This window comes from Streptomyces sp. Je 1-332 (genome assembly GCF_040730185.1).
Taxonomy (GTDB): domain Bacteria; phylum Actinomycetota; class Actinomycetes; order Streptomycetales; family Streptomycetaceae; genus Streptomyces.
Window position 1 is genome coordinate 6376849 of sequence record NZ_CP160402.1, and the last position, 56973, is coordinate 6433821.

The window sequence follows — 56973 nt, forward strand, 5'->3', positions numbered from 1 at the left end:
GAGCTCGATCTCGGGCCGAAGCCGTGCCCCGCGCAGCGCCTCGACCGCCGCGCGAAAGGGCAACGGAGTCGAATCCGCCACCTTCCCCTCCGTACTTTCCATCTCGCCAGCGCCGTCCGACCGTTGTCCCTGAGCCGCAGCCATGCGGGGAAGATTAAGGGGAATGGCGGCTTCGCGCAGGGAGAGACACCCGTGCGGGGGGCCCCGGTCAAGGCAGCGTGCCCCTGTGAACCGGGGGCGTGACGGCGTCGGGCCGGGGTCGGGCGGGGGCCGAGCGGGGGCCGGGCGGCCGCGTGCGAGACTTTCCGCGTGAGTGCCAACAGCAGCAGCCCCGCGGGCCAGCAGAACGCAGCGACGGACGCCGTCAAGGATTCAGCCTTCATGAAGGCCTGCAGGCGTGAGCCCGTGCCGCACACGCCGGTCTGGTTCATGCGGCAGGCGGGGCGCTCACTTCCCGAGTACCGCAAGGTGCGCGAGGGTACGGCCATGCTGGAGTCCTGCATGATGCCGGAGCTGGTCACGGAGATCACGCTGCAGCCGGTGCGCCGCCACAAGGTCGACGCCGCGATCTACTTCAGCGACATCGTCGTCCCCCTCAAGGCCATCGGCATCGACCTGGACATCAAGCCGGGCATCGGCCCGGTCGTCGCCAACCCCATCCGCTCGCGCGCTGACCTCGCCCAGCTGCGGGATCTGACGCCGGACGACGTGAGTTACGTGACCGAGGCCATCGGCATGCTCACGGCCGAGCTGGGGTCGACCCCCCTCATCGGATTCGCCGGAGCACCTTTCACCCTCGCGAGTTACCTGGTCGAGGGCGGCCCGAGCCGTAACCACGAGAACACCAAGGCGCTCATGTACGGCGACCCGCAGCTGTGGGCCGACCTGCTCGACCGGCTCGCGGAGATCACCGGCGCCTTCCTCAAGGTGCAGGTCGAGGCGGGCGCGAGCGCCGTGCAGCTCTTCGACTCCTGGGTGGGCGCGCTGGCCCCCGCCGACTACCGCCGCTCCGTGATGCCCGCGTCGCAGAAGGTCTTCGACGCCGTGGCGTCGTACGGCGTGCCCCGCATCCACTTCGGTGTCGGCACGGGCGAACTGCTCGGTCTGATGGGCGAGGCGGGCGCCGACGTGATGGGCGTCGACTGGCGCGTCCCGATGGACGAGGCGGTCCGCAGGGTCGGTCCCGGCAAGGCGCTCCAGGGGAATCTCGACCCGGCGGTCCTCTTCTCCACGCGTGAGGCGATCGAGGCCAAGACGGACGAGGTTCTCGACGCCGCGTCCGGTCTTGAGGGGCACATCTTCAACCTCGGCCACGGCGTCCTGCCGACCACGGACCCCGACGCCCTGACGCGGCTCGTGGAGCATGTCCACACGCGGACCGCACGCTGACCGAGTCGTTTCGTGGTCGGTTCGTAGTTGGCTGAAAATCTCGCCTGAATGTGATGGGTGAGCCCGGTTCGGGACCGGTTCGGGACCAGTCCGGGCCCACCCGGCGTCCTACCCCGGGGCCCGGACCGCTGCGACCGCCTTGCGTGCCGCCACCAGGACCGGGTCCCACACCGGCGAGAACGGCGGTGCGTAGCCGAGGTCGAGCGCGGTCATCTGGTCCACCGTCATACGGGCCGTCAGGGCCACGGCCGCGATGTCGACCCGCTTGCCCGCGCCCTCGCGGCCCACGATCTGAACACCGAGCAGCCGTCCCGTGAGGCGCTCGGCGAGCATCTTCACGGTCATCAGGGCGGCGCCGGGGTAGTAGCCCGCGCGGCTCGTCGACTCGATGGTCACCGAGACGAACTGCAGTCCCGCCGCCCGCGCCTCCTTCTCGCGCAGGCCCGTGCGGGCGATCTCCAGGTCGCAGACCTTGCTGACGGCCGTGCCGACGACTCCGGGGAAGGTCGCGTAACTCCCGCCCACGTTCGAGCCGATGACCTGCCCGTGCTTGTTGGCGTGCGTGCCGAGCGCGATGTGCCGCTCGCGGCCCGAGACCAGGTCGAGGACCTCGACGCAGTCGCCGCCCGCCCAGATGTTCTCGTGGCCGCGCACCCGCATCGCGAGATCCGTGAGCAGCCCGCCGTACTCACCGAGGGGAAGACCCGCCGCGCGGGCGAGCTCCGTCTCGGGGCGCACGCCGATGCCGAGCACCACCACGTCCGCCGGATACTCCGCGTCCTCGGTGGCCACCGCCCTGACCCGGCCGTCGTCGCCGGTGAGGATCTTGGTGACCTCGGCGCCGTTCACCATCTCGATGCCCATGCCGGACATCGCGTCGTGGACGAGGCGGCCCATGTCGGGGTCGAGCGTCGACATCGGTTCCGTGCCGCGGTTGACGACCGTGACCTCGTAGCGGCGATGGATCAGGGCCTCGGCCATCTCGACGCCGATGTAACCGGCGCCGATGACGACCGCCTTGCGGCCCTCCGTGTCCGCCAGCGTGTCCAGGAGCGCCTGGCCGTCGTCCAGGGTCTGCACACCGTGCACGCCGGGGGCGTCGATGCCGGGCAGGGAGGGACGGACCGGGCGGGCACCGGTGCCGATCACGAGCTTGTCGTACGTCGTCCAGGCCTCCGCGCCGGATTCGAGGTCCCGGGTGCGGACCCGGCCGCCCTCGACGTCGATCTCCACGACCTCCGTACGCATCCGCAGGTCGATGTCGCGCTCCCGGTGCGCCTCGGGTGTACGCGCGATCAGCTCGTCCCGTGAGAGGACGTCACCGCCGACCCAGTAAGGGATGCCGCAGGCCGAGTACGAGGTGAAGTGGCCGCGCTCGAACGCGACGATCTCCAGCTCGTCCGGGCCCTTGAGCCTGCGTGCCTGCGACGCAGCGGACATGCCCGCCGCGTCGCCCCCGATGATCACCAGTCGCTCTCTCGCGCTACTCATACGGACACGCTACGACGAAGCGGCAGTTGGCGGCCCCCTAGTCGTCGCCACCCTCGCGCGCCGCCGTCACGGCGGGCCGCCGCGGCAGCCGGGGCCGCACCAGCCGCTGCCACAGCAGGAACAGCAGCGCCGCCACCGCCGCGAACGGCAGGACCGCGCCCAGGGCGACCGCGAGCCACCGCAGCATCGTCACGAAGGCGCTCCAGCCGCCGGACAACGCGTCCACGAACGTCGGGTCGTCGTCCGCGTCCGCCTTCTTCACGGCCGTCTCGCTGAGCGAGAGCGTGATGGTCGACATGCTCGTACGGTCCTTGAGCGAGGACTGCTGGGCGAGCAGCGCCTCCAGTTCGGACTGCCGACTGCTCAACTCCCCTTCCAGCGCGACCACATCGCTCAGCTTCGTCGCCTTGTCCATCAGCTCCCGCACCCGCGCCACGCTCGCCCGCTGCGACTTGACGCGGCTCTCCACGTCGACGACCTGCTCGGTGACGTCCTGCGCCTTGGCCTTGCGCTCGATCAGCTTGCCCGTGCCCTCCAGGGACGTGAGCACCTCCTCGTACCGGTCCTGCGGGACGCGCAGCACGATGCGGGAGCGTTCGTCGCCGTGGCCGTCGCGGTCCGTCGTCTCGTCGCCGACGGCGCCGCCCGCGTCGGTGGCGGCCGCGCGCACCTCGTCCAGGGCCTTCGGTACGTCCTTGACGCGGACGGTCAGGGTGGCGGTGCGGATGATGTGCGTGCCGGTGATCTTGGGCGGCTTCTTCTGGCCGGACTTGTCCGCCTGGCTGCCACCGCCCACCCCCTTGTTGTCCTGACCGCCGGAGTACTGCGCTTCCTCCTTGGCGCCGCCCGCCGCCTTGGCACCGTCACCGCCGTCGTCGTCGCTGTCGCCAGCGCTGCATCCGGTGAGGGCGAGGGCGACCGCGAGCAGGACGCCCGAGAGGGCCTGGACCGTGCGGTGCCTTGACGTGGTTCCGCTGGACGCGTGCATCGCGGCGTACCCCCCGAGGGTCGTGGTGACTGATGCTCCTTTGACGCGGGAGAGGGGCGAAACGATGGTTGCTGACCGGTCCCGATGGGGTCACGGTCGGGACTCGCGCGACTCGCGGAGCACGGCTCGTAGAGTGGAGCCATGCGCGAAACGGACACACGTACGGGTCATGTCGTAGTCATCGGCGGCGGGATCGCCGGACTGGCCGCCGCCCACCGATTGCTCGGCACCGGCGCCCGCGTGACCGTCATCGAAGCCTCCGACCGCCTCGGCGGCAAGCTGCTCCCCGGCGAGATCGAGGGCGTACGCGTCGACCTCGGCGCCGAGTCGATGCTGGCCCGCCGCCCGGAGGCCGTCGCCCTCGCCCGAGAGGTGGGCCTCGCCGACCGGTTGCAGCCACCCGCGACCGCGACCGCGGCGATCTGGACCCGCGGGGCCCTGCGGCCGATGCCCAAGGGCCACGTCATGGGCGTACCGGGCGACGCGTCGGCCCTGGCCGGAGTGCTGTCCGACGAAGGCCTTCGGCGCATCGAGCAGGACCGTGAACTGCCGCCCACCGAGGTCGGCGACGACGTCGCGGTCGGCGAGTACGTGGCCGCGCGCCTGGGCCGCGAGGTCGTCGACCGCCTCGTGGAGCCGCTGCTCGGCGGCGTGTACGCGGGCGACGCCTACCGCATCTCGATGCGCTCGGCGGTCCCGCAGCTCTTCGAGACCGCCCGCACGCATGCCTCCCTCACGGAGGGCGTCCGCGCCATCCAGGCCAGGGCCGCGCGGAACCAGCAGACCGGGCCCGTCTTCATGGGCATCGAGGGAGGCGTCGGGCAACTCCCGCTCGCGGTAGCCGAGTCGGTGCGTGCGCAGGGCGGGCAGATCCGCACCGGGACGCCGGTCACCGAGCTGCGGCGCACCCCGGACGGCTGGCAGGTGAGCACCCCGGAGCAGACCATCGACGCCGATGCCGTGGTCGTCGCCGTCCCCGCCTACGCCGCCGCCGCGCTCCTCGGCGTCGAGGCCCCCGCAGCCGCCGCCGAGCTCGCGGGAGTCGAGTACGCCTCCATGGCTCTGATGACCCTCGCCTACCGCCGCAGCGAGATCGACCTCCCCGAAGGCAGCGGTTTTCTCGTGCCGCCCGTCGACGGGCACACCATCAAGGCGTCCACCTTCGCCTCACGCAAGTGGGGCTGGATCGCCGAGGAGGACCCCGACCTGCTGGTGCTGCGTACGTCGGTCGGGCGGTACGGCGAGAGCGAGATCCTGAAGCGCGACGACGCCGAGCTCATCGAGCTCTCCCGGCACGACCTGCGCGCGGCCACCGGCCTTGACGCCCAGCCCGTCGCCGCCCGCGTCACCCGCTGGCACGACGGCCTGCCGCAGTACCCCGTCGGCCACCACGCGCGCGTGGCCCGCGTCCGCGAGCACGTGAGCAAGCTGCCCGGCCTCGCCGTGTGCGGAGCGGCGTACGACGGAGTGGGTATCCCCGCGTGCATCGCGAGCGCCTACGCGGCCGTGGACCAGCTGGGCGGTGACCTGGCCGGTGTGCAGGAGCTCACCGCCAACCCGGTGCAGAGTCTGCACGGCGGCGGAGGAGAATAGGGCCATGAGTGACGACGCCCCCGCCAAGAGCCCGAACGCGGGCAAGAAGGCCAAGGACCTCAACGAGGTCATCCGCTACACGCTGTGGTCCGTCTTCAAGCTGCGCGACCTGCTGCCCGAGGACCGCGCCGGTTACGCCGACGAGGTCCAGGAGCTGTTCGACCAGCTTGCCGCCAAGGACATCACCGTCCGCGGCACGTACGACGTGTCGGGGCTCCGTGCCGACGCGGACGTCATGATCTGGTGGCACGCCGAGACCTCCGACGAGCTGCAGGAGGCCTACAACCTCTTCCGGCGCACCAAGCTGGGCCGCGCCCTGGAGCCGGTCTGGTCGAACATGGCGCTGCACCGCCCCGCCGAGTTCAACAAGTCGCACATCCCGGCCTTCCTGGCCGACGAGACGCCGCGCAACTACGTCAGCGTCTACCCCTTCGTGCGCTCCTACGACTGGTACCTGCTGCCCGACGAGGACCGTCGCCGCATGCTCAAGGACCACGGCATGATGGCCCGCGGCTACCCCGACGTGCGCGCCAACACCGTCGCCTCGTTCTCGCTCGGTGACTACGAGTGGATGCTCGCCTTCGAGGCGGACGAGCTGTACCGCATCGTCGACCTCATGCGGCACCTGCGCGCCTCCGAGGCCCGCATGCACGTCCGTGAAGAGGTGCCGTTCTACACCGGCCGCCGCAAGTCCGTGGCCGAACTCGTGGCGGGCCTCGCCTAGGCAGTTCGGTGCGCTGTTAATTCGGTTGCCGCGCCCTGTCCGGTGCGGGTTTCATCGAGAGGTCGAAGCCGAGGACAGAAAGATGGTGCGTGTATGCCCAGGGCCCCGCGGATCAGCTCGAAGCCAGCCCATTCCGCGACGCACTGGAGTCCACCCCGTCATGTCCCGCAACACCTCTCGGCGGGCCCGCACTGAAGCGCGCGCCCAGTCCTTCCGCTGCCTGCAGTGCGGTCTCGACGTATCGATGACCGCCCCCGGCACCGACCACCGCAACCACTGCCCCAACTGCCTGTGGAGCCGTCACCTCGACGACACCCCGGGCGACCGGGACGCGGACTGCGGTGCCCGGATGGAGCCCCTCGCCATCTCCGTACGAGGAGACGGCGAATGGGTCCTCGTCCACCGCTGCACGCACTGCGGCGTCCTGCACGCCAACCGCACGGCGGGCGACGACAACGCCCTGCCGCTGACCCGGCTCGCGGTGCGCCCGCTGGCCCAGCCGCCGTTCCCGCTGGAGCGGCTCGGCGCACTGTGACCGGCTAGCGCTCCTTGGGGAGAGCCGCGGCCCGCGCGCCGGACAGGGGCTTGGGCTCCTTGTGCGGTGCGCACTCCGCGCGCCGCACGGGGAGCCTGCCCTCGAGGAGGTACGCCTCCATGTGGCCGTTGACGCACTTGTTGGGGCCCGCGCCGATGCCGTGGGTGCCCGCGTCCCGCTCGGTCACCAGGACCGAACCGTCCAGTCGGCGGTTCAGCTCCAGGGCACCCGCGTACGGGGTCGCGGCGTCCCGCTCGGCGGCCAGGATCAGCGTCGGGGCGAGCTCACCGTTCTCGGTGCGGACGTCCACGGGCTGCTGCCGGGCCTCGGGCCAGTAGGCGCACGGCAGGTTCATCCAGGCGTTGTCCCAGGTCTCGAAGGGCGCGACGCGCGCGAGGAGTGAGTTGTCGCGGTTCCAGGTCTTGAAGTCCGTCGGCCAGGGCGCGTCATTGCACTCGACCGCGGTGTAGACGGCGTTGCCGTTCTCCTGTTCCTTGGCCGCCTTCGGCTCGGGCGCGGCCTGCTCGATCAGCGGCTTCGGATTGCCCTTCACATACGCCGAGAGCGCCGACGCGCGCGCCGGCCAGTAGTCGTCGTAGTAGCCGGCCTGGAGGTACGCCGACTGCAGCTGGCCGGGTCCGACCTTGCCGCCCGCGGGCTTGGCCGCGAGCTCCTCGCGCACCTTCTCGTACCGCCGGAGGACCGCTTCGGGTGTCTTGCCCAGGTGGTACGTCTTGTCGTGCTTGGCCACCCAGGCGCGGAAGTCGCCCCAGCGCTGCTCGAAGGCCGCGGACTGGTCGAGGTTGTTGCGGTACCAGATCTGCTCCGGGTCGGGGTTGACCGCCGAGTCGAAGACCATGCGGCGCACGTGCGAGGGGAAGAGCGTGGCGTACACGGCGCCGAAGTACGTGCCGTACGAGGCGCCCATGAAGGTCAGCTGCTTCTCGCCGAGCGCCGCCCGAAGGACGTCCAGGTCACGGGCGTTGTTCAGGCTCGTGTAGTGCCGCACGGCCTTCCCGGAGCGCTTGACGCAGCCCTCCGCGTACGCCTTCGCCTGCTTGACGCGCTCCAGCTTGTACGCGGTGTCGGGGTGGGTCGGCGACTGCGTCGGGGCCTTGGCGAACGCCTTGGGGTCCTGACAGGAGATCGGGGCCGAGCGGCCGACACCGCGCGGCGCGTAGCCCACGAGGTCGTACGCCGCCGCGATGCGCTTCCACTCGGGGAGCATGCCGACCATCGGGAAGTACATGCCGGACCCGCCGGGCCCGCCCGGGTTGAACACGAGAGCACCCTGACGCTTGACGGACTTGCCCCGCCGGGGTTCGGCCCGCTCCGTGGCCTTGGTGCGGCTGACGGTCAGTCTGATCTGCTTGCCGTCCGGCTGCGCGTAGTCGAGCGGCACCGAGACCGTGCCGCACTTGATCGAGGGGGGCAGGCTCTCGACCGCGGGGCAGGCGCCGAAGCGGATGCCGGCCGCCTGCGCGCGCTGGGCCGCGACCTGGGTGCCGTGCTCCGCCCAGGAGGGGTAGGCGGGGTGGCTGTCGGCCGCGGACGCGCTTCCCGCGGGGGCGGCGACGAGTGCGGTCAGGACCAAGGATCCGGCGGTTCCGTAGAGGGCGGCTGCTGCTCTCATCGCTCTTCATCCCTTCATTCGGCCGTGCGTTGCTCGAACAAAAGGGATGATTCGTTTGGTAATAGGTGAAGTAAAGCACCGCCCCGCCGGTGTCGGGCGTGTCGGGCTCAATGACCCCGATGCGCCGCATCCCGGTGTGCGAAGGCCGCCCGCAGTTCCGGATCGGCGAGGGCGCGGGTGCCTCGTACGGCGACGGCGGTGAGGTCGGACCCGCCGCGCGCCGGGAGTGCGCTCAGGAGGAGCTGGCCCGCGGGCGAGGCCCAGCGGGGGTAGGGGTGGATCTCGAAGCGGGCGACGGCGAGGCAGCTCGCGTTCAGGACGAGGGGCAGCGCGAACCAGAGCGCTACGGGCACCTGGCCCGAGGGGTCCTGACCGGGCATCAGGAGCGCGACGGCTCCGAGGGCGATCACGGCCACCGTGGCCGTGCGCACCTGCCGGACCGCTCCCGCGACCCCCGACCAGGCGCCGTCCGGCAGGGCGAGGCCCGCCGCGACGAGACGGTCGGCGAGGGCGCGCATCGCGTCGGTGCCGGCCGCGGCGCGGCGCACCGGCGCTATCGGCGACTGTCCGCCGGGCCCTATCGCGCCGAGTACGGACCGCTCCATGTCGTCGCCGCCCACCGGGTCGACGACCGTCGCCCACCCGGTGTGCGCGAGCAGCAGGCGCCGGGCACGGGCCATCGACACCAGGGTGAGGTCGGTGACGCGGGCGGGGCCGCCGGAGAGGAACGCGGCTTCGTAGAGCGTCAGTTCGTGGCGGTGCGCAGGGGTCGCGCGGTGCGGGGCGGTGCGGTACGCGGTGAGGCAGAGCCGAGCACAGGACAGGCCCGTCGCGACCCAGGCCACGAGAAGGAGCGGAAGCCAGAACATGCCGGAGTTCTATGCGAGGGGGCGGGGGTGGCGCCATGGGTTATTCACCATGCGGACGCGGGGTCGCGGGAGGATAACGTTCCGCTCAGCCGCGGTCCTTGTCCTCGGCCTTCTTCTTGGCCTTGTCTTCGCCCACGTCGGGCTTGGGGCGGGATGCCGGTGGCGGCAGCGAGAAGGTGGGGGAGGGGGAGACCGGGGTCGCGGGGTCCGGTGAAGGGGTCGGGCCCGGTGGGGCGGGGGAGCGGGTCACCGGGACGGGGCCCGCCGACGCCGCGTCGCGCGCGAGGTCGTCGAAGTCGACGAGGCCCGTGCCTTCGAGGACCGTGATGTGGTCAAGGACCGTCGTGTTCGCGTCGTCCGCGAGGGCGCGCACCAGCGAGTTACGGGTGGTCGCGCGGACCTCGGCGACCACCGAGAAGACCTTGCCGTGGGCGGCGCGCAGAATGTTGGCGAACTTCTCGTCGTACGCGTCGCCGTGCGCGTCGCTCATCTCGTCGAGCCAGCCACGCTGCTGCGCGGTCGGCTGATTGGGCAGCTCCAGATTGAGCCGCGTCGCCACCTCGCGTACGCGCGCGTCCAGGAACGTGTGCCCCTCGACGAGGTGTTCGCCCGCCGTCTTGACCGCCTTGGTGGTGCCGCGGGCCTCGGCCTGCTGTCCGGCGGGGAGCTCCCAGAGGCCCGCGAGCCGCACCTTGGTGATGAAGTCCCGGTCGAGCGCGGAGAGCGGACCGAACTCCGTCGACACGCTCTCCGCGTCGAGTCTGTCCACGCCGGTACCCGACCTGTCCTCGTACGACCAGACGGGAAAGAGCAGCGCGGCCAGGGTCGCGACGAGTCCCGCGACGATGAGGCCGGTGCCGTTGATGGATCGCATGACGCCTCCAGTTGCACCGCCGCACGCTAGTGCGCCCCGAGGAGGCACCTGCGGGATACAGCCCGGAGTACGTCAACTGCCGTACCGGTAAGGGGCATGGGAAGCGGGGCGTCCGCTGCTCGCAGGGGGAGGGGGTGTTCGCGTCGCGTCGCTGGGCGGGAGCCGTGCGTGCGGGGTCGCGGCTAGGAGCCGCCTCCGCCTCCGCCGCCTCCTCCGCAGCCCCCGCCGCCACCGCCCCCGCCGCAGGAGGACGAAGAGCCTCCGCCGCAGCCTCCGCCGCCGGAACTGCCGCAGCTTGAGCCGCCGCACGCCGAGCTGCCTCCGCCGCACCACGCGATGGTGGTCCCGGAGCTTGCGTACGTCGAGGATGTCGCCGACGTACGTCCCGGGCGGACGCGGTGCGCGGCCTGCAGCTGTGCGCGCAGGTCGGGGTCGAGGACGCCGACCAGGCCCTCGACCGCCACGCGGTGCGCCGCGCCGGAGACGTGCGCGCCCGCGGCGCGGTACTCCGCGAGAGCGGTCCGGCCCAAGGCCGTCACCCTCGTCCGGGTGGCGCGGCCGCAGAGCAGGCCGGTCAGGGAGCCGACGACCCACGCCACGGTCAACGCGATGGTCGACACGCTCACGGGGTCCCATGAAGGGCTGTCACCGTCCTCGACGGCGATGACACCGATGACGAGGAAGAACCCGGCGAAAGTCAGGACGTTGTGCAGGATCTTCCGGCGGCGCAGACGGTCGAGGACCTCGGGGCGCACCATCAGGCCGCGCCGCGCCATCGTGTCGCCGATCGCCTGCACGGCGGGGCTGCGCATCACACCGATGCGCAGCCAGTGCAGAGCGCCGCTCGGCGCGGCGGCGTGCGCCTGGAGCGCCGCGCCCTCCACCGCGTTGCGGGCTTCGGCCGACTGGATCGCGACTATGCCGGGGAACGCGACCACCAGGCGCCCGTCCTCGTGCAGGGACGCGATCGCGGCGTCGGCGACCCTGCTGGGCCCCCCGGCGAGGAAGGCGGCCTCCAGCGGATCGAACACGGCGCCGTGCTGCGCGTCGGGCTGCAAAGGCGCCGCCTGCCGGATGCGGGAGACACCGACCAGCAGAGCGACCGCCGACGCCGCGATCAGGATGGCGAAACAAACCGACAGGATCTCCAAGACCATCGCCCCCTACCCCCGTCGCAGCGCGAACCGCGCCGCCCGCAACCACCGTGCGACCGGCCCCGCGTCCAGCGGCGCGGGCCCGGACCGTTCGAGCCACCACCGCGTCAGCCTGCCGCGCGCCTGAGCGTCCTCGGGCTGCCCGGACAGGAGCAGCCGCTCGGCGAAGTCCAGCGCGTCACGCCGGTAGCCGCCGGTCATCGGCCGGGCCTGGGCGTACGCGAAGAAGTCCGCGCGATAACTCCCGCCGAGAATCTCCGGCAGCTCGGGCGCCACCTTCGCCACGACGTCCGCCCGCTTGCCGGTCAACGCCCGGCTCTGCACGGCAAGCCGGGCCCGGTCGAACCCTTCGGGCGCGGGCGTCCCGGCCACCAGGGCGGACAGGAGCGCGGTCTGCGCGAGGGCGAGACGCTGGCGGGTGGCGTCGGGCACTGCGGCAGCTTCACCGGTCGCCGGGGCTGTGCCGGAAGCGCCCTCTCCGGAAGCAGGCGCCTTCGTGCGCACGGTCTCCCGTATCGCGTCGAGCTCCCGCTCCAGCTCCCCCGGCGCCGGAAAGTTCTCGTCCCGCTCCAGCAGGACACCCGGCGGGTTCACCCGTGCGGCCAGGTCCGAGAGGATCGCGAGGACCGGCTCGGGCACCGGGTGCGCGTGGCTGTCGTGCCAGACGCCGTCCCGCTCGAAACCGCCGGCGACGTGCACGTACGCGATGGCCTCGACCGGCAGCTCGTCCAGGGCCTTCGACGGGTCCTCGCCGCGGTTGACGTGGTTGGTGTGGAGGTTCGCGACATCGATGAGGAGGCGTACGCCCGTGCGCTCGACGAGCTCGTAGAGGAACTGTCCCTCCGTCATCTCCTCGCCGGGCCAGGAGATGAGCGCCGCGATGTTCTCCACGGCGAGCGGCACCGGCAGCGCGTCCTGCGCGACGCGTACGTTCTCGCACAGCACGTCGAGGGCGTCACGGGTGCGCGGCACCGGCAGCAGGTGGCCCGCCTCCAGCGGCTGCGAAGCCGTCAGCGGGCCCCCGGCGCGTACGAACGCGATGTGCTCGGTGACCAGGGGCGAGCCCAGTGCCTGCGCGCGCTCGGCGAGCGCGGCGAGGCGCGTCTCGTCGGGGCGGTCGGCCCCGCCGAGGCCGAGCGAGACGCCGTGCGGCACCACCGTGACGCCGCGCTCGCGCAGCCGCAGGAGGGAGTCGGGGACGTGCCCGGGGCACAGGTTCTCCGCGACAGCCTCGACCCAGTCGATGCCGGGCATCTGTTCCACGGCGTCCGCGATCTCCGGACGCCACCCTATTCCGGTCCCCAAATGCTTCATGTTCCCCCTCCTCCGCCAAGACCCCGCGTCGTGCCCCGTGTCTTGGGAACGTGTGCAGGAGTCATGGCCCCGGCCGCAGCGGCCGAACCCCTGAGGAGGGACGTTCAGAGCTACATTTGAGGTTCCGGCCGGTTCGTGTTGACTTCGCCGGGCGGCGGGGGCGAAGGCCGTGACGTGGTGGACACATCGCCGGTCGGGCCGGCCGCCGGGGGCACCGGGGGGACGCCGGAGGGCGGGGGAGGACCGCTGGGGCTTGCCGTCGCGGTAGCGGCGCCGCCGTTCGCGATGTCGTCGAAGTCGACGAGGCCGGTGGCCTCCAGCATCGTGATGTGGTCGAGGACCGTCTGGTTGGAATCGGTGGCCAGCTGCCGGATCAGGGTGTTGCGGGTGCTGTCACGCACATCGGCGATCGCGCTGAACACCTTGCCGTGCGAGACGCGCAGCAGGTTCGCGAACTTCCGCTGGTACGTCTCGCCGCTGGCCTCGGTCAACTCCTGCAGCCAGCCCTGCTGTTCGGCGGTGGGCTGGTTGGGCAGCTCCACGCCGAGCTGCGCCGCGACCGAACGTGCCCGCTTGTCGAGGTCCGTGTGGCCGACGATCAGATGGTCACCGGCCTCCTTGATCGCCTCGGTCGGCGCCCGCTCGACGGCCTGCTGACCTGCGGGTATCTCCCACAGGCCGGCGAGCCGCACCTTCACCAGCAGATCGCGGTCGGCGGCGGAGAGCGGACCCCATTGCGTGGCCACGGACCCGGCGGCCAGATTGGCGGGCCCCGTGCCCGAGCGGTCGGCGTAGGACCACATGGGGAACGCGAGCGCGCCCAGAGTGACCACGAGTGCCGCGATGATCAGAGCCGTGCCGTTGATGCGCCGCAATGTGCCGTGCCTTCCTGCCCGTCAACCTGCCGTGGGGGCAAGCTACTTCCTGGTACCGGTTCCTGGTACCGGGAGATACGGAAGAGGCGGGCGTGATGTTCAACGCTTCTTTCAACGCTTTCCCTGGCCGATGTGATGCTCCGGCGGCCGCCCCAGGAGAGCCAGCATCTCCTCCAGCGGCGATGCGCCCTCGGCTGTGGGCAGCGGCGGCGCGAACGCGGCTCCGGGGCCTCGGAGTTCAGGGTCCTTCGGGACCCGGCGGGCCACGTCGAGCGCGGCGTCGACGACCGGCCGGGGGAGGTCGAGGCCGACGTCGATGTTGGTTCCGAGGGTGGTGGCCACGTCCCAGGAGTGCACCACGTAGTCGAGCAGGTGGAAACCGACGGCGACCCGCCCCGGGAACGTCCCGCCGATCTCCGGCAGCGTGAACCCCCGCTCCAGGACGCCCTCTTCGGCGAACGCGGCCAGCACGTGCCGCACCGACTCCGCATAGACCTTGCACGGGTCGCGGCCGAGATCCGGCGCGATCCAGTACGTACGGTCGGCGCCCGAGCCGCGCGCCGCCGCCGCGAATCCGTGGTGCTGCGCGGCCATGTGGGCCACCAGATCGCGCAGCGACCAGCCGGCGCAGGGGGATGGGCGTTCCCAGTCGGTGTCGCGGGCGGTGCGGAGGATGCGGAGTGACGCTTGGAGGGCGGTGCGGTCGAGTGCGATGAGGTCGTGCGTGAAGGCGTGCATGAGTTCTCAGGGCTCCTTCGGAGAGTGAACAGTCGCCGCCCAGCGGGCCGGTGAAGGCATACGACGAGCTTAAATCTAAACGAACGGTCGTGCTACTAGTTTGTCGGAGCGGGACCGGAACCAGACCGGCGGGCCGCTCAGGAGTGTTCTGGTGCGGCGTCCAGGGGGAGTTGAGGGACCTGCGACGGGTCCGTCGCCGCAGCGCGCAGGCGTGCCGTGATGGCGGCGCCCGCCCTGCGGTAGACGCCCGGCTCGTCGTGCAGCACCGAGTGCGCGTTCGCCGTCTCCATCAGCGCGATGAGCTCGAAGGCGAGCTGGGGGGCGTCGGTGTCCGGGTGACATTCGCCGGTATCGCGGGCCTCCGCGACACACCGCTCGACCGTGCCGGTCCAGTCTCGGTCGGCGAGGACGAGCGCGTCGTGCACCGCACCCTCGCGGGCGTCGAACTCGGCGATCACCCCGTGGAAGAAGCAGCCGCCGGGAAAGACGCGTTGTTTCGAGTAGTCGAGCCAGCGTGCGCACAGTTGCCACAGGCGGTCGAGGCCGGGCGGGGACTGCGTGGCCGGTTCCACCACCGCGTCGAGGAAGATGCGGCCCGCCGCGCGGATGGTCGCGAGCTGCAGTTCCTCCTTGGAGCCGAACAGCGCGAAGACCCCGCTCTTGCTGAGCTTCAGCTCGGTGGCGATGCGGCCGACCGAGAGCGCGTCCAGGCCCTCGACCGAGGCGATGTCGACCGTGCGGCGCAGGACGAGACGCCGGGTGTGGTTGCCGCGTTCGACGCGCCCGTCGAGCTTGGCGCCGCGTGGGCGGACGCCGGCATCCGCACCTGCGCTTACATCCGCACGTACGCCTGCATCCGCGCCTGCGCCCACATCCGCACGCACGCCCACATCCGCACGCACGCCCACATCCGCGCGCGCATCCGCATCCACGTCGTCGCTCGCGCCGAGCTCGCTCGCCATGTCGGTCTCCTCAGCGCCGTTCGGTCGTGCGTTTGTGGAGGTACATCCTCCCTCGTGGCACCGGGATCGGGAGTGGCCTCGGCCCCGCGGCCTCCCTCGACGCGCGGCGGGAGGAATCCTCAACGCAGGGCGGGGTGGTCGGCGACCACGGTGCAGGAGCCGGGGGCGATCTCCGTGAAGCCGGCGTCCCGCACCACCGGCAGGCCGCTCGCCACGAGTTCGCGCCAGAGCGCGGCGTCCGGGGTGCGGACGGAGAGCGGGAAACCGGCGTCCCGCCAGGCCACGCGCTCCTCGTCCGACAGCTCCCACCAAGCCAGTTGGGCGCCGTGCCCCGCCTGCGCCATCGCCTTGCCCGCCGACATGTCGACATCGGGGCTCATCCACAGGACCGGCGCTGTCGCGTCCGCCGGGGGTACCGCCTCCGGGTCGTCCAGGTCCGTGCCCGAGACCTGGAGCCGGGCCAGGTCCTTGGGCCAGCCGTCCAGCGGCACCGGCGGGAAGACGCGGACCTCCGCCGACTTGCCCGTCACCGTGATACCCGGGAGTGCCTCGGCCCGCCGCCACTCGGCGCCGCGGGCGCGCCGCACCACCTTGCGGATCCTGGCGTCCTGCCAGTCCCGCATGGCCTGCGCCCACTCGCCGTCGCCGACGGACCGCTCGTCGCCGAGCATGACGAGCACCGCGCGGGCCGCGGTCTCCAGGGCGTCCGTACGATGCGGGGGCTCGGCACGCTCGATGCGGGCCACCAGCGGCAGTACGTACTGCGGCGCCTCGTCGCGTGTCGTCTGCTCCACGCGGAAGGGGCTGTCCTGGGAGTCCGGGGTGTCCTGCGGCTCGGGATTCCCGGCGGTCTGGTCGCTGCTCACGCGTCCAGTCTGCCAGGCGGAAGATCGGTCCCGTCAGCGGCTTTGCCCGAGGACTCCGCCCCCCCACCCAGGGCATCGGACCCAGCCGTCGGAGCCGGCCCGTCGGAGCCGTGCGCGAGGATGGCGGCATGGACAGTGATCTGGCGGGGGCCGCGCTGCGGCTGGACGGGGTGGGGCGGCGCTATGCCGTGCGCGGACCGTGGGTGCTGAGGGATGTCGTGCTCGGCGTCGGCGCGGGCACGCTGGTGCGGATCGAGGGCGCGAACGGCACCGGTAAGTCCACCCTGCTGCGGCTGCTCGCCGGGATCGACGCCCCGACCGAGGGCCGCGTCGTCGGCCGGCTCCGCACGGCGTACGTCCCCGAACGCTTCCCGGCGGCGCTGCCGTTCACGGCCGCCGGGTACCTCACGCACCTGGGCCGCATCCACGGCCTGGCCAAGGGCACGGCGGCGCGGGGCGCGGAGGAGTGGCTGGAACGCTTCGGGGCAGGGAGTTACGCCCGTACGCCCCTGTCGGAGCTGTCCAAGGGCAGCAGCCAGAAGGTCGCCGTGGCTCAGGCGCTCCTCGCGGCGCCCGAACTCCTGGTCCTCGACGAGGCATGGACGGGCCTGGACGCCGCGGCCCGTGACGAACTCGACCGGGCCGTCGCCGAGAGGGTCGCCGAGGGCGGCGCCGTCGTGTTCGTCGACCATGACCCGCGGCGGCTCTCCAGGGCTGTCGACGTGACGTACGCGGTGGTCGGATCGACGGTGAACGCCCGTACCCCTTACGCCACTTCACCGGATGCCGCCGAGGCACAAGCCCCTTCGGTCGCGATCGAGGCCCTGGGCCCACCGGGCGCCGCACCGCCCTCCGTGCCGGGCACCGTCATCACCGGCCACTCGCGGCAGGGCACGCTGCAACTGACAGCGCTGGCAACGCACTCGGACATCGCACTGCGAACACTGCTCACGGCGCACCAGCCGTGGCATGTGGTGTCGGTTTCGGCATTGGCGTCGGCTCCGGAACCGGCGTCGGAACCGGCGTCGGAACCGACTCGGATAGCGGTCCAGAGGTCAGCGTTGGCATCGGCATCGGCATCGGCGTCGGTATCGGCGTCGGTTCCTGACCCGGCCCCGTCCGCGCCCGCACTGACCCCCGGCCCCGGTCCAGCCCCCGGAGCCGGCCCCGGGAAAGCCCCCCGCCGCCCCAGCGATCAGCAAGGTCCGCGGTCGGTGAACGCTCTGCTCGGTTATCACTCCGCCCTGCTCCTGCGCTCCCAGCGCTGGCTCGCCCCCGTCATCCTTTACGCCGCGTTTCTCGCCGTCGGCGTACAGAGCGGGCAGCCGGTCCTCGACTCCCTCGCGTATGCCGCCGCCGCGTTGCTGCCTGTCGCCGCCTGGCTGGTGCGGATCTGTGTCGGCAACGAGCTGCCCGCCACTCGAAGTTGTTCGGCCGCCGCGGCCGGGCCCTGGCGGGCTCAACTGGCCTGTCTGCTCTCCGCGTTCCTCGCCACGGCCCTGCTCGGCGCCGTCGCCACCCTCGTCGTGTCGGTGATCAGCGACCCGGCGAGCACCGATCACCGGATGGCCGTGAACCGCCTCGCGGCGAGTGGTGCGGGGGTGCTCGCGATGCTGGTGAGCGCGCTCGTGGGCACCGCCATCGGCGCCGTCACCAGTTGGCCGCTGGTGCGCTCGCCGGGCCGGGCGATCCCGGTGATGCTGCTCGCCTCGTTGCTTGCCCTGGTGACCACGGGCTCCCCAGGGAAGGCCGTCTTGACCGGACTCGTCTCGGGGTCGCGGGAGGGAGTGGTGCCGATGCCGCTGCTGCCGGTCGCGGGAGCAGGGGTGATCGCGGTGGCGGCGGTCGGGCTGGCCTGCGGGCTGGCATCGCGCAGGGGGTGAGCGCGCCGCTGTCCCCGTGCCCGGCGGTTCAGCCGGAGCAGGCCGTGCGCTGCGCCTCGTGCCACTCACACACGGGGCACAGCGTCACACCCTTGTACGACTCCGGGTACTCGGTGGGCTCACGGCACAGCACACACTCGGCGAACGGACCCGCGCAGGAGTCGGTGGAGTCTGTGGTGGCGTCCATGTTGTCAGCCTAGCCGCGTGCGCGAGCCTCCCCCGCCGCCCTGATCTGCTCCGACACCCGGACGAAGCGGAAGCCGCGCTCACGCAGCTTCGGGACGATCGTCCGCAGGGCGCGCTCCGTGGTGGGAGCCGCGCTGCGGGTGCAGTGCATGACGACCACCGAGCCGGGCCGCACCCCGTCGAGCACCTGCCGGGCCACCGCGTCGGCGTCCGTCGCGAAGGCGTCGCCGCTCACCACGTCCCACTGCACGGCAGTGACGCCGCCCGGAGCCAGTGCCCGCAGCGCCCGCTTGTCGTAACAACCGCCGGGGAAGCGGAAGTACGGCACCTGGCGCTCGACGCCTGCCTTGCGGAAGGCGGCGAAGGCACGTTCCACGTCGGCGCGCATACGGGAGGCGGGGACGGTCGGCAGCCCGTAGCAGCGGTCGGTGAAGGCGTAGTGGCTGTACGAGTGGTTGGCGACCTCGAAGAGCGGGTCCCGGCCGATGTCCTTGGCCTGCGCCGGGTACTCCTCGGCCCACCGCCCCGTCATGAAGAACGTCGCGGGTACCTTCAGCCGGCGCAGCGTCGACACCAGCGCCGGATTGTCGAACCGTTCACCCGCCGCGGCGCGTGCCCCCTGGTCGGCGGTCATGTCGGCGTCGAAGGTGAGCGCGACGGCGGGGGCGGCGGACGCGGGGGAGCGGGGGGCGTTCTTGAAGACGGGGGTGAGGCCCGCGGGGCCGGGGGCGAGCGTCGCCGGGCGGGGCGGTGCGCTCGCGGCGGGGCGCGCGGCCTTGTCGCGGTCGCCGGGTGCGGGGTCCGTGCCGCAGGCGGCGAGTGCGGTGAGGGCGAGTGCGGTCAGGGCGCAGGCGGCGGTCTGTGTCCGTGTCGGGGCGATCATCTGGCGAACGTATCGACATAAAAAGGACAAACTGCCAAAGGTGGCGGTTACGCTGCCCAGCACTGCCCCGGACGGCCGAACCACCGGCTGTGAAACTTCCGGGCAGTGCCCCGTAACCACACCTCATCGAAGGCATCGTGCGCGGCGGCCGCCCACGACTCACGCGTCGTCGACATCGAGCGCGGCGCCTTCACGGCACGTGCCCGGCAGGCACCCGGCACGCGCCCGGCTGGCACCCGGCACGCACCCGGCGCGTCTCACAGCTCGTTAGCCGCGCCGGCGCCCGCGGCGAGCTCCCCCCCGGGAAACCCGGGCCGATGAAGTCAACACCGCCTGACGTCAGGGTTGTTGACGAGTTGACGAGCCTCAGTCGCCCCACGCGGCCCCTAGATCCAGCCGTCCAGCGACCCCATGTACGCGTCGAAGTCGTCGCGGTGGATGGTGTGCCCGGCGCCCTTGACCGTCCGTACCTCGAACCCGCGCCCCTCCAACTCCCCCCTCAGCTCGTCGGACACGAGGAAACGGGGGTCCGCGACCTGCACCAATGACGGGACCGTCGGCGCGGCGGGCGTGCGGTCGACGGCGTTCGGCCCGGAGAGGGCGAGCGCGGTGTCCGGGTCCCAGGCGGCCAGCGTGGCGACCTCGACGTCGAGGTCGGCGTCATCCCAGCGCGGGTTCAGATTCGCGATCGTCGTCCGGGTCGCGTTCCGGAACTCGACGAACACGGAAGGGTCCACGCCCGCCGCACCGAGCGCCCACGCCGGGTCGGAATAGACGGCCCGTACCGGCGCGAGCCGCTCCACGGCGAGGGCCAGCGCCATCCCGCCCAGCGAGTGCCCGAGCGCGAGTTCCACCCCGCTCGGGACGGTGTCGACCAGGTCGTCCGCGAATATCTCCGGGCTGTAGGGGCCGCGTCCGCTCGCCCCGTGCCCGCGCAGGTCGACACCGATCACCCGGTACCCCTTGTCGGCGAGGGCGGGCCCCACGCGGCGCCAGGTGCGGTGGTCCGACATGATGCCGTGGACCAGGACGGCGACGCGCTCGCCGCTGCCCCATTCGCGGGTGTGCAACTTCATGGTGATGGCCTGCTTTCCAACGTCTTGCCTTGCGGTTTTCTCTCTCGAACGCCTTGCTTTCCGGCGTCTCGCTTTCCGGCGTCTCGCTTTCCCGGGTCTTGCTTTCCAGTGCCTCGCATTCCGGCGTTCGTACGTTGCCCTTGCCGATGCCTCAGCGAACTCCGCGTATCGGACGGACCGCGAGCGCGCCGAGGACGGACAGGACGGCGCCCGCGATGAACAGGGCCGTGTAGCCGCCGCCGTCGCTGCCTCCGCAGAGCGTGACGATGACCGAGGCGACGAACGGGGCCAGGATCTGTGGGCCCGCCTGCGCCATGTTCAGTACGCCCAGATCGCGGGCCGCGTCATCGGCGCTCGGCAGGATCATGGACACGAGCGCGTTGTCGACGGCCATGAAGCAGCCGAAGCCGAGGCCGTTGAGGGCGGCGAAGACGATCATCGCGGTCCAGTTCGGCGAGACGGCGGGGATGAGGAGGGCGACGGCCGAGATCACCGCGGAGGCCGCGACGAACAGCTTGCGCCGGTCCATCCGGTCCGAGAGCACACCGCCGACGACCGTGGAGACGGCCATCGCGACCGCGCTGATGGGCGCGAGGACGGCGACGGCGTCTTCCGGCTCCATGCCGGAGGGCAGGGCGATGTGGTCCTGGAGTATGTAGAGCTGGTAGCCGAAGACGCAGAAGTAGCCGAGCACGAGCAGTGCGCGCCCGATGAACGCCCAGCGGAAGTCGCGGTGACGCAAGGCGCCGAGGAACGCCGCGAACTGCTTCTTGAGCGGAGCCGACGTGGACGCATCCGACTTCTCCTGCAGCGGGGTTGACTCTTTCCGCGCGGGTGACTTCGGCTTCTCCCGGGCGAAGGCGGTGAACAGCGCGGCCGAGAGCGCCACGAACAGGCCGAGCACCAGATATCCCGTACCGAGGTGGTCGGCGAACGCCGAACCGATGAGCGCGCCGAGGGTCGAGCCGATCGGCAGCCCGATGCCGACGGCCGCGGATGCCCTGCCGCGGGCGGCGAGCGGCACGCGGTCCGGGACGATCGAGGTGAGGGCGGCCTGGAAGACGTTCATCACCGCCTGCCCCAGACACCAGGCGATCGTCACGAGCAGCACCGTCCGGACCCCGCCGAGCAGGGCCATCGCGCCGACGGCGGCCATGCCGCCGCCCAGGATCCAGGGATTGCGCCGGCCGCTGCGGTCGGAGAGGGCGCCCGCCACGGGGTTGAAGATGGTGGCGAAGACCGCGCTGACGCCGCTGACGAGGCCCAGCATCGCGACCTTGTCGGCCTTGTCGATGTGCTCGATCTGGAGGGGCAGCAACACGCTGCCCACGCCCACGTAGAGCGTGTACATCGCGGTGTTGGCCAAGGTCAGGAGGGGCATGAGGCCGCGGGGGGTGCTGGGGGTGCCGGATGTGCCGGTGGTGTCGGTGGTGCCGGCGGCCGGGGGCGGCTGGTCCTGGTGAGCGGAAAGGGCCACGGTGCCCTCCTCCTCAGAAGGTCGGTCGTGACGACCGAAGGGGTGGGTGACACGTGTAACTTGACACGTGTAAGTGCAATTCCTAGCACCCACCCCACGCCCGCACCAGAGCCGCGGCGGGAAAAAGTCGCAGTGAAAGGATGGGCAGCGGATGAACGGCAGTTCGGACCCGCAGAGGGGTGGCATGTCAGGTCCTCAGACAGGTAGGGGTGGGGCTGCGGGGCCTCGGGGGAGCGGGGTGTCTGCTCCTCAGACAAGCGGCGCTTCAGGTCCTCAGAGGAGTGGCGCAACCGGGGGCAGCGCAACCGGGAACAGCGCGCCCGTAAACCGCGGCGGAGAAGGAGGCGGAGGCGGAGGCGGTGGCGGAGACACGCCGCCCCCGACCAGCACCTCCGTCGCCCGCCTCGCCGGTGTCTCACGCGCGACCGTCAGCTACGTCCTGAACGGCTTGGCCGCGGGGCGCGTCAGCGACGCCACGCAGGAGAAGGTTCGCGTGGCCGCCGAGGAGCTCGGATACGTCCCGCACGCCGCCGCCCGCTCCCTGCGCTCCGGCAGCAGTGGGCTCGTACTGATCGCCGTGCCCGCCGATACGGTGCCCGCCTTCGGGCCGCTGTTCACGGGCTTCGTCGCCGCGTTCCAGGCGGAGTTGCAGGCGTACGGGTACACCGGTGTCCTGCACGGTGCCAGTGCCGGGAACGCCCCGCGGGACGCCGCCCGTGCCTGGGCCGAGCTGCGGCCCGCCGCCGTCATCGCCATGATCGGCGCCCCGCTCGACGAGGCCTCCGTCGAGACGCTGAAACGCTCGGGCACCTCCGCCGTCGTCTCCTACGGGCCGCCGCCCGCGCCCGGCGCGCACGGTATCGCCATGGACCAGGAGGAGGTCGGCGCCGTGGCCGGTGCGCATCTCCTCGGAGCCGGGCATAGGCGTATCGGCGTCGTCGTCCCGGTCGAGCACGGCCTCGCCATGTTCAGCGCGCCGCGCCTCGCGGGCGTTCGGTCCGCTGCCGCCGCGTATCCCGACGCGCGGGTGGAACCGGTCGAGCTCGCCTACACGGTGGAGTCGGCGGCCGAACTGGCGGCTCGGTGGAGGGACTTGGGCCTGGACGCCGTCTTCGCCTACAACGACGAGTACGCCATGCTCCTGATGCGGGCCTTGCAGGACACCGGCATCGACGTCCCCGGTGAGGTTGCCGTGGTCGGCGCGGATGATCTGCTGCTCGGCAGGCTGCTGCGGCCGAGACTGACGAGCGTACGCATTGAACTGCCCCCACCCGCCGAGGTGGCCGCCTTGGTCGACCGCCTCATCCGCGAGCCGGACACACCGCCGACGGTGCACGGGCGATCGACGGCGCACATCGAGGCCAGGGAGTCCAGCCGCAGGCAGGGGTGAGACTTCAACCAGCAGTCGGCAATTGGCAGGCCAACAACTGACTTGCAGAAAGCCACAACTGACGTGCCGACACTTAACGAAAGGCCTCACCCATGCGCTCGACCCTCTACAACGTTGCCTTCGACTGCGCCGACGCATTTGAACTGGCCCAGTTCTGGAGCAAGGTGGTGGGCCACCCGCTCAACGACGACGACCTCCCCGGCGAATCGACCGCGGCCATCGCCCTTCCCACCGGACTCCACCTCTACTTCGCCGAGGTCTCGGAGCCGAAGACCCAGAAGAACCGCGTTCACCTCTGCCTGCGGCCCGATAGCACCCGTGACGCCGAAGTGGAACGGCTCCTGGGGATAGGTGCGACCGTGGCGGCAGACCGCCGGAACGCCGACGGCTCGGGCTGGGTGGTCTTTACCGACCCCGAGGGCAACGAGTTCTGCGTGCTGCGCAGCGCGGCGGAGCGTGCGGCAGGCGAAGCGGCCAGTTGTGACCGTGCCGATGCCGCCCACTGACCGCAGCAGTTGGCCGGCATCCTGAGCGGCTGCCCCCGAGTGTCCGGCCCCCCGCCCTCCCCTTTGTTCACATGCAGTATCCCCAGAAGTGGCAGCGGCTGGTTGGATGTGCGACGACCACCCCCGTTCGGACGTTCACCCCCGTTCTCAGGAGATTCAGTGCCGCACCCAGCGTTGCGCAGGACGCACGCCGCCGCGATCACCACGGTGCTCGCCGCGGCCACACTCGCCGCCGTCGCTCCGTCCGCGACCGCCGCCGACGCGCATCCCGCCTCTGCCGACACTCCCGCACTCAAGGTGCTCTCGTACAACGCGTTCCTCTTCAGCAAGAACCTCTACCCGAACTGGGGCCAGGACCACCGCGCCAAGGCCATACCGGCCGCGGACTTCTTCCAGGGCAAGGACGTGGTCGTCCTCCAGGAGGCTTTCGACAACTCCTCGTCGGACGCGCTGAAGGCCAACGCCGCGAACCGCTACCCCCACCAGACCCCCGTCATGGGCCGAAGCAAGACCGGCTGGGACGCCACCGGTGGGGCGTACTCGGCGGTGACTCCGGAGGACGGTGGCGTGACCGTCCTGAGCAAGTGGCCGATCCAGCGCAAGGAGCAGTACGTCTACAAGGACGCCTGCGGCTCCGACACGTACTCCAACAAGGGCTTCGTCTACGCCCAGTTGGACGTCAACGGTACGAAGGTGCACGTCGTCGGCACCCATGCCCAGTCCACCGACCCCGGTTGCGGTTCCGGTGAGGCGGCCGCGACGCGCTCGCTGCAGTTGAAGGAGATGGACGCCTTCCTGGACGCCAAGAACATCCCGGCGGGTGAACAGGTCATCGTGGCGGGGGACTTCAACGTCGACTCCCACAGCGGTGAGTACGCCTCGATGCTCGCCGACGGCGGTTTCACCCCCGCCGACGGCCGCGACGGGCACCCGTACTCCTTCGACACCCAGGACAACTCCATCGCGTCCGAGCGCTACCCGGACGACCCCCGCGAGGACCTGGATTTCGTCCTGCACCGCAAGGGCCACGCCCGCCCCGCCACCTGGCGCAACGAGGTGGTCAAGGAGCAGAGCGCGCCCTGGACGGTCAGTAGTTGGGGCAAGGAGTACACCTACACCAACTTGTCCGACCACTATCCGGTGATCGGTTCCTAGAGCCTGACCCGAGCGCCCCTGGGCGCTCGGGTCAGGGCCGGTCAGGTCAGGTCAGGTCCGGTGCCAGGGGCCCGTCACCGCGAACGTGGTGCCGGGGGTATAGCAGTTGATGTACATCGTGTCGTGGTCCGGTGAGAACGAGACGCCCGCGAACTCGCCCCACTCGGGCTCATCGGGGGTGCCGATGTTCTGCCGGCCGCGCGCCATCGCGTAGACCTCGCCCCGGCGCGTCAGGCCGTACACGTGCTGGGCGCCGCCTCCGTCCTCGGCCACCATCAGGCCGCCGCTGGGCGCGAGGCAGATGTTGTCGGGGGACTCGCCGGGCAGCTGGATTTCGGTGCTCGGGCCGAAGACGATCACCAGGGTGAGACGGCGTTTCGTCGGTTCGTAGCGCCAGATCTGCCCGAAGTGGTCGGCCGCCGAGCCCTCCCCGCTGCGGGCGAACGACGACACGAAGTAGACGGAACTCCCGCCCCAGTAGCAGCCCTCCAGCTTCTGCGCGTGCGTGACGCCCTTGGGCCCGAAGTCCTGGAGGCGGATGGGGGTTTCGGCCGCGAGCGGGTCCGGTACGTCGACCCATTCGATGCCCGTGAAGCACGCGCCCGTCTCCTGGACCGCGGACAGGTCGGGTACACCCGGCACCCGCATCGCCTGCAGCTTGCCGCCCGCGCGGAGCGAACCGCGGCCGCCCTCGGGCTTCTTGGGCAGGAAGCGGTAGAAGAGGCCGAAGGGCTTCAGGAAGGCGTCCTCGGTCTCGTAGACCACGCCCCGTCTGGGGTCGACGGCGATCGCCTCGTGCTGGAAGCGGCCCATCGCGGCGAGCGGCACGGCTCCGGTGCGGCGCGGGTCGACGGGGTCGACCTCGAAGATGAAGCCGTGGTCCTTGGTGTAGCCGTTCGTGCCTGCCTTGTCCTCGGTCTCCTCGCACGTCAGCCAGGTGCCCCAAGGCGTTGGCCCACCCGCGCAGTTGACCGCGGTCCCGGCGATCGCGACGCGCTCGCTCAGGACGTTGTTGTGGCGGTCGAGCGCGAGCGCCGTACAGCCGCCCTTGCCCATCGGGTCGTAGGTGAGGCCCTTGACCGTGGGCACGGGGACTCTGCCGTCGTAGCGGTTCTCGTGGTTGCGGACGAGATGGGTGCCGCCCTTCCTCCCGCGGAAGGCGGCCATGCCGTCGAAGTTGCTCGGCACCTTGCCCTCACCGGAGGGCAGTTCGTCGCCCTCCCGGGAGAGGACCTTGTAACGGAAACCTTTCGGCAGATCGAGCAGCCCGGCGGGGTCGGGCACCAGCGGCCCGTACCCGGCCTTGCCCTGCGCGGCAGCGCTCCCCGCGAAGAGTTCCGTGAGCGCACCGGTGAAGGCGATTCCCGCACCCACCGCACCGGTACGGGCTAGCACTTGCCGTCGTGTCGTGGACATAAAAGGTCGACCTCCTGCTGGCGGACAGGAACATGACCGGATGTGTGTACCACGCGCCTGGGCGTGCGGGAACCACGCGCGTAGCGGTGAGTCGCTACGGCTTTACGAGGCCCCTCGCGTCCCGTGCGAGCGCCGTGAGCCGGGAGATCGCCCGGAAGTACTTCTTCCGGTAGCCGCCGTTCAGCATCTCCTCGCTGAACAGCTGGTCGAAGGGGACGCCCGATGCCAGTACGGGCACCTCGCGGTCGTACAGCCGGTCGGCGAGCACGACAAGGCGCAGGGCGGTCGACTGGTCGGGGACCGGCGTGACGTCGGTGAGGCAGACGGCGTCGAGCCCGTCCGTGAGCGCTCCGTACCGGCTGGGGTGCACGCGCGCGAGGTGGTCGAGCAGCTGCGGGAAGTCGTCGAGGCTCGCGCGGGCGGTCGCGTACGCGGCCTTGGTGACCTGCTCGTCCGTGTACGGAGCGGGCGCTTCCGGAAGGCCCCGGTGGCGGTAGTCCTCGCCGTCGATGCGCAGCGACTTGAAGTGGGTCGCGAGGCCCTGGATCTCGCGCAGGAAGTCGGCGGAGGCGAACCGGCCCTCACCGAGCTTGCCCGGCAGGGTGTTCGAGGTCGCGGCGAGCGCGACGCCCTCGTCGACGAGCCGTGCGAGCAGCGAGGAGACGAGCACCGTGTCGCCCGGGTCGTCGAGCTCGAACTCGTCGATGCAGAGCAGCCGGTGACCGCTGAGGGTGCGCACGGTCTGCTGGAAGCCGAGCGCCCCGACCAGGTTCGTCAGCTCGACGAAGGTGCCGAACGCCTTCTGCTCGGGGGCGGCGGGCGTCGCGTGCCAGAGGGAGGCGAGGAGGTGGGTCTTGCCCACGCCGTACCCGCCGTCGAGGTAGACACCGCGGGGGCCCGTGGGGGCGGCGGGCTTGGCGCGGCCGAACCAGCGCTTCCTGCCCGTACCGGAGGCGTGCGCCCCGCCGAGCCCGGCGGCGAAGTCGCTCAGGACCCGCACGGCCTCGGTCTGGCTCGGCTGGTTCGGGTCGGGTATGTACGTATCGAAGCGGACGGAGTCGAAGCGCGGCGGCGGCACCATCTCGGCGACCAGACGGTCGGCGGGCACATGGGGCTCGCGGGCGCACAGCGACAGGGGAGCCGCTTCGGCTATGGGGCTTTGCCCGGGGGCGGCGGTGGAGGACGACACGGTTCCTAACTCTAAGCGCCGTGCAAGACTGCTGGACATGCGACGCCTGTTCCCTGTGACCGACCAGACAGACGAAACATCCGTACGAGAAGACGAGACATCAGTACGAGAGTGGGGGCTCGGGGAGCTCGCCGACGCGTACGCCTACCCGCCGGGCGACACCCCCTGGCTGCGCGCCAACATGGTGTCCACGCTGGACGGGGCGGCCCAGCACGACGGCCGGTCGCACCCCATCTCGAACGCCACCGACATGCGGATCTTCGGCACCTTGCGTTCGGTAGCCGATGCCGTGGTCGTGGGTGCCGAAACGGTACGCCAAGAGGGTTACCGCCCGGCACGCGCGCGTGAGGCCTTCGCCGAGCGCAGGGCGGCGGCCGGGCAGACGGTGGTGCCCGCGATCGCGGTCGTCAGCGCGAGCCTCGACCTGGATTTCACCCTTCCGCTTTTCACCTCGCCCTTGGTGCCCACGCTCGTGGTGACCGGTGCCGAGGCGCCCACCGACCGGGTCGCGGCGGCCGAGAAGGCGGGTGCGGTGGTGGTGGTCGCGGGGGAGGGCGCCGTGGTCGAGCCGGAGCGGGTCGCGCCCGCCCTGGCCGAGCGCGGCCTCACCCGGCTGCTCACGGAGGGCGGGCCCCGGCTGCTCGGCCAGTTCGTGGCGGCGGGCGCCCTGGACGAGCTCTGTCTGACGGTGTCCCCGATGCTCACCGCGGGGGACGCGCAGCGGATCGCCTGGGGGTCCGCCCTCGCGGTCCCGGAACGCTTCGCACTGGCTTCCGTGCTGGAGGAGGCCGGGTTCCTGTTCACCCGATACCGTCGAACCTGACAATCAGCGGAATCAGTCGTTCCGTTTCGCTTCCGTTGGGCACACTAAAAGTCGCAGACCCCGTGCGGCCACGGGGCAGGATGGTTTCCGCAGGGGCCTGCCGAGACAGACTCTCGGCAGCCCACGGATGAGAAGGGCGCCTGTCGTGTTCACAAGCGTATTGATGATCGAGAAGGCCCTGACCTCCGCCGACGTGGAGTTCGTCACCACCTTGCACGGCGAGGAGACGGTCACCTTCCGGGTGCTGCTCCAGCCCCGCGGCGACCAGGCGGACCGCCTGCTGCGGGCCATCGACGACGTGGCTCTGGGGGAGCTCGACGAGGCGGCGAAGGAAGGGGACGTCCCCGAGGGGCAGGACGCCACGGCCCCCGCGCAGAAGGCGCTCGCGGTCTCGCTGACGGCCCTGCGCGCGTCGGGCTGCGACGCGACCGGACAGCTGATCGAGGACCACCCCCTGGACGCGCTCAGGGAACTGGTCGACGAGGCGAACGCGGACGAGGTCATCGTGCTGACCGACCCGCACTACGTGGAGGAGTTCTTCCACCGGGACTGGGCATCCCGTGCCCGGCACAAGGTGGGCGTACCGGTCCTGAAGCTGTTCTCGCACACCGAGGACTAGGAATTAGGCTGGGCCGGCCCAGTTACTAGGCTGGACCCCGCCGGGCCGCACGGCCCGGCGCGTTCAGTCGCCGTCACACCTGGAGAAAAACCTATGGCACCCGGCCTTCCCACCGCCATGGACCGACCGCACTTCATCGGCATCGGCGGCGCCGGAATGTCGGGCATCGCCAAGATCCTGGCCCAGCGTGGCGCCAAGGTCGCCGGCAGCGACGCACGGGAGTCGACCACGGCCGAGGCCCTGCGGACCCTGGGCGCCACGGTCCACATCGGCCACGACGCCGCGCACCTCGCGTCCGACGCGACCTGCGTGGTCGTCTCCTCCGCCATCCGCGCCGACAACCCCGAGCTCGCCCGCGCCACGGAGCTCGGCATTCCGGTCGTGCACCGCTCCGACGCGCTCGCCTCCCTCATGGAGGGCCTGCGTCCGATCGCGGTGGCCGGCACGCACGGCAAGACCACGACGACGTCGATGCTCGCCGTCACCCTCTCCACCCTCGGCCTCGACCCCTCGTACGCGATCGGCGGCGACCTGGACGCGCCGGGCTCGAACGCGCTGCACGGCGACGGCGACATCTTCGTGGCCGAGGCGGACGAGAGCGACCGCAGCTTCCACAAGTACGCGCCCGAGGTCGCCATCGTCCTGAACGTGGAGCTCGACCACCACGCCAACTACGCGTCGATGGACGAGATCTACGAGTCCTTCGAGACCTTCGCGGGCAAGATCGTCCCCGGCGGCACCCTGGTGATCGCGGCGGACCAGTCGGGCGCGGCGGAGCTGACGAAGCGCGTGCGCGCGGCGGGCGACCTGAACGTCGTCACGTACGGCGAGTCGGAGGGCGCCGACCTCCGCATCCACAAGATCACCCCGCGCGGCCTGACCAGCGAGGTCACGGTGATCCTGAACGGCAAGTTCCTGACCTTCACGGTCTCCGTCCCCGGCCGCCACTACGCCCAGAACGCGGTGGCCGCCCTGGCCGCGGGCATCGCCCTCGGCATCCCGGCACACAACCTCGCGTCGGCCATCGGCTCGTACACCGGCGTCAAGCGCCGCCTCCAGCTCAAGGGCGAGGCCGCGGGCGTCCAGGTCATCGACTCGTACGCGCACCACCCCACCGAGATGACCGCCGACCTGGAGGCGATGCGCTCCTCCGCGGGCGACGCGCGCATCCTCGTCCTCTTCCAGCCCCACCTCTTCTCCCGCACGCAGGAGCTCGGCAAGGAGATGGGCCAGGCCCTGGCCCTCGCGGACGCCTCCGTGGTCCTCGACATCTACCCCGCGCGCGAGGACCCGATCCCCGGCATCACCAGCGCCCTGATCATCGACGCGGCCGTGGCGGCGGGCGCCGACGTGCGCGCCGTGCACGACAAGGGCGAAGCCGCAGCGGTCGTCGCGGGAATGACGCGGCCCGGTGATCTCGTTCTCACCATGGGAGCGGGCGACGTCACGGACCTCGGCCCGCAGATCCTGTCAGAGCTGTCGTAGTACCTGTCAGAGCTGTCGAAGTAATCGACCGCGGTTCTCGAAGTAAGGGGTTCAGTCTCATGTCGTACGACGTCGAGAAGCCGGACGAGCAGTGGCGCGCGGAGCTGAGCCCCTCGGAGTACGCGGTGCTGCGCCAGGCGGGCACGGAGCCCGCGTTCGTGGGCGAGTACACCGACACCAAGACCAAGGGTGTCTACTCCTGCCGCGCGTGCGGCGCGGAGCTGTTCACCTCGGCGGAGAAGTTCGAGTCGCACTGCGGCTGGCCGAGCTTCTTCGACCCCAAGGACACGGACGCGGTCGAACTCCTGCAGGACACCTCGCACGGCATGGTGCGCACGGAGGTGCGGTGCGCACGCTGCGGCTCGCACCTCGGCCACGTATTCGAGGGCGAGGGCTATGCGACGCCGACGGACCAGCGGTACTGCATCAACTCGATCTCGCTGACGCTGGCGCCCGAGGAGGGCTGAGCGGGTACCCGCGTGCGCGTCGGAGTCCGTTCACGTGACGGGTGCCCGGCAGCGGATGGCCGCTGCCGGGCACCCGTTCGTGGTCCAGAACTTCAGAGCGTCAGAACGTCAGCTTCCAGCTGTTGATGTAGCCGGTGTCCTGCGCCGCCACGTCCTGCACGCGCAGCTTCCAGGCACCGTTGGCAGCTTCGCTCGACGCGTTGACCGTGTACGTCGCGATGACGTTGTCCGCCGAGTCGTTGCCGCTCGAGTTCTTCAGGCGGTACGCCGTGCCGTCGGGGGCCAGCAGGTCGACGACCACGTCTCCGCGCCAGGTGTGCCGGATGTCGACGTCCGCCTTGAGGGCGGCGGGGGCGTTGCCCGTGCGGCCGGTGATGTTGATCGACGAGGTCACGGCCGCGCCGTTGTCCGGGATGGCGACGTCAGCGGTGTTCTCGTACGTGTCGCCCGGCGGGACGGGGGTGCCCGCGCCGAGCGTCCAGATCGCGTGCGCTATGGCGTCGCTGTTGCGGTCCAGGGCCGTGTCGTTGATGTTCGACGTCGTGTCGCACGACGAGTGGTAGCAGCGGTCGAAGGCCTGGCCGGCCGTGCCGCCCCACTTCTGGGCCTGGGCACTGGACTTCGTACGGCTCGCGCCGGTGAAGAGGCCGCCGACCGGGATGCCCACGTTCTTGAAACTCGCGTGGTCGGAGCGGCCGTCGCCCTCGGTCTCTATCTCCGTGGGGACGTTCAGGCCCGCGTAGTAGTCCTTGAAGGTCTTCTCGATCGTGGGGTCGTCGTCGTAGACGAAGTAGCCCGGGTTCGGGGAGCCGATCATGTCGAAGTTGAGGTAGCCGGAGACCTTTGAACGCTCCGTCGAGGGCAGGTTGTTGACGTAGTACTTCGACCCGACCAGGCCCAGCTCCTCCGCGCCCCACCAGGCGAATCGCAGGTGCTTCGTCGGCTGCAACTGCGCGCGTGACACCGCGAGTGCCGTCTCCAGGACTCCCGCCGAGCCCGAGCCGTTGTCGTTGATGCCGGGGCCCGAGCTGACGCTGTCGAGGTGGGCGCCCGCCATCAGGACCTCGTTCGGGTCGCCGCCCGGCCAGTCAGCGATGAGGTTGTAGCCGGTGGCGCCGCTGGAGGTGAACTGCTGCACGGTGGTGGTGAACCCGGCCGCGTCCAGCTTGGCCTTCGCGTAGTCGATCGAGGCCTTGTAACCGGGGCGTCCGTGGGCGCGGTTGCCGCCGTTGGCCGACGCGATGGACTGGAACTGGGAGAGGTGCGCCTTGACGTTGGCGAGCGGGATGTCGGGGGCCGCGAGCGTCGGGGAGGGGGCGGCGAGGGCCGCGGGTGCGGCGGTGGCGAGCAGCCCGGCGGCGGCGAGGGTGGCGACGCCCGCGGTGGCCCGTCTCAGGGCGCGGGGTATGGCGGGTCTGGAGATTCTCATGTGGGGCTCCGAATTCCGAACAACGAGGGGGACGGAACGTACTGACGCCCTGCGACGCGGGTGCCGCAGGGCGCTGGAGCTGTCTGGAGCTGCGCTGAGCAGAGGTGGGGCGCGTGGTGCGTTGCCTGATGTTGGGGCTGGGGCGGGGCAGCGTCAAGAGGGGAAACCGGTCAGATGCCGGTCAGCCAGTTTCGGATATCGGACACCTGCGGGCCGACGCGTCCCACCGCGTCCTGGCCGTCGCCGGGCTCAGTCCTCTTCCGGTGTCTCCGGACGCAGCAGCGGGTGCTTCACACCCGGGAACACCCGGGCCTTGATCACCGGCTCGGCGTCCGCGCCCTGGACCACCGTCTCGGCGATGCCCCAGGGGCGGCCCGGCAGGACGACGAAAATCGTGTACGAGGACGCGCAGCCCATGCAGTCGTAGCGGTCCACCCAGGTCTCGACCTCGGTGCGGCTGCCGGGATAGCGGGCCACGTGGCGGTGGCGGGCGTGGCAGCGGTCGCACTTCTCGCCCGGCTCGCAGGTTCCGCCGCAGGGGCACGGCACGTCCAGGGTCTCGGCCGGCTGCCAGCGCTGCGTGACGACCGCTTCGGGGGTGGCGCCCATGTCCTTCATGGCCTTGAGGTTGCGGGCGGCGACGTTGTACGACTCGCCGGTCGACGTCATCCGGTTCCGGATCACGTCCTTGCGTCCGCGGTTCGTCGTCATTCTGGGCCTCCTGGGGTTCACGCAGCCCACCAGGAGGCCCATGAGATCGGTCCCTCTACGGTACCCGCCGTCCGGTGCGGGCCCGAATCCCGGACCGCGGTCCGGACTACTCGATGACGAGCTCGACCTCGATGTTTCCGCGCGTGGCCTTGGAGTACGGGCAGTACGCGTGCGTGGCCTCGACCAGCTGCTGCCCGGTCTCGCCCGCCAGGGAGTCCGGCAGCTCCACGCGCATCACGACCGCGAGCCCGAAGCCCGCGTCGTCCTTGCCGATGGAGACCTCGGCGGTCACCGAGACGTCCTTGGTGTCGACCTTCATCTCACGGGCCACCGCCCCCATCGCACTGGCGAAGCAGGCCGCGTATCCGGCGGCGAAGAGCTGCTCGGGGTTGGTGCCCCGTCCGTTGCCGCCGAGGGCCGGGGGCATGGCGAGTGCGAGGTCGATCTGGCCGTCTGAGCTGACGGCGCGGCCCTCGCGGCCGTTGGCGGTGGCGACGGCGGTGTACAGCGCGTTCATGGGTGTCCTCTTCCCTGGAGGGGCGTGCTCGGTGGCTACATCCAGAACCATTGCACACAATTAAGTTGTGCACAACTTAATGGCGCGTGCCAGGTACCCTGGACCCATGACGTCATCGCCGACCGCCGAACCCTCCGGGCCGACTGGACCCCCCGGGCTGACCGGGCCGACCGGGCCGCCGGGAGGCGAGCTGCCCGGCGTGCCCGACCTGCCCGGCGTGCCCGACGCCGAGCTGCTCCGCCTCGACCACCAGGTCTGCTTCTCGCTGCACGCCGCCTCGCGCGCCTTCGGCGGCGTCTACCGCGATGCCCTCAAGGACCTGGGCCTCACGTATCCCCAGTACCTGGTCATGCTGGTGCTCTGGGAACACGGCCCGCAGCCCGTGAAGGCGATCGGGGAGCGGCTGCGCCTCGACTCCGGCACGCTCTCGCCGCTCCTCAAGCGGCTGGAGGCGTCAGGGCTCGTCCGGCGTGAGCGCAGCGCCGCCGACGAGCGCTCCGTCACCGTTCAGCTGTCGGACGCCGGAGCCGAGCTGCGCGAGCGGGCGCTGCCCGTCCCACGCCGGATCCTCGCCTCGACCGGCCTGACGGTCGAGGAGGTGCTTGCCCTGCAAGGCCTCCTCGGTCGGCTGACGGAGGCGCTGGACGAGGCTCAGTGAGCTGTGGTTCAACCGGCCACGGCCCGCGTCAGCGCTTCAGCTCGCGCACGTACTTCCCGAACTTCTCCAGGCCGTCGATGTTGCGCGGCCCGCTGATGCCCTCGTTGTAGTCGAGGACGAAGAAGTTGTTCTTCTTCACGGCGGGCAGGTCCTTGGTGTGCGGGGACTTCTTCAGGAAATCGATCTTCTTCTTGGCGGGCATGTCGCCGTAGTCGAAGATGATGATGGCCTCGGGCTCGGCCTCGGCGACGGCCTCCCAGTTCACCTGGGTCCAGCGCTCGTCGAGGCCGTCGAAGATGTTCCTGCCGCCGGCGGCCTTGATGATGTCGTTGGGCGGGACCTGGCTGCCCGCCGTGAAGGGCTGGTCCGTTCCGGAGTCGTAGAGGAAGACGGGGAGCGGGTCGCGCTTGAGGGATTCGGGGGTCTTGGACTCGACGGCGGCCACGCGCTTCTTGAGGCCGCTCACCACGTCGTCCGCCTTCTTCTCCACCTTGAAGATCTTGCCCAGGCGGTTCAGGTCCGAGTAGAGGGCCTTGAACGGGGTGACCTTCTGCGGGTACTTGGGGTAGTTGAAGCAGCTCTCCGTGTGCATGAAGCTCTGGATGCCGAGCTTGTCCAGGATCTGCGGGGTGATGCCGCGCTGGTCGCTGAAGCCCGAGTTCCATCCCGCGACGACGAAGTCGGACTTGGCCTCCGCGACGAGCTCCTTGTTCAGCAGGTCGTCGCTGAGCATTTTCACCTTGGCGTACTCCGCAGCCCAAGGGGACTCGCTCACCGGCGGGTTGGCCGGAGGCATCACGTAACCGTGGACGTGTTTCGTCAGGCCGAGGCTGAACATCTTGTCCGCGCTTCCGCCCTCGTAGACCACCGCGCGCTGCGGGGTCCTGTACGTGACCGGCTCACCGCAGCGCTTGACGGTGACCTTCTTGGAGGCGCCCGCGGACTTGGAGTCCGTGTCGACCTCGGCGCCGCAGCCGACGAGCAGCAGGGAGGCCGCGAGCGCCGATCCGATGGTGGTGCGTGTTCTGGGCATGGTCCGGTGGTGCCTTTCAAGGGGAGTGGAGAGGTCACAGGGGAGTGGAGGGGCTGAGCGCGTAGAGGAGTTGGGGGTCGCCGGTCAGGGGGTGGGTGATCACGGTGGCCTTGACGCCGAACACCTCGTCGACGAGACCGGTCGTGAGCACTTCTTCCGGCGTCCCGGCGGCCACCAGTGAGCCCTGGGACAGCACTCCGATGCGGTCGCACGCGGCTGCCGCGAGGTTGAGGTCGTGCAGGACCACGAGGACGGTGAGGCCCGAACCCTTCAGGAGCGAGAGAAGCTCTATCTGGTGGCGGACGTCGAGGTGGTTGGTCGGCTCGTCGAGGACGAGGATCCGCGGCTCCTGGACCAACGCCCTTGCCAGCAGGACGCGTTGGCGTTCGCCACCCGACAGGGTCAGTACGCCGCGGTCGGCGAGGCGGGTGAGGTCGAGGAGGGCCATCGTCCGTGCGCACAGGTCGCGTTCGCGTGCGCCGAGTGCTTGGTTGCCGCGCAGGTGCGGTGCGCGGCCGAGGGCGACGACCTCCTCCACCGTGAAGTCGAGGTCCACCGCGCCGTCCTGGGCCATCGCGGCGACGAGTTGCGCGCTGCGGCGCGGCGCCAGGCGTGAGAGGTCGTCGTCGCCCACCCGGACCACGCCGGAGCTCGGACGCAGCGCGCGGTAGACGCACTTGAGGGCGGTGGACTTGCCGCTGCCGTTCGGGCCCACCAGGCCCACGATCTGGCCGCTGCCGACCTCCAGCGACAGGTCCCGGACGAGGAGCTTGCCGTCGATCTTCACGGACAGACCGTCGAGTGCGAGATTCATCGGATCCATCTCAACGCCCCCCGAACATATAGCCCTTGCGCCGCATCAGCGTGACGAACACCGGTACGCCGACCAGGGCCGTGATGACCCCGAGGGGCAGCTCGCGCGGTGCGACGAGGGTGCGCGACACCAGGTCGACCCAGACCATGAACACCGCTCCGACCAGGGGTGCGACGGCGAGTACGCGGGCATGGGCGGCCCCGACCACCATGCGTACGAGGTGGGGCATGACCAGGCCGACGAAACTGATCGCGCCGCTCACAGCGACCATCACCCCGGTGATCAGCGAGGCGAGCAGGAGCAGGCCCTTGCGGTGCCGGTCGGGGCTGATGCCCAGGCTCGTCGCGGTCTCGTCGCCGAGCGCGAGGACGTCGAGCGCCCGGCTGTACCGGTGGAGCACGGCCGTGCCGAGCACCACGCAGGCGGCCACGACGGGGAGGGCGCCCCAGCTCGCGGCGCCGAAGCTGCCCATCGTCCAGTACAGGACCATGCTGGTGGCCTCGCTGTCCGGCGCGAAGTAGATGATCACGCTCATCACGGCCTGGAAGCCGAGTGCCATGGCTACCCCCGTCAGGACGAGCCGCAGCGGCGAGAGCCCGCCGCCGCGGCTCGCCGATGCGACGTACACGAGGAGGGAGGCGACGAGCGCTCCGATGAACGCTCCCGCCGACACCGCGTAGATGCCGAGGGCCGCGAGGCCGCCGGTGACGGTGACGGCGACGGCTCCGACCGAGGCCCCGGACGAGACGCCGAGGACGAAGGGATCGGCGAGGGCGTTGCGCACCAGCGCCTGGATGGCGACGCCGACCGCACTGAGCCCGGCGCCCACAAGTGCCGCGAGGAGCACGCGAGGTGTACGGATCTGCCAGACGATCTGATACGTCGTCACATCACCGGAGTCGATGCTCCCGCCGCTGACCGCCGCCCACAGGAGCCGGGCGGTGTCGCCCGGTGAGACGACGGCGGAGCCGAGGCCGATGGCCACGACGACGGAGCCGAGGAGGAGAAGCAGCAGCCCGGCACAACCTGCCACCAGCCCCACCCGGGAGGAAAGCAGACTCCGGACGCTCTTGGCCGGGGGGCCTGACGGAGGCGCTTCGGGGGCGGGGGCAATGGCTGCCGAGGGGGAGATCGCGGGCGGCGGGGGCATGGCGGGGCGGGCCTCTCGGTCGGGTTGGGGGGTAGTTGGGTTGGGGGTGGGTTCGGGTGCGGTGGAGACCTCGGCAGGCGCCGGCGGATGGCTGTGGAGGGCCGGCAGGGTGATGCCGTCAGGGGTGGGCCGCCGGGGGTGGGCTCCGCTTGCGTCGGGGATCGGCCGCCGGGGGTGGGCCCCGCTTGCGTCGGGGCAGGTGTGGAGGAACGGCTCCGGGGCGGCACTAGGTGACGGTCCCGCCTCCCTTCCCCGGACCGTCCGCGGCGGGGCTCTCCTTCGCAGGGCTGACGCGGCTTGTGGGGTTCTGGTTCGCCGGGTCGTCGTTCGTGGGGGTCTGGTTCGCCGGGCCGTCGTTCGTGGGGGTCTGGACCGCCGGGTCGTCGTTCGTGGGGGTCTGGACCGCCGGGTCGTCGTTCGTCGGGTTCCGTTTCGGCGGAGTTCCGTCCGCCGGTTGATCCGCGCCCGGGTCCCGATCGCCCGGGTCCTGATCGCCCGGGTCCCGGTAGCCCGGGCCCCGGTCGCTCGGGCCCCCGCCCTCCGCGTCTCGGCCCCCCGGGGCAACCGCTTCAGCCCTCAGCACGAGAACCGCCGCCACCAGTGCCGCGACCACCAGCAGCCCGAAGGCCGCGGCGATTCCCGGGTAGCCGGCCAGGCCAAGGCCGAGGCCGCCCAGGGCCGCGCCCGCGAAGACGCCGAGGCTCATTCCCGCCGCGTTCACGCTCAGGGCCGCTCCGCGTTGTGTGCCGCAGCGGCGGACCAGCAGGCTGATCACGCACGCGGCCACCACGGCGTGGCTCGCGGCGTGCAGGGACGTCATCGCGAGTGCCAGCGGGAGCCAGTGCGTGAAGTAGAAGCCCACGACCGAGACGAGCGCGGCGACCAGACCGATCGCCAGCAACCGCTCGGTGCCGATCCGCGGTTCCTCGGAGTTCGTGACCCGGCCCGTGAGGAGGTTGCTCACGAAGAACGACGCCCCGCTGAGTGTCCACACGAACGCGAAGAGCCCGGGGTCGAGTTGGAAACGGTCGTCGTAGTAGGCCGCCAGGTAGGAGAGGTAGCCCATGAACACCGCCGTGCGCAGCAAGGCGATGAGGAGCAAAGGGGCTACTCCCGGGATCCTGGCCAGCGTCGCGAACGAGGCCGCGTAGCCCAGGCGTTGGGTCGGCTCCATCGCCTCCACCCGCTTGTCCTTGCCGCGTACGTAGAAGACCGCCGCGAGCAGCAGCGAAACCCCCGTCACCGCGAACAGGTCACCCTGCCAGCCCCAGAGCAGCGCGGGCAGCGCGATGACCGGCGCCGCCAGCATCGCCGTCATCGACTGCGTCGCCGTGACGAGCGTCGCCGCGCGCCCCGCGGCCTTCCCCGAACCGAAGCGGTCGGCGGCGGCCGCGGTCAGCGCCGGGTTCAGTACCGACGTACTGGCGCCGACGAGCAGACAGAACACGGCGAGCAGGATGAAGTCCCCGCTCGCGCCGAGCGCGGCGGAGACCCCGAGCGCGGCGAGACCGCCCGCGGCGGCCCACTCCTTGCGCACCCGGTCGATCAGCGGGGCGAGCGCGGTACCCACCAACAGGGCGGCGAGGCCGCCGAGTCCGCGCAGCCCGCCCAGGGTCGCGACACTGCTGTCGGCGTCCTCGGCCATGGGCACCAGATACGTGCTGAAGATGGTGAACGGCAGCAGACCGACCGCGGAAGCGACCAGGACGGGCCACAGCGTACGGGCCATCCGCAGGTCGCCCGGCAGTGCTTCTTCAGTGCCGGCCGGCGACTTGGAAGTCGCTGACGGCCCCTTGGAGTTGACGCTCACGCCGCCTCCTTGTAGCGGTAGAGCGGCGTCTCGTCGGCGCTGAACTGCGAGAAGGCGAAGGGTTCCGCGGAGAGCCCGGTCACCCCGGCGGGCAGGAACGCGCGGGCCACCGCGCTGCCGCTCTGGGCGTACACCACGAGCGGTACACCGTGCTCGCGGCAGTGCGCCAGGATGAGGTCGAACGTGCCGTTGCTCAGCGTCATACCGGTGGCGACCACCGCGTCGGCCTCCTTGAGCACCTCCGTCATGTCGTCGGTGATCCGGTCGCCCCACTGGGTCGTACGGAGATTGAGGTCGCAGGGCAGACAGACGCCGCCCCGCTCACGTATCGCCGCGACCAGGGGGTTGACCACGCCGATGAGCGCCACCTTCGCGCCCGGCTCGATGTCCAGCAGCCCGGCGATCGCGGCGTCGCGTGCCTCCGCGCGGACCTCCGGCGTGCCGGTGGGCAGCGTGACGCGCTCGGCGTCCGCGGCGTCCCGGTGCGGGCTCACCTGCGCGAGATACGCGTCGAGCGCGGCGATGCGGACGGGTGTGGACTCGGCCCGCAGCAGTTTGTCGAGGCTGTGGCCAGAGGCGTTCTCGCAGAATTCCGGGGCGAGTTCACCGGCCTCGAAGGAACAGGCGCCGAAGGCCGTGCCGACGCGGAGCAGCAAGTAGTGGTTGTGGTACGTCACTTGGCCGCCCGCGAGCCGGGTGGTGTTGTACAGCCAGAACGCACTGGTGACGGAGAGGTCCTGCGGGTCGGGACCGTACGCGCCGGCCAGGACGGCGTCGATGAGCTCCGCGACGTTGTGGGGCGTGCGCGGATCGGGGTGTGACATGTGGTGTGCCTTCGGGGCTCGGAGTGGGAATGGGAATGGGAGTGGAGATGGGGGTGGGGATGGCTGCTGTCAGGGGAGGTCGGGCCAGGACGTCGTCGACCAGGGGTGCCGCAGCTCGTCGAGCGAGGTGATTTCGTGGGGCTTCAGGGTGTCGATGTCCGGCGCCTGGGCGTGTTTCGCGTAGGCGCTCTCGACATAGCGATGACCCGTGTCCGCCGCGATGAACACGTACGTACGGGAATCGTCTCGGCGCTGTTCCCACAGCGTGGTCAGATAGGCGGCACCGGTGGAAAGGCCTGCGAAGATTCCGCTGGTCCGCAGGAGCGAGACCGCGCCGGACACCGCGCAGTCGAAATTCACCCAGTGCACGCGGTCGTATGCCTTGTGCCGGACGTTCCGGAATTCGATGGCGCTGCCGATCCCGGCGATGATCATGTCCGGGTCGGCCACGTGCTCCGAGCCGAAGGTGACGCTGCCGAAAGGCTGCACACCGATGAGTGACACATCGCGGCCCGCTTCCCGCAGATAGCCGGCGATGGCGCCGGTCGAGGCCCCCGAGCCGACCCCGCCCACCAGGGCGAGCGGACCCTCGGGCACCTCGGCGTCGATCGTCTCGGCCACGTCGCGATAGCCGAGATAATGAATGCTGTCGTGGTACTGCCGCATCCAGTGGTACGAGGGATTCGCCTCGAGTATCTCGGCGATGCGCCGCACTCTCAGCTCCTGGTCGAGCCGGAGATTCTTCGAAGGCCGCACCTGTTCCAGCGTGGCGCCGAGTATTTCCAGCTGGACCCGCAGCGTGTGGTCCACGGTCGTGGAACCCACGATGTGGCATTTCATTCCATGACGGTGACAGGCGAGCGCGAGCGCTTGCGCGTAAATTCCGCTGGAGCTGTCGATGAGGGTGTCGCCGGGCTGCACGGCGCCGGAATCAAGAAGGTGGCGGACCGCTCCCAGGGCCGAATAGATCTTCATCGTCTCGAACCGGAGACAGACCAAGTCCGGCTCCAGGGATATGAGATCGGGTTTCTTCACCGCTTCGGCTATGTGGTCGTGCACGTCTGCCCCTTGTGTGTCCCTGGACGTGTGTCCCTGGGTGTCCCTGTGTGTTCCCGCGTCGGTCGCCGAGCCGAGAGCATCACACTAGATGAAAATGATTGTCAAGACGGATAGGGTTGTGGCAGCCTGTGGGCGCTGAAGGTGTCGGGACGTCGGGAGGAGACTTGTGAAGCTGTCCATGGAGGCCGGGCCGAGGCCACGCGCGGCGGGTGCGGGATCGGCCGGTATCGGAGTGGGCACCGCCTTCGGAACCTTCGGCGAGCTGCTTCAGGGCGTGCTGCCGGAGGAGGACGGGGACTTCCTGGTGACGTTGCCCGTCGCGCGGTGGACGATGGCCACGTTCCGGCGGGAGCCCGGCTCCGGGGGCGAAATGACGGTGCGGCCCGCGCGCAAGACCAAGGCGCTCCAACTTGCCCGCTCGATCGGCGAGTTGGCGGAGCGGCAGACCGGAGTGTCGGCTGGGGGGACCCTTCACGTCGACAGCGTGATCCCCGAGGGCAAGGGTCTGGCGAGCTCGTCGGCCGACCTGGTCGCGACCGCGCGTGCGGTCGGCCAGGCGCTGGGTGTCGCGATGCCGCCGACGCGTATCGAGCGGCTGCTCGCGGACATCGAGCCCACGGACGGGGTGCTCTACCCGGCGATCGTCGCCTTCCACCACCGCACGGTGCGGCTGCGCGGCATCCTCGGATCACTCCCGGTCATGGCGGTGGTGGGGATCGACGAGGGCGGCTCGGTCGACACGGTCGACTTCAACCGCATCCCCAAGCCGTTCACCCTGGCCGACCGTCACGAGTACGCGCGCCTGCTCGACCGGCTCGCGTGCGCCGTCCGCCGCCGCGACCTGGCGGAGGTCGGCAGGGTCGCGACCCGCAGCGCCCAGATGAACCAACTCCTGCGCCACAAATGGACGTTGGATCCGATGCGGGAGATCTGCCGGGAGGTCGGCGGCCTGGGTGTCGTTGTCGCACACAGCGGCACGGCCCTGGGCATCCTCCTGGACACCGAGGACCCCTCGTACACACAGCGCGTCAGCGCGGCGGCGCAGGCGTGTGGGGAGCTGATGGGTGGGCGTACGGGGGGTACGGAGGGTGGGGTTTCGGTGTACCGGACGTTGTCTTTCGCGAACGGGCCGGGCTAGAAGAGCACCCGGACCGTTCGGGCTGGAAAAGCACCCGAACGGGCCGGGCTAGAAGAACACTCCGCACCGCAGCAGCACGTTCGCGTACGGCGTGGCCTCGCCGGTGCGTACCACCAGGCGGGCCGTGGCCGTGCGCCGCTTGAGTTCCTCGTGGGGGACCAGGGTGAGGGGTGTGACGCGGGAGGACAGGAGAGCGGCCGTCGCCGGGTTCGCCTCATGGACCTCCGTCGCCGCCGTTCCGCCCTCCGTCACCAGCTCGGCGAGCAGCCCGTCCAGTACCTCCGCGAACGACGGGACCCCGGCCCGGAAAGCCAGGTCGACGACCCGCGGCCCCGGCGGGATGGGCATGCCCGCGTCGCAGATCAGGACCGTGTCCCCGTGGCCCAACTCGGCCAGCGCGCCGGACAGATGGCGGTTGAGGATGCCGGTCTTCTTCACGCGCCCGCCACCTCGTCCGCTGTCGGGTACGACTCCTGCGCGCCCTGCCGGGTGACCGAAGCGGCCCCCACGCGCGTCGCGTATGCCGCCGCCGTCGGGAGGTCTTCGCCCAGGCCGAGGCGCCAGGCCAGGGCCGCCGTGAACGCGTCGCCCGCGCCGGTCGTGTCCACCGCCTCCACCTTCGGGCTCGGCACCGTGACGGGGGAGCCGTCGCCGTCCGCCGTCAGTGCTCCCCGTGCGCCCAGGGTGATGACCACCGAGCGCGGGCCGAGGGCGAGCAACGCCCGCGCCCAGTCCTCGGGCGAGTCCGCGACAGCCGCGTCATCGCCCAGGACGTACCGCGCCTCGTGCTCGTTCACCACCAACGGGTCGCACGCCGCGAGGACTTCGGGCCGGAGCGGGGCCGGTGGAGAGGGGTTGAGGACGAAACGGGTGGCCGCGGGCAAGGTGCGTACGACCTCCGTGACCGACTCGATGGGGATCTCGAGCTGCGTCGAGACCACTCGGGACGCGGCGAGCAGGCTGCCCGCCGCGCGGATGTCCTCGGGTGTCAGCCGGGCGTTGGCACCCGGTGAGACCACGATGCTGTTGTCGCCCGACGGGTCGACGGTGATCAGCGCGACGCCCGTGGGCGCCCCGCCGACCAGCACGCCGACCGTGTCCGCGCCCGCCGCCCGCTGCGAGTCGAGCAGGAGCCGGCCATGGGCGTCGTCGCCGACCCGCGCGAGCAGAGCCGTGCGGGCTCCCAGCCGGGCCGCCGCGACCGACTGGTTCGCGCCCTTGCCGCCGGGGTGCGTGACGAGGTCGGAACCGAGGACCGTCTCGCCGGGGGCGGGCCGGCGCTCGACACCGATCACCAGGTCGGCGTTGGCGGACCCGACGACCAGGAGGTCGTACGTGGCGTCATCGATATGAGGCTCGCGGTCGTGCATCTGTGGGTCCAACTTCTGCTCGTACGGGGTTGAGGCAATGGAGCGCGGTCAGGAGAAGTCCGCCACGTTCTTCTTCGTGACCACCTTCACCGGGACCTTCACCGTCTCCTCGACATCCTTGCCTCGCATCGCCTTCACCGCGTTCTGTACGGCGATCCTGCCCAACTCCTTCGGCTGCTGCGCCACGGACGCGTACAGCGTGCCCGTCTCAACGGCCTTGAGTCCGTCGGGAGTTCCGTCGAAGCCGACCACCGAGACCGACTTGCCCGCCTTGTTGCCGAGCGCCTTGGCGGCGCCGAGGGCCATTTCGTCGTTCTCGGCGAAGACGCCGTTGATGCCGGGGTTGGACTGCATGAGGTTCGTCATCACGTCCAGGCCCTTGGTGCGGTCGAAGTCCGCGGGCTGGGAGGCGACGACCTTGATGCCGGGGTACTCCTTGATGCCCTCGGCGAAGCCCTTGCCGCGCTCGCGGCTCGCCGACGTGCCGGCCACGCCCTGGAGCGTGACGATCTTCCCCTTGCCGCCCAGCTTCTCCGCGAGGGTCTTCGCGGCGAGCTTGCCGCCCGCGACGTTGTCCGAGGCGACGAGCGTCGCCGCCTTCGCCTTGTTCACGCCGCGGTCGGCGGCGATCACCGGGATGTCCGACTTGTTGGCGCCGCGCACCGCCGGGCCCACCGCGTCCGAGTCGACCGGGTTGACGATGATCGACTTCATGCCTTCGCCGGTGAAGTTCTGCAGCTGGTTGGTCTGCTGTGAGGCGTCGTTCTGCGCGTCCGTCACCGTCAGGTCGACGCCCGCCTTCTTGGCCTCCGCCTGAGCGCCCTCCTTCATCTGCACGAAGAAGGGGTTGTTGAGGGTGGAGAGCGACATGCCGATCTTCGTCGACGTACCGGACGAACCGTTGTTGAAGAAGGAGACGGCGCCCACGACAGCCGCCACCAGCACCGCGGCGAGCCCGAGCTTCAGGACCTGCGGCCCCTTCTTCCCGCCACCGGCCGCCGCGCCCGTCGACGCACCCGGAGTCGCCCCCGCCTTGCGCCGCAACGTGTCGAGGAGAACGGCAAGCGCGATGACGACGCCGATCACGACCTGCTGCCAGAAGGCGGACACCGAAAGGAGGTTGAGGCCGTTGCGCAGAACCGCCAGGATCAGCGCACCGATCAGCGTGCCGGACGCCTTGCCGACGCCACCCGCCAGGCTCGCGCCGCCGATGACGACCGCCGCGATCGCGTCCAGCTCGTAACCCTGCGCGGCTTGCGGCTGCGCGGAGACCAGGCGGGAGGCGAGGACGATGCCCGCGACGGCGGCGAAGAGGCCGGACAGGCCGTAGATGACGAGTTTCTGCCGCTTCACGCGAAGCCCGGAGAGGCGGGCCGCCTCTTCGTTGCCGCCGATCGCGTACATGGAGCGGCCGATGTACGTACGGCCCAGGATGAGGGCGGTTACCAGACCCATCGCGATCATCACGATGACCGGGACCGGCAGCCAGCCGCCGATGGTGTCGCCGAGGTTGGAGACCGAGTCCGGGAACGGGATCGGGCTGCCCTGCGAGATGACCAGGGAGAGACCGCGGGCCACCGACAGCATCGCCAACGTCGCGATGAACGGCGGGAGTTTGCCGTACGAGACGAGCAGACCGTTGACGAATCCGCACGCTATGCCGGTGCCGACGGCGAGCACGATCGCGAGCCAGACCGGAAGCCCTTCGGACGTCGCCGACCAGGCCAGGACCGTCGCGGAGAGCGCGGCCACCGAGCCGACCGACAGGTCGATGCCCGCCGAGACGATCACGAAGGTGACACCGAACGCGAGGATCGCCGTGACGGCGGCCTGCACGCCCACGTTGAGCAGGTTCTGGGTGGTGAGGAAGTCGCCGGACAGCAGCGACATCGCCACCAGGAGGACGACCAGGGCGCTCAGCGCGCCGTTGTCGAGCAGCACGCGGCGCAGACCGGTGGCGCCACCCGCGTTGCTCTTCAGCGTTTCAGTGGCCACGGGAGGCCTTCCCTTCGGTTGCGTCGTTCTGTGTCGTTGCCGAGGTGTCGGCTGCCGCGGTGCTGACGGCGAGCGCCATCACCGCGTCCTGCGTCGCCTCGTCCGCCGCGAGTTCGCCCGCGATGCGGCCCTGCGCCATGACGAGCACGCGGTCGCTCATGCCGAGGACCTCGGGCAGATCGCTGGAGATCATCAGGACCGCGTGCCCGGAGGCCGTCAGTTCGTTGATGAGCTGGTAGATCTCGACCTTCGCTCCCACGTCGATGCCGCGCGTCGGCTCGTCGAGGATGAGGACCTTCGTGTCGGCGAGCAGCCACTTGCCGATGACGACCTTCTGCTGGTTGCCGCCGGACAGCGTGCGCACATGCTGGCCGAGGCCGGCCATCCGCACGCCGAGCTGCTCGGCGATCCTGGCCGCCGCGACCCGCTGCCCCTTGAGGTCCACGAGCCCGGAGCGCGTCGCCGAACGCAGCGTCACCAGACCGAGGTTCTCCTGCACGGAGGCGTCGAGCAGCAGCCCTTGCCCCTTGCGGTCCTCCGGTACGAGGCCGATGCCGGCGCCCATCGCGGCGATCACGTCGTGCCGGGGCAGCCGTTCACCGCGTACGTCGACCGAGCCCGCGTCGTACGGATCGGCGCCGAAGACGGCGCGGGCCACCTCGGTGCGTCCCGCGCCGACGAGTCCCGCGAGGCCGACGACCTCTCCGGCCCGCACCTCGAAGCTGACGTCGTGGAAGACGCCGTCGCGGGTGAGGCCCTTGACCGTGAGCAACTCGCCACCGGCGTCAGGGCGTTCACGCGGATACTGCTGCTCGATGCTGCGGCCCACCATCAGCCGTACGAGCTCGTCCTCGTCGGTCGAGGCGGGCACCTGGTCGACGCTGCGGCCGTCGCGCAGGACGGTCACGCGGTCGCCGAGTGCGGCGATCTCCTCGAGGTGATGGGTGATGAAGACGACGCCCACGCCGTCCGCGCGCAACTGCCGCACGATCGCGAAGAGTTTGTCGACCTCCTCGCTCGTCAGGACGGCCGTCGGCTCGTCCATGATCAGGACACGGGCCTCCAGGCTGAGCGCCTTGGCGATCTCCACCATCTGGAGCCGGGCGATGCCCAGTTCACGGACCTTGGCGCGCGGGGAGACCTGGACGCCGACCCGCTTCAGGAGCTCCTCGGCGGCCGACTCCATCGCCTTGCGGTCGATCATCCCGAAGCGGCGCGGCTGGCGGCCCAGGAAGATGTTCTCGGCGACGGTGAGGTCGGGTACGAGGTTGAACTCCTGGTAGATCGTGGCGATGCCGAGCCGTTCCGCGTCCTGGGCGCCGTGGATGCGGGTTTCCTTCCCGTCCACGAGGATGCGGCCGCTGTCGGGGCGGTAGGCGCCGGAGAGCATCTTGATGAGCGTGCTCTTGCCCGCGCCGTTCTCGCCGAGCAGGACATGCACCTCACCGCGGCGCAGGTCGAAGTCGACCGAGTCGAGCGCGACGACGCCGGGGAAGGTCTTGCGTATCCCCTCGATGCGCAGCAACTCGTCGGGGCCGCGGTCGGCGCCGCGCGGCAACTCGTCCGCTGTACTCACGTGTTGCTCCTCCGGTCGGTGGGGGACTCGCCGCAGGAGCGGCGTACGACGAGACGGGCGGGCAGGGTCACGGACCGCGGGCTCCTGCCCTCGATCAGGTCGACCAGGGCCTGCACCGCCGCCCGGCCCAGATCGCCGGTCGGCTGGGCGATGGCGGTGATCGGCGGGTCGGTGTGCACGAACCACGGGATGTCGTCGAAGGCGGCGAGCGCGATGTCGTGCGGCACGCGAAGGCCGCGCGCGCGGATCGCGTCGAGCGCGCCGAGGGCCATCAGGTTGTCCGCGGCGAAGATGGCGTCGGGCGGCTCGGGCAGCGCGAGGAACCGCTCGGTGGCGCGCAGCCCGCTGTCGGCCTGGAAGTCGCCCTGCCCGATGTACTCGGCGGGCAGCGGGAGCCCGTACGCGGCGAGTGCGTCGCGGAACGCTTCGACGCGCTCGCTGCCGGTGGTGGTGGCCGCGGGCCCGGCGATGATCGCGAGCCTGCGGTGGCCGATCGTGTGCAGGTGGGCGACCAGGTCCCGGACGGCTTCGCGGCCGTCGGCGCGGACGACGGGGACGTCCACGCCCGGGATCCAGCGGTCCACGAAGACCATCGGGGTGCTGGAGCGCGCGGTGTCGAGCATCAGCGGGGAGCCGCCGTCGGTGGGGGAGACCAGGAGCCCGTCGATCCGCCGGTCCAGGAGCGTGCGCACATGGTGGTCCTGCAGCTCGGGACGCTCGTCGGCGTTGCCGATGATCACGCTGTAGCCAAGTGCGCGGGCCGCCTCCTCGACGGAACGGGCAAGGGCCGTGAAGTACGGGTTCAGCACGTCGCTGATGACCAGGCCGAGCGTGCGGGTCTGGGCGGTGCGCAGGGAACGGGCGACCGCGTTCGGGCGGTAGCCGAGGCTCTCCGTCGCGGCGATGACGCGGGCACGGGCGGCCGGGCTGACCGAGGGGTGATCGTTCAGGACGCGCGAGACCGTGGCGACGGATACGCCTGCCTCGGCCGCGACGTCCTTGATGCTCGCCATCGCCGCTCCACCTCCTCGTGGAATCGATTACACGGAGGATTGGAATCGATTACACGGGCAGGTGGCAAGACCCTGACGGGGCAGCGAGACCAGATTGTGATGCGGGGCGCTCAGGTGAGCGGGACGATCACAGGCGCCCCGCGGGTCGCTACCGGATCAGTGGAACGGCACCGTCAGCCACGGGCTGTCCGGGTCCGAGACCAGCTCGCGGTGCGCCTGGAGGACGGTCGTGTACCAGTCCCCGAACTGCTCGTCGTCGAAATGGAGGCATCGCCCGAGGACGTAGCCGGCGGAGAACTCCTCCCACGAGGTGTACGCCGACCGGGCCGCGCGGCTCGCCTGCTCGATCGCAGCCTCCAGCTCGGCGTGGGTCGCGTACCGGGCGCCGCGCCCCCAGCGGGCCATCTTCGACGCGCGCCCGATGTCCCAGGCCGCGACGGTGCGGACATGGCCGTCGGGCGGTAGGAGTTCGTCGGCCCTGAAGCGGGACTCGTAGCGGATGATCTTGCCGACGAGGCCGCGCAGCGCGGCGACGAAGTCGTCCAGCTCGGGGTCGTCGCCCGGCTTGTGCGCGACATCGTGGCCGCCGGTCTCGGCCATGCGGTCGCGGATCGTCACCTCCACGCACTGACGCCACAGCTCCGGGTCGACACGCGGGCCGAACTGCTCGATCAGCGACGTACGGGCGCCGAGGACGAAGTCCCAGTACCAGGGGCTGACTTCACGGTTCAGGAGCCGCTCCTGCGTGTCGAGCCAGTCCTCGCGGCCGTGTACGCCCCACCACTCCGCGAGGCGCTCCACCTCCGAGTCGTACCCCGCGCCGTGCCAGTCCAGGGTGTTCCAGGCGTCGCCGTTGGCGAAGCAGAGGTGGGCGCCGCAGGCCAGGCCGTGCAGCAGGGCGGGGGACTCCGGGGCGCCGGTGCGGCGGGTGTCGATGCGGTCGTGCAGGCGGCCGTCGACGTAGAGGTCCGCGTGCAGGTCCGCCCAGACGTCCCGTTCCTCGTCCGTCGTCAGATAGAACTGCTGGCAGGGGGTGGCCGCGTTGACCACCAACAGGTCGATGTCGTCGGGCAGTTCGTCGGCGAGCGTGCCCAGCGTGACGAACTCGTACACCACCTCGGGGTGCGGGCGCGGGAGAAGACCGACGGTGTACATCTGCGCGATCCGGCGGCCGTCGGGGATGTCGACGGTGAGGACCGGGCGCTCGGTCGCACCCGGCACGATGTCGGCCGCCGCCACCGGGCGGTACAGACCCGTGACGGCTATCGCCCGCAGATAGGTGTAGCCGTCGTCGGCCTCGCACAGTTCGTACAGGTGCTCTTCGAGGTCGGCCGGCGCCCGCCAGGGGGTGCCGTCGTCGGGAGCCTCGGCGCTCGGGAAGATGTCGTCGTGGTTCTCGTCCTCGGTTGCGGGGACGGCTGCGCCGTGCATGCGGGAGTCTCCGTGGTCGACGGCGCGCGGGCTCGCGCGCGGGGTTCGCGGTGGATCTTGAACCGTATCCGATGGCTAACGTGCCCTCGGCACGTGGACCGGCACCGACTTGAGCCCGTTGATGAAGTTGGAGACAAGGCGCCGCGGCGCTCCGGCCAGCTCCGGAGGCGCGGGCCACGCGTCACGGAACTCCTCGTACAGGACGCGGAGTTGGAGACGTGCGAAGTGTGCGCCCAGGCAGACGTGCGGGCCATCGCCGAAGGATACGTGGGGGTTGGGGGAGCGGGAGAGGTCGAGCCGGTGCGGGTTCGCGAAGACGCGTTCGTCGTGGTTGGCGGAGGCGTGGAAGACGACCACCTTGTCCCCGGCGCGGATGGTCCGGTTCGCCAGGATGGTGTCCTTGGCGGCTGTCCGGCGGAAGGTGAGGACCGGGGGGTGGTGACGCAGGAGTTCGTCCACGGTCGTGGAGATCGGGGCGTCGCCCTCGCGGAAGCGGCGGTACTCGTCCGGGTGCTCGGCGAACGCGAGGAGACCACCGGGCGCCGCACCGCGCACGGTGTCGTTGCCCGCGACGGTGAGCAGGAAGAAGAACATCTCCAGCTCGGGGGCGGTCAGTTCGGGGTCGGTCGCGAGGGTGGTCATGATGTCGTCGGCGGGTACGCGGCGCTTGTGTGCCGCGAGGTCGCGCGCGTAGTCGAACATGTCGCGCAGCATCGCCGGTGAGCGGGGGTTGACCGGCTTGCCGTCAGGGCCGAGCGTCAACGTCCCTGCCTCTTCCGGGTCCTGGTAACCGATCACGCGCTGGGTCCAGTGCAGCAGCAGGCCACGGTCGCTCTCCGGAACGCCGAGGAGGTCGGCGAGGTTGAGCAGGGCGTAGTCGTCGGTGACGGCGGAGACGAGATCGCAACTGCCATCGGAGTCACCGGCCCGGTCAGCGGCCGACGCGAGCAGGGCGCGGGCCCGTTGGCGTACCAGGGACTCGAAGCGTTCGACGCGCTTGGGCGTGAACGCACGGCTCACCATCCTCCGTAACCTGCCGTGTGCGGAGGGATCCTGATTGAGCATCATGCGTCGGATGAACGGCAGGTCGTCCGGGTCCGGGTCGCGGATCTGCGTGGCGCCGAGGTACGACGAGTACGTGGCGGAGTCCCTGAGTACCCGGACGACGTCCTGGTGCCGGGTCACCGCCCAGAAGCCGGGGCCCGCAGGCCAGTCGAGCACGCGCGGCTCGTTCTGCCAGGCGACGGGGCACCGGTCGCGCAGGATGCGATAGCGGTCGTGCGGCACCCCGGCGGCGTACTGCCGAGGGTCGAACACGTCCGGAACTGCGGTCAGTTCGGTGCTCACGAAGGGCTGTCTCCACTCACTCGGTCACTCTCGCCGTCCTTGCGCAGAAAGTCCTCCACGGCGCGGATGAGGGCCAGCGGCGTCTCGTCCATCGCGTAGTGGCCCGCCTGGGGGAGTTCGGTGAGTTCCGCGCGCGCGTACCAGCGCAGCCAGGTCCGGCGCATCAGCTCCGCTCCCAGCGCGGGGTCCAGCTCCCCGACCACCGCGAGCGCCGGCACGGTCGAGCCCTCGATCCGGTCGTGGAAGTCCTCGCCCGCCCAGGAGTCGAGCCAAGCGCGGAAGGCCTTCGCGTCGCTCACCTCCAGTGAGCGCTCCACCATGCGGTCGAGCCAGGCCGCCGGCCGTGCGCCGCCGGTGGTGACATCGATGATCGCGCGCCGGTTGCCCGGCAGCCGGTCGGCCTCGGCGAACAATTCCCACTGTTCCGGAGGCAGTTCGAGGCCGGAGGCGGGCACGGGCGAGACGCCGACCAGCCTGCGGACCCGATGCGGTGCGATCGCGAGGACCCGCTGGGCGACGCTGCCGCCCATGGAGTGGCCGATCAGCGAGAAGCGGTCCCAGCCGAGGAGGTCCGCCAGGGCGACGACATCGGCGGCCCCCTCGGAGGTCGTCCAGGCACCGGCGGCGTCCTTCGCCTCCCCGTATCCGCGTAGATCGACCACCGCGTACTGGAACGACGCGCGGTCGAGGTCCGCGAGCACCGGCGCGAACGCCGAGCGGTCGGCGAACCAGCCATGCACGGCGATCACCTTGTGGGGGCCGTCGCCCAGGAGGGCGTGCGGGAGCTGGAAGGACGGGGAGGAGGCCATGTCGACTCCGATCACCATGCGGAAGGCGTCTTGAGGAAGTGGCCGCGCGTGCCGGCCCGGGACCACGTTGGACCCAACCCCTCGGGGCCGCAAGGGTGCACCGCGGTGCACTGGCGCGCACCGCCTCTCCGGAGAGCGGAGCGTGGTGCGAGTGATGACCGAGGAAGGTGAAAACTTGGCGGACGGCCTGCGATCGAGGCGCGCGGATGGTCACAATGTGGCATGGCCATCCGCCGACGCAGCTATCGGCTCGACGAGGAGCCGGTCACCGGAGCCGTCCGTCTGATCCCCGCGCAGGCGGGGCCGCAGGAGCAGGAGAGCGAACAGACCCCGGAATCATCCGACGTGGCCGAGTATGTGCGCGCCGTCGGCCATCGTGCGGGACTCAGCCGCAGCAGACTCCCCGGGGGCGGCGCGCTCCTGTGCGCCACCGTCGACGCGGGGCGCCGGGTCGACGCCGTGTGCGTCGACGCGCTCGATGAACTTCCGCTGCCCGCGCTGGACTTGGCGACCGAGCAACTCGTCGGCTTCGCCCGCGAGAACGCCCCCCGGGTCGAGCCTTTCCTCGCCGACGTGCGCCGGTTGTTCGACGAGCGGGCCGGACGGCAGATCATCGTCGCCGAACACGACCCGCTGACGGTGGCCCACTGGGTCGCGCTCGCCTGTGCCTCGCTCCCCGGACCGTACGCGTCATCGCTGACGTTCAGCACATGGACGGCGCAGCCGCGGCGCGCGCCGCAGCAGATCCTCGGCATCGGCCCGGACGCCGACTTCGACCGGTTCGACGGCACGACGCTCGACCACCTCTACCGCGTCCACGACGGTATCGGCGGCCAGGGAAGCACCCCGATACCCGACACCTGGGCCGAGGTGACCGCCCGGCAGTGGATCGAGGGGACACCACCCGAACCGGGCGCCGATGACGACCCGTTCGCGCTGACGCGACCGACCCTCGACGTACGGCAGTTGGCCGCGATGTCCGGTGACACCCGCCGGGAGATCGTCCGTGCCCATGCCGCAGCCGTGGCCGAGCAGAGCGCCGGCAGCCCTCTCGTCGACGAGCTGTACACCCTGTGCCAGGAGCTCGGCGCACAGGACCGCGCCGCCGCCGAACCCCTCGCCCTCGCCCTGGCCCGGCACTACGTCTCCGTGGCCGAGGACCAGGACACGCTGCCCGACCTGGCCGCCTGCGAACGGCTGCCGCTGAGCGCGGGGGCCTGGCTGCGGCTGCGCGGGGAGTTCGGCGGGCGCGCGGACGACGAGCTGCGCCGCAGACTGCGCGCCCCCATGGGGACCTGGACCGAGCCCTTGCGGCTCGCGCTCGCCCTGGGCGCGGACGCGGGGCGCGGGCTGGACGAGGCCATGCGGCGGCTCGCCACGGCCCTGCTCAACCCCGGGCGGCGCGAGTGCGCCGAAGCCGTCGAGGTCCTGGAGGCGCTGGGCCACACCGGTCTGGACCGGCGGGTCCTGAAGCTGCTCGCGCAGGACCTCACCGACCCGAAACTGGACCGGCTGCGTGACTTCGCCAACGCGCCGCAGGGAGCGTGGCTCCTGCGGCACATCGACGACGCCCCCCTGCCCCTGCGCCTCGCCGAAGCCGCCACGCGCGCGAAGAGAGAGCCCGGCGGACCGCGGGGCGCCGACCTCTTCGACGCGCTGACCGAAATGCTGCCGGGGCGGCGGGTGCGCGATGCCGAGACGCTGAGGCTGATGTGGCGGCTGGTGTGGGGCGGGCGGCAGCCCGACCGCGTCGACATGATGCGGCTCGCGCGGACCTGCACGGCGCGCCTGATCATCGACGCGGGCTACGGCATCCGTCTCGTGGGCCTGCTCATGGAGCCGGAGCGGGTCGACGCCGAGCTGGTGGACCTGGCCAGGGCTCTGCAGGCCCTGCGCCTCGGCCCGCGTGAGCGCGCCACCGCCAAACTCCTCGTACTGGCCGAGGACTTCGCCGACAAGCGCGTGCCCGCGGACCGCGCCGTCGGCGAGCTCGGCACCACCCTGCGGCGTGCGTCCCCCGTCCACGTCGTCCTGCGCAGGGGAGTGGACGAGCTGGTCGCGCGGGGTCTCGCCAGGGTGGACCCGGCCGACCTGTACCGCTCGGGGGCGCTGGGCGTCCTGATGGCGGCGGAGGGCAACGTGCTGCGGGCGTACCGCTCTCACCTGCTCGACAACGGCGCATGCGAGCGTCTGGTCCACGCACTGCCGCACCACCCCGCTCACATCGCCGCGCTCTACAACGCGTGGCGGCCCCGCCAAGGGCGTGGGATCACGGTGGAGTGGCAGCGGGTCTCCGAGGAGCTGCTCGCGCGGATTCTCGCCCCCGTGCTGCCCCGGCTCCAAGACCTGGCGCTCGACCAGGTCGCCACGGAGCTGGCCCGGCTCGCGGAGGGGCGGGGGCAGCAGTGCCTCCAGGAATGGAACGCGTGGCGCAACCGGCAGGCGGAGGCGCAGGGGCCACCTAGACCGCAAGGCCCACCGAGACAGTAAAGCCCCCGAGACCGTACGGCCCCCCGAGACCGTAAGGCCTCACCTCCTGACACCTCTTCCACAGACGACCGACCCCTGTTCCACAGACGACGCGCGAGAGGACCAGCGTGAGGAAGACCAGCGACACCAGTGTCACCGTCGAGGCGCAAGCCGCCGCCGACAACTTCCCCGGCGGAAGCATGGCCAACCGCCCCGTGCACTTCATCTGGATGCTCGACTGCTCGGGCTCCATGGGCGTGAACGGCAAGATCGGCGAACTGAACTTCGCCATCCGCGAGGCCATCCCCGAGATGCAACAGGCCGCCGAGTCCAACCCGGCCGCCTCGCTGCTCGTGCGGGCCATCTCCTTCGCCAGCGGCGCGAGTTGGCACGTGGGTGAGCCGACCCCGGTGGACCGGTTCTCCTGGGAGGACGTGCACACGTACGGCGGCACCGACATGGGCGCCGCGTTCAAACTCGCGGCGGGCGCGCTGCAGACACCGCCGATGCCGCAGCGCGCGCTGCCCCCGGTCCTCGCGCTCGCATCCGACGGGCAGCCCACCGACGACTGGCGCGCGGGCCTGCGGGAGATCGACGCGACGCCGTGGGGCAAGCGTGCCGTGCGGGTCGCGGTGGCCATCGGGGACGACGCGGACAAGAGCATGCTCAAGGAGTTCCTCGGCAACCCAGAGCTGGAGCCCCTGCAGGCCAAGAACCCCCGCCAGCTCGCCGCCGCCATCCGGTGGATGTCGACAGCCGTCGTCAAGGACGCGTCGACGCCGAAGGTCGAGGACGCCAGGCCCGCGTCCCCGCTCGGCCCGGCGCCGCTGACCAAGGACGACGAAGACGACATCTGGTGAACGGCCCCTCGACACCGGCAGGCACCCAGCGGGCGACCGACAGCTGGGCCCTGCTCAGCGCCACGGTCAAAGGGGTCGGCAAGAAGTACAGCCAGGACAGCTGCGGAGCCCTCTCCGTCGCCGAGGGGCGCGCCGCGGTGCTCACCGTCGCCGACGGCCATGGCTCCGCCGCCCACTTCCGCAGCGACTTCGGCTCCCGGTGGGCCGTCGAGGAGTTCACCGCGTGCGCGGAGGGCTTCGCGCGGGAGGCCGTGCGGGTGGGCGCCGACGCGACGGGCTGGAACGGCCTGCGCGCCGAGGCCCGCAGGCTGCCGCAGCAGGTGGCGCACCGCTGGCGCGAGCGCGCGCTCCTGCACGACTGCAACTCCCCGGCGCACGGCGCACGCCGCCTGACGGCCCCGGCCGACGAGCCGCCCGACCTCGCCGTGTACGGGAGCACGCTCATAGGCGCCGTCGTCACTCAAACCATGCTGTTCTGCTGGCAGTTGGGCGACGGGGACATCGTCCTCGTCGACGCGGAAGGCACCCCGCACACACCGCTCTCGACAGGACCCGACATGGGGGACGAGACGGACTCGCTGTGCGAGCCCGAGCCCTGGCGCAAGATGCGGTCGCACTGGCAGCCCTTCACCGGGGGCGCGCCACCGGTCGTGCTCCTGTCCACCGACGGCCTCTCCAAGAGCTTCGCCGACCACCAGGGGTTCCTGGACTTCGCCACCGGCGTCACCGAACGCGCCGCGGGGCAGGGCGTGCCCGCGGTGCAGGCGCAGCTCGCGGACTGGCTGGAGCGGGCCGCCAAGTACTCCGGTGACGACACCACGTTCGTGGGCGCCTTCGCGGCCACCGCACTAGCTGAGACCGAGAGAGGAACCGCATGGTGAACGGCATGCTCGCCGCCGGAAAGACCCTGGTGGCCGAGTCGGGGGAGAAGGTCAAGGTCGCCGAACTCTTCGGCTCCGGCGGCCAGGGCGAGGTCTACCGCGTGACGACGCCACAGGGCGACCGCGCGCTGAAGTGGTACTACCCGCAGCTGGCCGACGCCCGCCAGCGGCAGATCCTCGAAGGGCTCATCGCGCGCGGCTGGAGCGACGACCGCTTCCTGTGGCCCACGGCGATCGTCCTCGACCCGGAGGGCAGCCAGCCGGGCTTCGGCTATCTCATGGACGTACGCCCTTCGCGCTTCCAGGACCTGCCCGCACTGTTCCGCCGCGACCCGTCGGTGTCGGCGGCGACGATGCGCACGCTGGTCACCGTGGCGCTGCACACCGTCGAGGCGTACAGATCGCTGCACTCCAGGGGCATCGCCTACCGCGACATCAACTGGGGGAACATCTTCTTCGACCCGCGCACCGGGGACGTGCTGGTGTGCGACAACGACAACGCGGTGGTGGAGGGCGAGTCCGCCGCGGTCGCGGGGACGATGGACTTCATGGCGCCCGAACTGGTCCGCCGCGACAAAGGGGTGCAGCCCGGCACCCAGACCGACCTGCACTCGCTGGCCGTCCTGCTCTTCCTGCTCCTGATGAACGACCACCCGTTCAACGGCGCGCAGGCCCTGCAGATCCGCTGCATGGACGAGGCCGCCAAACGGCGTCTCTACGGCACCGACCCCGTCTTCGTCTACGACCCGTCCGACGCCCGCAACCGGCCCGTCCCCGACGAGCAGCCGACCGTGGTCGCCACCTGGGGAGCGCTGCCGCCGATCCTGCGGGACCTGTTCATCCGTACCTTCACGGAGGGGGTACGGACACCGGTCAAGCGGGTCCGCGAGTCGCAGTGGTGCCACGCCCTGAGCCAGGTCCTCGACGCCATCACCCAGTGCGGCTCCTGCGGCAAGCAGAACCTCACGCAGCCGGACGGCGCCGCCCCCGACTGCTGGAAATGCGGTCGTACGCTGGTGCTGCCGCCGCGGCTCGAACTGGTCACCGGTACGGGGACCTCGCGCACCCGGCGCGGCATCAGGCTCGCCCCGAGCGCGCGGGTCTACGCCCATCACCTCGTCGAGTATCCCGACCGGCACGACTTCCGGGCCGTCGTGGGCGAGGTGACCGCACACCCGCAGAACCCGGGAAGGTTCGGCCTCACCAACCACACCAAGGACGTGTGGACCGCGCGGAAGGACGACGGGACCGTGCGGGACGTGGAGCCCGGCCGGACCATCGCGCTGCGGGAGGGACTGCTGCTCGAGTTCGGGGGCGGGGCCGAGGCGGAGGTCCGGGGCTAGGCGGAGGTCCGCGGCTAGGCGGGGCGAGAGGACGCGGGCGGCTGCTTCGTGCGCCACCGCCGCCACCACGTCCGCCACCAGGGGGTGGGCGCCGGCGGGAGCGGTGGTGGCGCGGCGGGCAGCACGGCCCGCGCGGACGGCGCGCCGATGGCCACGGCGTCCGGCCTCGGCAGCGC

The 56973-nt window shown here is 71.0% G+C and carries 52 protein-coding genes and 2 pseudogenes (2 of these 54 cut by a window edge); 18 read left to right on the plus strand and 36 right to left on the minus strand.

The features are described 5' to 3' along the window. Positions 1–144 carry the start of a DUF3000 domain-containing protein gene (locus ABXJ52_RS28790; RefSeq protein ID WP_367045737.1) on the minus strand. It extends 525 nt beyond the left edge of the window, so the window shows 144 of its 669 coding nt (coding positions 1–144); it begins with the start codon at positions 142–144; its stop codon lies off the left edge, out of view. A 165-nt stretch (positions 145–309) separates the two neighbouring features. On the opposite strand from ABXJ52_RS28790, the gene hemE reads away from it, so the two are divergent. Continuing rightward, positions 310–1389, plus strand: coding sequence for a uroporphyrinogen decarboxylase (gene hemE, locus ABXJ52_RS28795; RefSeq protein ID WP_367045739.1), 1080 nt, complete (start codon positions 310–312; stop codon positions 1387–1389). A 108-nt stretch (positions 1390–1497) separates the two neighbouring features. Here the strand turns inward: hemE and ABXJ52_RS28800 are convergent, their stop codons facing one another. Then, positions 1498–2880, minus strand: coding sequence for an FAD-dependent oxidoreductase (locus ABXJ52_RS28800; RefSeq protein WP_367045741.1), 1383 nt, complete (start codon positions 2878–2880; stop codon positions 1498–1500). Positions 2881–2917: 37 nt separating this feature from the next. Then, positions 2918–3868 carry a DUF4349 domain-containing protein gene (locus ABXJ52_RS28805; RefSeq protein WP_367045743.1) on the minus strand — a complete coding sequence of 317 codons (951 nt, stop codon included), beginning with the start codon at positions 3866–3868 and terminating at the stop codon, positions 2918–2920. A 141-nt stretch (positions 3869–4009) separates the two neighbouring features. Here ABXJ52_RS28805 and hemG point away from each other — a divergent pair, with 141 nt between their 5' ends. From hemG to ABXJ52_RS28820, 3 genes are all read left to right on the plus strand, one after another. Next, complete coding sequence (hemG, locus tag ABXJ52_RS28810) at positions 4010–5461, plus strand: protoporphyrinogen oxidase (RefSeq protein WP_367045745.1); 1452 nt, start codon at positions 4010–4012, stop codon at positions 5459–5461. A gap of 4 nt (positions 5462–5465) precedes the next feature. Then, complete coding sequence (hemQ, locus tag ABXJ52_RS28815; protein ID WP_367045746.1) at positions 5466–6185, plus strand: hydrogen peroxide-dependent heme synthase; 720 nt, start codon at positions 5466–5468, stop codon at positions 6183–6185. Positions 6186–6345: 160 nt separating this feature from the next. Next, on the plus strand, positions 6346–6720 hold the full coding sequence (locus ABXJ52_RS28820; RefSeq protein ID WP_150215590.1) for an RNHCP domain-containing protein: 375 nt from the start codon (positions 6346–6348) through the stop codon (positions 6718–6720). Between the two features lie 4 nt (positions 6721–6724). On the opposite strand, the gene ABXJ52_RS28825 is transcribed toward ABXJ52_RS28820, so the two are convergent. The 9 genes from ABXJ52_RS28825 to ABXJ52_RS28865 all read right to left on the minus strand — a co-directional run bounded on the left by ABXJ52_RS28825 (position 6725) and on the right by ABXJ52_RS28865 (position 16005). Beyond that, positions 6725–8353 (minus strand): alpha/beta hydrolase, encoded by a 1629-nt coding sequence (locus tag ABXJ52_RS28825; protein ID WP_367045748.1) that lies wholly within the window; start codon positions 8351–8353, stop codon positions 6725–6727. Between the two features lie 107 nt (positions 8354–8460). Continuing rightward, on the minus strand, positions 8461–9222 hold the full coding sequence (locus ABXJ52_RS28830) for a TIGR04222 domain-containing membrane protein (RefSeq protein ID WP_367045750.1): 762 nt from the start codon (positions 9220–9222) through the stop codon (positions 8461–8463). Positions 9223–9307: 85 nt separating this feature from the next. Continuing rightward, complete coding sequence (locus tag ABXJ52_RS28835; protein ID WP_367045752.1) at positions 9308–10096, minus strand: DUF4142 domain-containing protein; 789 nt, start codon at positions 10094–10096, stop codon at positions 9308–9310. 182 nt (positions 10097–10278) lie between these two features. Then, entirely contained in the window at positions 10279–11253 is a 975-nt protein-coding gene (locus ABXJ52_RS28840; RefSeq protein WP_367045754.1) for a TIGR04222 domain-containing membrane protein, read from the minus strand. A gap of 6 nt (positions 11254–11259) precedes the next feature. Beyond that, positions 11260–12564: a DUF692 domain-containing protein gene (locus ABXJ52_RS28845; RefSeq protein WP_367045756.1), complete on the minus strand. Its 1305-nt coding sequence runs from the start codon at positions 12562–12564 to the stop codon at positions 11260–11262. A 110-nt stretch (positions 12565–12674) separates the two neighbouring features. Further along, a complete protein-coding gene (locus tag ABXJ52_RS28850; protein WP_367045757.1) occupies positions 12675–13439 on the minus strand; it encodes a DUF4142 domain-containing protein in 765 nt (254 codons plus the stop codon). A 111-nt stretch (positions 13440–13550) separates the two neighbouring features. After that, on the minus strand, positions 13551–14177 hold the full coding sequence (locus tag ABXJ52_RS28855) for a TIGR03086 family metal-binding protein (RefSeq protein ID WP_367045758.1): 627 nt from the start codon (positions 14175–14177) through the stop codon (positions 13551–13553). Between the two features lie 137 nt (positions 14178–14314). Beyond that, on the minus strand, positions 14315–15139 hold the full coding sequence (locus tag ABXJ52_RS28860) for a TetR/AcrR family transcriptional regulator (RefSeq protein WP_367045760.1): 825 nt from the start codon (positions 15137–15139) through the stop codon (positions 14315–14317). 119 nt (positions 15140–15258) lie between these two features. After that, positions 15259–16005 (minus strand): aminoacyl-tRNA hydrolase, encoded by a 747-nt coding sequence (locus ABXJ52_RS28865; protein WP_367045762.1) that lies wholly within the window; start codon positions 16003–16005, stop codon positions 15259–15261. 128 nt (positions 16006–16133) lie between these two features. On the opposite strand from ABXJ52_RS28865, the pseudogene ABXJ52_RS28870 reads away from it, so the two are divergent. Then, a pseudogene (locus ABXJ52_RS28870) lies at positions 16134–16988 on the plus strand (ATP-binding cassette domain-containing protein); the annotation flags it as partial. Positions 16989–17916: 928 nt separating this feature from the next. On the opposite strand, the gene ABXJ52_RS28875 reads toward ABXJ52_RS28870, so the two are convergent. From ABXJ52_RS28875 to ABXJ52_RS28890, 4 genes are all read right to left on the minus strand, one after another. Beyond that, positions 17917–18075, minus strand: coding sequence for a hypothetical protein (locus tag ABXJ52_RS28875; protein WP_367045763.1), 159 nt, complete (start codon positions 18073–18075; stop codon positions 17917–17919). A 9-nt stretch (positions 18076–18084) separates the two neighbouring features. Next, the gene (locus ABXJ52_RS28880) at positions 18085–18957 is read right to left on the minus strand and encodes a polysaccharide deacetylase family protein (RefSeq protein WP_367045765.1); all 873 of its coding nucleotides are present in this window, start codon (positions 18955–18957) and stop codon (positions 18085–18087) included. Positions 18958–19343: 386 nt separating this feature from the next. Beyond that, positions 19344–20033, minus strand: coding sequence for an alpha/beta hydrolase (locus ABXJ52_RS28885; protein ID WP_367045767.1), 690 nt, complete (start codon positions 20031–20033; stop codon positions 19344–19346). 151 nt (positions 20034–20184) lie between these two features. Next, complete coding sequence (locus tag ABXJ52_RS28890) at positions 20185–21510, minus strand: MFS transporter (RefSeq protein WP_367045769.1); 1326 nt, start codon at positions 21508–21510, stop codon at positions 20185–20187. Positions 21511–21889: 379 nt separating this feature from the next. On the opposite strand from ABXJ52_RS28890, the pseudogene ABXJ52_RS28895 reads away from it, so the two are divergent. The 3 genes and pseudogenes from ABXJ52_RS28895 to sph all read left to right on the plus strand — a co-directional run. Next, a pseudogene (locus tag ABXJ52_RS28895) lies at positions 21890–22900 on the plus strand (LacI family DNA-binding transcriptional regulator); the annotation flags it as partial. A gap of 92 nt (positions 22901–22992) precedes the next feature. Beyond that, positions 22993–23406 carry a VOC family protein gene (locus ABXJ52_RS28900; protein ID WP_367045771.1) on the plus strand — a complete coding sequence of 138 codons (414 nt, stop codon included), beginning with the start codon at positions 22993–22995 and terminating at the stop codon, positions 23404–23406. A gap of 159 nt (positions 23407–23565) precedes the next feature. Continuing rightward, positions 23566–24561 (plus strand): sphingomyelin phosphodiesterase, encoded by a 996-nt coding sequence (sph, locus tag ABXJ52_RS28905; protein ID WP_367045773.1) that lies wholly within the window; start codon positions 23566–23568, stop codon positions 24559–24561. A 51-nt stretch (positions 24562–24612) separates the two neighbouring features. Here the strand turns inward: sph and ABXJ52_RS28910 are convergent, their stop codons facing one another. Beyond that, on the minus strand, positions 24613–25977 hold the full coding sequence (locus ABXJ52_RS28910; protein ID WP_367045775.1) for an alkaline phosphatase PhoX: 1365 nt from the start codon (positions 25975–25977) through the stop codon (positions 24613–24615). A 94-nt stretch (positions 25978–26071) separates the two neighbouring features. Then, on the minus strand, positions 26072–27166 hold the full coding sequence (gene zapE, locus ABXJ52_RS28915) for a cell division protein ZapE (protein ID WP_367045777.1): 1095 nt from the start codon (positions 27164–27166) through the stop codon (positions 26072–26074). Positions 27167–27203: 37 nt separating this feature from the next. On the opposite strand from zapE, the gene ABXJ52_RS28920 reads away from it, so the two are divergent. The 4 genes from ABXJ52_RS28920 to msrB all read left to right on the plus strand — a co-directional run bounded on the left by ABXJ52_RS28920 (position 27204) and on the right by msrB (position 30560). Further along, a complete protein-coding gene (locus ABXJ52_RS28920) occupies positions 27204–27989 on the plus strand; it encodes a pyrimidine reductase family protein (protein WP_367045779.1) in 786 nt (261 codons plus the stop codon). A 145-nt stretch (positions 27990–28134) separates the two neighbouring features. Next, positions 28135–28608, plus strand: coding sequence for an indole-3-glycerol phosphate synthase (locus ABXJ52_RS28925; RefSeq protein WP_367045781.1), 474 nt, complete (start codon positions 28135–28137; stop codon positions 28606–28608). Positions 28609–28701: 93 nt separating this feature from the next. Further along, positions 28702–30093, plus strand: a complete 1392-nt coding sequence (murC, locus tag ABXJ52_RS28930) for a UDP-N-acetylmuramate--L-alanine ligase (RefSeq protein ID WP_367045783.1) — start codon at positions 28702–28704, stop codon at positions 30091–30093. A gap of 59 nt (positions 30094–30152) precedes the next feature. Beyond that, positions 30153–30560 (plus strand): peptide-methionine (R)-S-oxide reductase MsrB, encoded by a 408-nt coding sequence (msrB, locus tag ABXJ52_RS28935; RefSeq protein ID WP_367045785.1) that lies wholly within the window; start codon positions 30153–30155, stop codon positions 30558–30560. Between the two features lie 100 nt (positions 30561–30660). On the opposite strand, the gene ABXJ52_RS28940 is transcribed toward msrB, so the two are convergent. The 3 genes from ABXJ52_RS28940 to ABXJ52_RS28950 form a co-directional block, all read right to left on the minus strand. After that, positions 30661–31989 carry a M28 family metallopeptidase gene (locus tag ABXJ52_RS28940; RefSeq protein WP_367045787.1) on the minus strand — a complete coding sequence of 443 codons (1329 nt, stop codon included), beginning with the start codon at positions 31987–31989 and terminating at the stop codon, positions 30661–30663. A 249-nt stretch (positions 31990–32238) separates the two neighbouring features. Further along, on the minus strand, positions 32239–32700 hold the full coding sequence (locus ABXJ52_RS28945) for a hypothetical protein (RefSeq protein WP_367045789.1): 462 nt from the start codon (positions 32698–32700) through the stop codon (positions 32239–32241). Positions 32701–32806: 106 nt separating this feature from the next. Then, the gene (locus ABXJ52_RS28950) at positions 32807–33217 is read right to left on the minus strand and encodes an organic hydroperoxide resistance protein (protein ID WP_367045791.1); all 411 of its coding nucleotides are present in this window, start codon (positions 33215–33217) and stop codon (positions 32807–32809) included. Between the two features lie 106 nt (positions 33218–33323). Between ABXJ52_RS28950 and ABXJ52_RS28955 the strand changes: the two genes are divergently transcribed. Beyond that, positions 33324–33875 (plus strand): MarR family transcriptional regulator, encoded by a 552-nt coding sequence (locus tag ABXJ52_RS28955; RefSeq protein ID WP_367045793.1) that lies wholly within the window; start codon positions 33324–33326, stop codon positions 33873–33875. A 28-nt stretch (positions 33876–33903) separates the two neighbouring features. Here the strand turns inward: ABXJ52_RS28955 and ABXJ52_RS28960 are convergent, their stop codons facing one another. From ABXJ52_RS28960 to ABXJ52_RS28985, 6 genes are all read right to left on the minus strand, one after another. After that, positions 33904–34908, minus strand: coding sequence for an ABC transporter substrate-binding protein (locus tag ABXJ52_RS28960; protein ID WP_367045795.1), 1005 nt, complete (start codon positions 34906–34908; stop codon positions 33904–33906). 34 nt (positions 34909–34942) lie between these two features. Beyond that, positions 34943–35722: an ABC transporter ATP-binding protein gene (locus ABXJ52_RS28965; RefSeq protein WP_367045796.1), complete on the minus strand. Its 780-nt coding sequence runs from the start codon at positions 35720–35722 to the stop codon at positions 34943–34945. Positions 35723–35732: 10 nt separating this feature from the next. Further along, positions 35733–36755, minus strand: a complete 1023-nt coding sequence (locus tag ABXJ52_RS28970) for an iron ABC transporter permease (protein ID WP_367045798.1) — start codon at positions 36753–36755, stop codon at positions 35733–35735. 343 nt (positions 36756–37098) lie between these two features. Further along, entirely contained in the window at positions 37099–38682 is a 1584-nt protein-coding gene (locus ABXJ52_RS28975; RefSeq protein ID WP_367045799.1) for an MFS transporter, read from the minus strand. Continuing rightward, on the minus strand, positions 38679–39506 hold the full coding sequence (locus ABXJ52_RS28980) for a DUF364 domain-containing protein (RefSeq protein ID WP_367045800.1): 828 nt from the start codon (positions 39504–39506) through the stop codon (positions 38679–38681). Before ABXJ52_RS28980 ends, ABXJ52_RS28975 begins: the two co-directional genes overlap by 4 nt. A 69-nt stretch (positions 39507–39575) precedes the next feature. After that, on the minus strand, positions 39576–40565 hold the full coding sequence (locus ABXJ52_RS28985) for a pyridoxal-phosphate dependent enzyme (protein WP_367045802.1): 990 nt from the start codon (positions 40563–40565) through the stop codon (positions 39576–39578). Between the two features lie 166 nt (positions 40566–40731). Here ABXJ52_RS28985 and ABXJ52_RS28990 point away from each other — a divergent pair, with 166 nt between their 5' ends. Continuing rightward, entirely contained in the window at positions 40732–41703 is a 972-nt protein-coding gene (locus ABXJ52_RS28990; protein WP_367045804.1) for a kinase, read from the plus strand. Between the two features lie 48 nt (positions 41704–41751). Here the strand turns inward: ABXJ52_RS28990 and rbsD are convergent, their stop codons facing one another. From rbsD to ABXJ52_RS29030, 8 genes are all read right to left on the minus strand, one after another. After that, the gene (rbsD, locus tag ABXJ52_RS28995; RefSeq protein WP_367045806.1) at positions 41752–42141 is read right to left on the minus strand and encodes a D-ribose pyranase; all 390 of its coding nucleotides are present in this window, start codon (positions 42139–42141) and stop codon (positions 41752–41754) included. Then, positions 42138–43073 carry a ribokinase gene (locus ABXJ52_RS29000; protein WP_367045808.1) on the minus strand — a complete coding sequence of 312 codons (936 nt, stop codon included), beginning with the start codon at positions 43071–43073 and terminating at the stop codon, positions 42138–42140. Before ABXJ52_RS29000 ends, rbsD begins: the two co-directional genes overlap by 4 nt. Before the next feature lie 48 nt (positions 43074–43121). After that, positions 43122–45068: a substrate-binding domain-containing protein gene (locus ABXJ52_RS29005; protein ID WP_367045810.1), complete on the minus strand. Its 1947-nt coding sequence runs from the start codon at positions 45066–45068 to the stop codon at positions 43122–43124. After that, on the minus strand, positions 45058–46644 hold the full coding sequence (locus ABXJ52_RS29010) for a sugar ABC transporter ATP-binding protein (protein WP_367045812.1): 1587 nt from the start codon (positions 46642–46644) through the stop codon (positions 45058–45060). The genes ABXJ52_RS29005 and ABXJ52_RS29010 overlap by 11 nt, the downstream gene beginning before the upstream one ends. Continuing rightward, complete coding sequence (locus ABXJ52_RS29015) at positions 46641–47657, minus strand: LacI family DNA-binding transcriptional regulator (protein WP_367045814.1); 1017 nt, start codon at positions 47655–47657, stop codon at positions 46641–46643. Before ABXJ52_RS29015 ends, ABXJ52_RS29010 begins: the two co-directional genes overlap by 4 nt. 156 nt (positions 47658–47813) lie before the next feature. Beyond that, complete coding sequence (locus ABXJ52_RS29020) at positions 47814–49088, minus strand: DUF1266 domain-containing protein (protein WP_367045816.1); 1275 nt, start codon at positions 49086–49088, stop codon at positions 47814–47816. A 75-nt stretch (positions 49089–49163) separates the two neighbouring features. Beyond that, positions 49164–50435 carry a cytochrome P450 gene (locus ABXJ52_RS29025; RefSeq protein ID WP_367045818.1) on the minus strand — a complete coding sequence of 424 codons (1272 nt, stop codon included), beginning with the start codon at positions 50433–50435 and terminating at the stop codon, positions 49164–49166. Then, positions 50432–51262 (minus strand): alpha/beta hydrolase, encoded by an 831-nt coding sequence (locus ABXJ52_RS29030; RefSeq protein ID WP_367045819.1) that lies wholly within the window; start codon positions 51260–51262, stop codon positions 50432–50434. The genes ABXJ52_RS29025 and ABXJ52_RS29030 overlap by 4 nt, the downstream gene beginning before the upstream one ends. A gap of 204 nt (positions 51263–51466) precedes the next feature. Between ABXJ52_RS29030 and ABXJ52_RS29035 the strand changes: the two genes are divergently transcribed. From ABXJ52_RS29035 to ABXJ52_RS29050, 4 genes are all read left to right on the plus strand, one after another. Next, positions 51467–53734, plus strand: coding sequence for a GTPase-associated protein 1-related protein (locus tag ABXJ52_RS29035; protein WP_367045820.1), 2268 nt, complete (start codon positions 51467–51469; stop codon positions 53732–53734). Positions 53735–53913: 179 nt separating this feature from the next. Then, a complete protein-coding gene (locus ABXJ52_RS29040) occupies positions 53914–54573 on the plus strand; it encodes a tellurium resistance protein (protein ID WP_367049343.1) in 660 nt (219 codons plus the stop codon). Next, complete coding sequence (locus tag ABXJ52_RS29045; protein ID WP_367045822.1) at positions 54570–55454, plus strand: PP2C family serine/threonine-protein phosphatase; 885 nt, start codon at positions 54570–54572, stop codon at positions 55452–55454. The genes ABXJ52_RS29040 and ABXJ52_RS29045 overlap by 4 nt, the downstream gene beginning before the upstream one ends. Continuing rightward, positions 55448–56797: a serine/threonine-protein kinase gene (locus ABXJ52_RS29050; RefSeq protein ID WP_367045824.1), complete on the plus strand. Its 1350-nt coding sequence runs from the start codon at positions 55448–55450 to the stop codon at positions 56795–56797. The genes ABXJ52_RS29045 and ABXJ52_RS29050 overlap by 7 nt, the downstream gene beginning before the upstream one ends. A gap of 14 nt (positions 56798–56811) precedes the next feature. Here the strand turns inward: ABXJ52_RS29050 and ABXJ52_RS29055 are convergent, their stop codons facing one another. Continuing rightward, a protein-coding gene (locus ABXJ52_RS29055; protein WP_367045826.1) for a hypothetical protein crosses the window boundary here: on the minus strand, positions 56812–56973 show its 3' portion. 1980 nt of this gene lie beyond the right edge of the window; only the last 162 of its 2142 coding nucleotides appear in the window; its start codon lies beyond the right edge, outside the window; its stop codon occupies positions 56812–56814.

Coding starts and splice junctions, on each gene's coding strand:
- ABXJ52_RS28800 (WP_367045741.1), bottom strand. CDS start 2,880: ATGAGTAGCGCGAGAGAGCGACTGGTGATCATCGGGGGCGACGCGGCG.
- ABXJ52_RS28805 (WP_367045743.1), bottom strand. CDS start 3,868: ATGCACGCGTCCAGCGGAACCACGTCAAGGCACCGCACGGTCCAGGCC.
- hemG (WP_367045745.1), top strand. CDS start 4,010: ATGCGCGAAACGGACACACGTACGGGTCATGTCGTAGTCATCGGCGGC.
- hemQ (WP_367045746.1), top strand. CDS start 5,466: ATGAGTGACGACGCCCCCGCCAAGAGCCCGAACGCGGGCAAGAAGGCC.
- ABXJ52_RS28820 (WP_150215590.1), top strand. CDS start 6,346: ATGTCCCGCAACACCTCTCGGCGGGCCCGCACTGAAGCGCGCGCCCAG.
- ABXJ52_RS28825 (WP_367045748.1), bottom strand. CDS start 8,353: ATGAGAGCAGCAGCCGCCCTCTACGGAACCGCCGGATCCTTGGTCCTG.
- ABXJ52_RS28830 (WP_367045750.1), bottom strand. CDS start 9,222: ATGTTCTGGCTTCCGCTCCTTCTCGTGGCCTGGGTCGCGACGGGCCTG.
- ABXJ52_RS28835 (WP_367045752.1), bottom strand. CDS start 10,096: ATGCGATCCATCAACGGCACCGGCCTCATCGTCGCGGGACTCGTCGCG.
- ABXJ52_RS28840 (WP_367045754.1), bottom strand. CDS start 11,253: ATGGTCTTGGAGATCCTGTCGGTTTGTTTCGCCATCCTGATCGCGGCG.
- ABXJ52_RS28845 (WP_367045756.1), bottom strand. CDS start 12,564: ATGAAGCATTTGGGGACCGGAATAGGGTGGCGTCCGGAGATCGCGGAC.
- ABXJ52_RS28855 (WP_367045758.1), bottom strand. CDS start 14,177: ATGCACGCCTTCACGCACGACCTCATCGCACTCGACCGCACCGCCCTC.
- ABXJ52_RS28860 (WP_367045760.1), bottom strand. CDS start 15,139: ATGGCGAGCGAGCTCGGCGCGAGCGACGACGTGGATGCGGATGCGCGC.
- ABXJ52_RS28875 (WP_367045763.1), bottom strand. CDS start 18,075: ATGGACGCCACCACAGACTCCACCGACTCCTGCGCGGGTCCGTTCGCC.
- ABXJ52_RS28880 (WP_367045765.1), bottom strand. CDS start 18,957: ATGATCGCCCCGACACGGACACAGACCGCCGCCTGCGCCCTGACCGCA.
- ABXJ52_RS28885 (WP_367045767.1), bottom strand. CDS start 20,033: ATGAAGTTGCACACCCGCGAATGGGGCAGCGGCGAGCGCGTCGCCGTC.
- ABXJ52_RS28900 (WP_367045771.1), top strand. CDS start 22,993: ATGCGCTCGACCCTCTACAACGTTGCCTTCGACTGCGCCGACGCATTT.
- ABXJ52_RS28910 (WP_367045775.1), bottom strand. CDS start 25,977: ATGTCCACGACACGACGGCAAGTGCTAGCCCGTACCGGTGCGGTGGGT.
- ABXJ52_RS28920 (WP_367045779.1), top strand. CDS start 27,204: ATGCGACGCCTGTTCCCTGTGACCGACCAGACAGACGAAACATCCGTA.
- murC (WP_367045783.1), top strand. CDS start 28,702: ATGGCACCCGGCCTTCCCACCGCCATGGACCGACCGCACTTCATCGGC.
- msrB (WP_367045785.1), top strand. CDS start 30,153: ATGTCGTACGACGTCGAGAAGCCGGACGAGCAGTGGCGCGCGGAGCTG.
- ABXJ52_RS28940 (WP_367045787.1), bottom strand. CDS start 31,989: ATGAGAATCTCCAGACCCGCCATACCCCGCGCCCTGAGACGGGCCACC.
- ABXJ52_RS28945 (WP_367045789.1), bottom strand. CDS start 32,700: ATGACGACGAACCGCGGACGCAAGGACGTGATCCGGAACCGGATGACG.
- ABXJ52_RS28950 (WP_367045791.1), bottom strand. CDS start 33,217: ATGAACGCGCTGTACACCGCCGTCGCCACCGCCAACGGCCGCGAGGGC.
- ABXJ52_RS28955 (WP_367045793.1), top strand. CDS start 33,324: ATGACGTCATCGCCGACCGCCGAACCCTCCGGGCCGACTGGACCCCCC.
- ABXJ52_RS28960 (WP_367045795.1), bottom strand. CDS start 34,908: ATGCCCAGAACACGCACCACCATCGGATCGGCGCTCGCGGCCTCCCTG.
- ABXJ52_RS28965 (WP_367045796.1), bottom strand. CDS start 35,722: ATGAATCTCGCACTCGACGGTCTGTCCGTGAAGATCGACGGCAAGCTC.
- ABXJ52_RS28980 (WP_367045800.1), bottom strand. CDS start 39,506: ATGTCACACCCCGATCCGCGCACGCCCCACAACGTCGCGGAGCTCATC.
- ABXJ52_RS29000 (WP_367045808.1), bottom strand. CDS start 43,073: ATGCACGACCGCGAGCCTCATATCGATGACGCCACGTACGACCTCCTG.
- ABXJ52_RS29015 (WP_367045814.1), bottom strand. CDS start 47,657: ATGGCGAGCATCAAGGACGTCGCGGCCGAGGCAGGCGTATCCGTCGCC.
- ABXJ52_RS29020 (WP_367045816.1), bottom strand. CDS start 49,088: ATGCACGGCGCAGCCGTCCCCGCAACCGAGGACGAGAACCACGACGAC.
- ABXJ52_RS29030 (WP_367045819.1), bottom strand. CDS start 51,262: ATGGTGATCGGAGTCGACATGGCCTCCTCCCCGTCCTTCCAGCTCCCG.
- ABXJ52_RS29035 (WP_367045820.1), top strand. CDS start 51,467: ATGGCCATCCGCCGACGCAGCTATCGGCTCGACGAGGAGCCGGTCACC.
- ABXJ52_RS29040 (WP_367049343.1), top strand. CDS start 53,914: ATGGCCAACCGCCCCGTGCACTTCATCTGGATGCTCGACTGCTCGGGC.
- ABXJ52_RS29050 (WP_367045824.1), top strand. CDS start 55,448: ATGGTGAACGGCATGCTCGCCGCCGGAAAGACCCTGGTGGCCGAGTCG.